53 protein-coding genes and 1 pseudogene (1 of these 54 cut by a window edge) are annotated in these 55,450 nt (G+C 73.9%); 26 read left to right on the forward strand and 28 right to left on the reverse strand.

Translation table 11 applies throughout. The features are described 5' to 3' along the window. Positions 1-484 precede the first annotated feature (484 nt). A complete protein-coding gene (locus ACFYYT_RS30130; protein ID WP_351827331.1) occupies positions 485-937 on the forward strand; it encodes a CAP domain-containing protein in 453 nt (150 codons plus the stop codon). 92 nt (positions 938-1,029) lie between these two features. On the opposite strand, the gene ACFYYT_RS30135 is transcribed toward ACFYYT_RS30130, so the two are convergent. The 4 genes from ACFYYT_RS30135 to ACFYYT_RS30150 all read right to left on the reverse strand — a co-directional run bounded on the left by ACFYYT_RS30135 (position 1,030) and on the right by ACFYYT_RS30150 (position 5,532). Next, positions 1,030-1,464 (reverse strand): peptidase inhibitor family I36 protein, encoded by a 435-nt coding sequence (locus ACFYYT_RS30135; RefSeq protein WP_351827334.1) that lies wholly within the window; start codon positions 1,462-1,464, stop codon positions 1,030-1,032. Positions 1,465-1,521: 57 nt separating this feature from the next. Further along, the gene (locus ACFYYT_RS30140) at positions 1,522-2,787 is read right to left on the reverse strand and encodes an RICIN domain-containing protein (protein ID WP_385315312.1); all 1,266 of its coding nucleotides are present in this window, start codon (positions 2,785-2,787) and stop codon (positions 1,522-1,524) included. Positions 2,788-3,298: 511 nt separating this feature from the next. Next, complete coding sequence (locus ACFYYT_RS30145) at positions 3,299-4,354, reverse strand: SDR family NAD(P)-dependent oxidoreductase (RefSeq protein WP_351827336.1); 1,056 nt, start codon at positions 4,352-4,354, stop codon at positions 3,299-3,301. Continuing rightward, positions 4,351-5,532 carry a UDP-N-acetylglucosamine--N-acetylmuramyl-(pentapeptide) pyrophosphoryl-undecaprenol N-acetylglucosamine transferase gene (locus ACFYYT_RS30150; RefSeq protein ID WP_351827339.1) on the reverse strand — a complete coding sequence of 394 codons (1,182 nt, stop codon included), beginning with the start codon at positions 5,530-5,532 and terminating at the stop codon, positions 4,351-4,353. Before ACFYYT_RS30150 ends, ACFYYT_RS30145 begins: the two co-directional genes overlap by 4 nt. Before the next feature lie 72 nt (positions 5,533-5,604). Here ACFYYT_RS30150 and ACFYYT_RS30155 point away from each other — a divergent pair, with 72 nt between their 5' ends. Together ACFYYT_RS30155 and ACFYYT_RS30160 are read left to right on the forward strand one after the other, a co-directional pair. Next, positions 5,605-6,306 (forward strand): response regulator transcription factor, encoded by a 702-nt coding sequence (locus tag ACFYYT_RS30155; protein ID WP_351827341.1) that lies wholly within the window; start codon positions 5,605-5,607, stop codon positions 6,304-6,306. Next, complete coding sequence (locus ACFYYT_RS30160) at positions 6,303-7,688, forward strand: HAMP domain-containing sensor histidine kinase (RefSeq protein WP_351827344.1); 1,386 nt, start codon at positions 6,303-6,305, stop codon at positions 7,686-7,688. Before ACFYYT_RS30155 ends, ACFYYT_RS30160 begins: the two co-directional genes overlap by 4 nt. Before the next feature lie 46 nt (positions 7,689-7,734). On the opposite strand, the gene ACFYYT_RS30165 is transcribed toward ACFYYT_RS30160, so the two are convergent. Next, on the reverse strand, positions 7,735-8,721 hold the full coding sequence (locus tag ACFYYT_RS30165; RefSeq protein ID WP_351827345.1) for an MBL fold metallo-hydrolase: 987 nt from the start codon (positions 8,719-8,721) through the stop codon (positions 7,735-7,737). Between the two features lie 81 nt (positions 8,722-8,802). Between ACFYYT_RS30165 and ACFYYT_RS30170 the strand changes: the two genes are divergently transcribed. Further along, positions 8,803-9,672, forward strand: coding sequence for a LysR substrate-binding domain-containing protein (locus ACFYYT_RS30170; RefSeq protein WP_351827348.1), 870 nt, complete (start codon positions 8,803-8,805; stop codon positions 9,670-9,672). Here ACFYYT_RS30170 and ACFYYT_RS30175 read toward each other — a convergent pair. Beyond that, positions 9,669-10,193: a MarR family winged helix-turn-helix transcriptional regulator gene (locus tag ACFYYT_RS30175; RefSeq protein ID WP_351827350.1), complete on the reverse strand. Its 525-nt coding sequence runs from the start codon at positions 10,191-10,193 to the stop codon at positions 9,669-9,671. The genes ACFYYT_RS30170 and ACFYYT_RS30175 overlap by 4 nt on opposite strands. A 184-nt stretch (positions 10,194-10,377) precedes the next feature. On the opposite strand from ACFYYT_RS30175, the gene ACFYYT_RS30180 reads away from it, so the two are divergent. Then, entirely contained in the window at positions 10,378-11,442 is a 1,065-nt protein-coding gene (locus ACFYYT_RS30180; protein ID WP_351827353.1) for an alkene reductase, read from the forward strand. A 194-nt stretch (positions 11,443-11,636) separates the two neighbouring features. On the opposite strand, the gene ACFYYT_RS30185 is transcribed toward ACFYYT_RS30180, so the two are convergent. Together ACFYYT_RS30185 and ACFYYT_RS30190 are read right to left on the reverse strand one after the other, a co-directional pair. Further along, entirely contained in the window at positions 11,637-11,993 is a 357-nt protein-coding gene (locus ACFYYT_RS30185; RefSeq protein ID WP_351827356.1) for a PRC-barrel domain-containing protein, read from the reverse strand. Between the two features lie 117 nt (positions 11,994-12,110). Further along, positions 12,111-12,890 carry an alpha/beta hydrolase gene (locus tag ACFYYT_RS30190; protein ID WP_351827359.1) on the reverse strand — a complete coding sequence of 260 codons (780 nt, stop codon included), beginning with the start codon at positions 12,888-12,890 and terminating at the stop codon, positions 12,111-12,113. Between the two features lie 214 nt (positions 12,891-13,104). Here ACFYYT_RS30190 and ACFYYT_RS30195 point away from each other — a divergent pair, with 214 nt between their 5' ends. Beyond that, complete coding sequence (locus ACFYYT_RS30195) at positions 13,105-14,400, forward strand: PP2C family protein-serine/threonine phosphatase (RefSeq protein WP_351827361.1); 1,296 nt, start codon at positions 13,105-13,107, stop codon at positions 14,398-14,400. On the opposite strand, the gene ACFYYT_RS30200 is transcribed toward ACFYYT_RS30195, so the two are convergent. Continuing rightward, positions 14,397-15,857, reverse strand: coding sequence for an MFS transporter (locus ACFYYT_RS30200; RefSeq protein WP_351827363.1), 1,461 nt, complete (start codon positions 15,855-15,857; stop codon positions 14,397-14,399). The two genes, ACFYYT_RS30195 and ACFYYT_RS30200, sit on opposite strands and share 4 nt — an antisense overlap. Before the next feature lie 222 nt (positions 15,858-16,079). Between ACFYYT_RS30200 and ACFYYT_RS30205 the strand changes: the two genes are divergently transcribed. Together ACFYYT_RS30205 and fabV are read left to right on the forward strand one after the other, a co-directional pair. Further along, on the forward strand, positions 16,080-16,697 hold the full coding sequence (locus tag ACFYYT_RS30205) for a helix-turn-helix domain-containing protein (RefSeq protein ID WP_351827366.1): 618 nt from the start codon (positions 16,080-16,082) through the stop codon (positions 16,695-16,697). Between the two features lie 182 nt (positions 16,698-16,879). Next, entirely contained in the window at positions 16,880-18,088 is a 1,209-nt protein-coding gene (gene fabV / locus ACFYYT_RS30210) for an enoyl-[acyl-carrier-protein] reductase FabV (protein ID WP_351827369.1), read from the forward strand. Positions 18,089-18,110: 22 nt separating this feature from the next. Here fabV and ACFYYT_RS30215 read toward each other — a convergent pair whose 3' ends face one another. The 4 genes from ACFYYT_RS30215 to ACFYYT_RS30230 all read right to left on the reverse strand — a co-directional run bounded on the left by ACFYYT_RS30215 (position 18,111) and on the right by ACFYYT_RS30230 (position 22,029). Beyond that, positions 18,111-18,527 carry an STAS domain-containing protein gene (locus ACFYYT_RS30215; RefSeq protein WP_351827371.1) on the reverse strand — a complete coding sequence of 139 codons (417 nt, stop codon included), beginning with the start codon at positions 18,525-18,527 and terminating at the stop codon, positions 18,111-18,113. Further along, positions 18,524-19,642: a cobalamin B12-binding domain-containing protein gene (locus tag ACFYYT_RS30220; RefSeq protein ID WP_351827373.1), complete on the reverse strand. Its 1,119-nt coding sequence runs from the start codon at positions 19,640-19,642 to the stop codon at positions 18,524-18,526. The genes ACFYYT_RS30215 and ACFYYT_RS30220 overlap by 4 nt, the downstream gene beginning before the upstream one ends. Further along, the gene (locus ACFYYT_RS30225; RefSeq protein ID WP_351827375.1) at positions 19,639-21,333 is read right to left on the reverse strand and encodes a PP2C family protein-serine/threonine phosphatase; all 1,695 of its coding nucleotides are present in this window, start codon (positions 21,331-21,333) and stop codon (positions 19,639-19,641) included. Before ACFYYT_RS30225 ends, ACFYYT_RS30220 begins: the two co-directional genes overlap by 4 nt. Before the next feature lie 195 nt (positions 21,334-21,528). Next, positions 21,529-22,029, reverse strand: a complete 501-nt coding sequence (locus ACFYYT_RS30230; RefSeq protein ID WP_351827376.1) for a MarR family transcriptional regulator — start codon at positions 22,027-22,029, stop codon at positions 21,529-21,531. Positions 22,030-22,130: 101 nt separating this feature from the next. Here ACFYYT_RS30230 and ACFYYT_RS30235 point away from each other — a divergent pair, with 101 nt between their 5' ends. The 8 genes from ACFYYT_RS30235 (at position 22,131) to ACFYYT_RS30270 (ending at position 30,091) form a co-directional block, all read left to right on the forward strand. Beyond that, entirely contained in the window at positions 22,131-23,318 is a 1,188-nt protein-coding gene (locus tag ACFYYT_RS30235; RefSeq protein ID WP_351827379.1) for a PP2C family protein-serine/threonine phosphatase, read from the forward strand. A gap of 89 nt (positions 23,319-23,407) precedes the next feature. Beyond that, complete coding sequence (locus ACFYYT_RS30240; protein WP_351827382.1) at positions 23,408-23,908, forward strand: MarR family transcriptional regulator; 501 nt, start codon at positions 23,408-23,410, stop codon at positions 23,906-23,908. Between the two features lie 160 nt (positions 23,909-24,068). After that, positions 24,069-25,352, forward strand: coding sequence for a SpoIIE family protein phosphatase (locus ACFYYT_RS30245; RefSeq protein WP_351827385.1), 1,284 nt, complete (start codon positions 24,069-24,071; stop codon positions 25,350-25,352). 119 nt (positions 25,353-25,471) lie between these two features. Further along, positions 25,472-27,097, forward strand: coding sequence for a CHASE3 domain-containing protein (locus ACFYYT_RS30250; RefSeq protein ID WP_388610001.1), 1,626 nt, complete (start codon positions 25,472-25,474; stop codon positions 27,095-27,097). Continuing rightward, entirely contained in the window at positions 27,094-27,552 is a 459-nt protein-coding gene (locus ACFYYT_RS30255; RefSeq protein WP_351827390.1) for a response regulator, read from the forward strand. The genes ACFYYT_RS30250 and ACFYYT_RS30255 overlap by 4 nt, the downstream gene beginning before the upstream one ends. 42 nt (positions 27,553-27,594) lie before the next feature. Beyond that, on the forward strand, positions 27,595-27,957 hold the full coding sequence (locus tag ACFYYT_RS30260; RefSeq protein ID WP_351827392.1) for an STAS domain-containing protein: 363 nt from the start codon (positions 27,595-27,597) through the stop codon (positions 27,955-27,957). A gap of 109 nt (positions 27,958-28,066) precedes the next feature. After that, a complete protein-coding gene (locus tag ACFYYT_RS30265; RefSeq protein ID WP_351827394.1) occupies positions 28,067-28,621 on the forward strand; it encodes an ATP-binding protein in 555 nt (184 codons plus the stop codon). A 228-nt stretch (positions 28,622-28,849) separates the two neighbouring features. Then, on the forward strand, positions 28,850-30,091 hold the full coding sequence (locus tag ACFYYT_RS30270) for a phospholipase D-like domain-containing protein (RefSeq protein ID WP_351827397.1): 1,242 nt from the start codon (positions 28,850-28,852) through the stop codon (positions 30,089-30,091). Positions 30,092-30,118: 27 nt separating this feature from the next. Here the strand turns inward: ACFYYT_RS30270 and ACFYYT_RS30275 are convergent, their stop codons facing one another. Together ACFYYT_RS30275 and ACFYYT_RS30280 are read right to left on the reverse strand one after the other, a co-directional pair. Next, a complete protein-coding gene (locus tag ACFYYT_RS30275; RefSeq protein ID WP_351827400.1) occupies positions 30,119-30,361 on the reverse strand; it encodes a hypothetical protein in 243 nt (80 codons plus the stop codon). Positions 30,362-31,047: 686 nt separating this feature from the next. Further along, a complete protein-coding gene (locus tag ACFYYT_RS30280; RefSeq protein WP_351827403.1) occupies positions 31,048-32,103 on the reverse strand; it encodes an EcsC family protein in 1,056 nt (351 codons plus the stop codon). A gap of 236 nt (positions 32,104-32,339) precedes the next feature. Here ACFYYT_RS30280 and hemC point away from each other — a divergent pair, with 236 nt between their 5' ends. Together hemC and ACFYYT_RS30290 are read left to right on the forward strand one after the other, a co-directional pair. Then, positions 32,340-33,296 (forward strand): hydroxymethylbilane synthase, encoded by a 957-nt coding sequence (gene hemC, locus ACFYYT_RS30285; RefSeq protein WP_385315253.1) that lies wholly within the window; start codon positions 32,340-32,342, stop codon positions 33,294-33,296. Continuing rightward, positions 33,293-33,631 (forward strand): annotated as a pseudogene (locus tag ACFYYT_RS30290) (PIG-L deacetylase family protein); the annotation flags it as partial. The gene hemC and the pseudogene ACFYYT_RS30290, both read left to right, overlap by 4 nt. Before the next feature lie 150 nt (positions 33,632-33,781). Here the strand turns inward: ACFYYT_RS30290 and ACFYYT_RS30295 are convergent. Both ACFYYT_RS30295 and ACFYYT_RS30300 read right to left on the reverse strand, forming a co-directional pair. Then, positions 33,782-34,336, reverse strand: coding sequence for a GNAT family protein (locus ACFYYT_RS30295; protein ID WP_351831771.1), 555 nt, complete (start codon positions 34,334-34,336; stop codon positions 33,782-33,784). 104 nt (positions 34,337-34,440) lie between these two features. Continuing rightward, a complete protein-coding gene (locus ACFYYT_RS30300) occupies positions 34,441-34,851 on the reverse strand; it encodes a hypothetical protein (protein WP_351831776.1) in 411 nt (136 codons plus the stop codon). 691 nt (positions 34,852-35,542) lie between these two features. On the opposite strand from ACFYYT_RS30300, the gene ACFYYT_RS30305 reads away from it, so the two are divergent. After that, the gene (locus tag ACFYYT_RS30305) at positions 35,543-35,986 is read left to right on the forward strand and encodes a hypothetical protein (RefSeq protein WP_351831772.1); all 444 of its coding nucleotides are present in this window, start codon (positions 35,543-35,545) and stop codon (positions 35,984-35,986) included. Here the strand turns inward: ACFYYT_RS30305 and ACFYYT_RS30310 are convergent. After that, a complete protein-coding gene (locus ACFYYT_RS30310) occupies positions 35,976-36,707 on the reverse strand; it encodes a hypothetical protein (RefSeq protein WP_388609934.1) in 732 nt (243 codons plus the stop codon). The genes ACFYYT_RS30305 and ACFYYT_RS30310 overlap by 11 nt on opposite strands. Then, on the reverse strand, positions 36,704-37,960 hold the full coding sequence (locus tag ACFYYT_RS30315; RefSeq protein ID WP_351831824.1) for a 2-isopropylmalate synthase: 1,257 nt from the start codon (positions 37,958-37,960) through the stop codon (positions 36,704-36,706). The genes ACFYYT_RS30310 and ACFYYT_RS30315 overlap by 4 nt, the downstream gene beginning before the upstream one ends. A 272-nt stretch (positions 37,961-38,232) precedes the next feature. Here ACFYYT_RS30315 and ACFYYT_RS30320 point away from each other — a divergent pair, with 272 nt between their 5' ends. Next, a complete protein-coding gene (locus ACFYYT_RS30320; protein ID WP_351831821.1) occupies positions 38,233-38,508 on the forward strand; it encodes a hypothetical protein in 276 nt (91 codons plus the stop codon). Between the two features lie 34 nt (positions 38,509-38,542). Here the strand turns inward: ACFYYT_RS30320 and ACFYYT_RS30325 are convergent, their stop codons facing one another. From ACFYYT_RS30325 to ACFYYT_RS30340, 4 genes are read right to left on the reverse strand one after another with little or no spacing between them, the layout of a single operon-like run. Beyond that, positions 38,543-39,589, reverse strand: coding sequence for a GNAT family N-acetyltransferase (locus ACFYYT_RS30325; RefSeq protein ID WP_388609938.1), 1,047 nt, complete (start codon positions 39,587-39,589; stop codon positions 38,543-38,545). A gap of 2 nt (positions 39,590-39,591) precedes the next feature. Beyond that, entirely contained in the window at positions 39,592-40,875 is a 1,284-nt protein-coding gene (locus ACFYYT_RS30330) for an MFS transporter (RefSeq protein WP_351823268.1), read from the reverse strand. Continuing rightward, positions 40,872-42,137: an ATP-grasp domain-containing protein gene (locus ACFYYT_RS30335; RefSeq protein ID WP_351823271.1), complete on the reverse strand. Its 1,266-nt coding sequence runs from the start codon at positions 42,135-42,137 to the stop codon at positions 40,872-40,874. The genes ACFYYT_RS30330 and ACFYYT_RS30335 overlap by 4 nt, the downstream gene beginning before the upstream one ends. 5 nt (positions 42,138-42,142) lie before the next feature. Next, positions 42,143-43,357 carry an ATP-grasp domain-containing protein gene (locus tag ACFYYT_RS30340; protein WP_388609941.1) on the reverse strand — a complete coding sequence of 405 codons (1,215 nt, stop codon included), beginning with the start codon at positions 43,355-43,357 and terminating at the stop codon, positions 42,143-42,145. A gap of 257 nt (positions 43,358-43,614) precedes the next feature. Between ACFYYT_RS30340 and ACFYYT_RS30345 the strand changes: the two genes are divergently transcribed. Together ACFYYT_RS30345 and ACFYYT_RS30350 are read left to right on the forward strand one after the other, a co-directional pair. Next, the gene (locus ACFYYT_RS30345; RefSeq protein ID WP_351823277.1) at positions 43,615-45,063 is read left to right on the forward strand and encodes a radical SAM protein; all 1,449 of its coding nucleotides are present in this window, start codon (positions 43,615-43,617) and stop codon (positions 45,061-45,063) included. Next, positions 45,060-46,163, forward strand: coding sequence for a DUF1152 domain-containing protein (locus ACFYYT_RS30350; protein WP_351823280.1), 1,104 nt, complete (start codon positions 45,060-45,062; stop codon positions 46,161-46,163). Before ACFYYT_RS30345 ends, ACFYYT_RS30350 begins: the two co-directional genes overlap by 4 nt. Here ACFYYT_RS30350 and ACFYYT_RS30355 read toward each other — a convergent pair. The 3 genes from ACFYYT_RS30355 to ACFYYT_RS30365 form a co-directional block, all read right to left on the reverse strand. After that, positions 46,156-47,049 (reverse strand): YihY/virulence factor BrkB family protein, encoded by an 894-nt coding sequence (locus ACFYYT_RS30355; RefSeq protein WP_351823283.1) that lies wholly within the window; start codon positions 47,047-47,049, stop codon positions 46,156-46,158. The genes ACFYYT_RS30350 and ACFYYT_RS30355 overlap by 8 nt on opposite strands. Before the next feature lie 28 nt (positions 47,050-47,077). Further along, on the reverse strand, positions 47,078-49,168 hold the full coding sequence (locus ACFYYT_RS30360; RefSeq protein ID WP_351823286.1) for an NAD-binding lipoprotein: 2,091 nt from the start codon (positions 49,166-49,168) through the stop codon (positions 47,078-47,080). Between the two features lie 186 nt (positions 49,169-49,354). Then, positions 49,355-50,038 (reverse strand): MerR family transcriptional regulator, encoded by a 684-nt coding sequence (locus tag ACFYYT_RS30365; protein WP_351823289.1) that lies wholly within the window; start codon positions 50,036-50,038, stop codon positions 49,355-49,357. A gap of 132 nt (positions 50,039-50,170) precedes the next feature. Here ACFYYT_RS30365 and ACFYYT_RS30370 point away from each other — a divergent pair, with 132 nt between their 5' ends. Then, positions 50,171-51,502 carry a YhgE/Pip family protein gene (locus ACFYYT_RS30370; protein WP_351823292.1) on the forward strand — a complete coding sequence of 444 codons (1,332 nt, stop codon included), beginning with the start codon at positions 50,171-50,173 and terminating at the stop codon, positions 51,500-51,502. Positions 51,503-51,778: 276 nt separating this feature from the next. Then, positions 51,779-53,131 carry an AMP-binding protein gene (locus ACFYYT_RS30375; RefSeq protein ID WP_351823295.1) on the forward strand — a complete coding sequence of 451 codons (1,353 nt, stop codon included), beginning with the start codon at positions 51,779-51,781 and terminating at the stop codon, positions 53,129-53,131. Positions 53,132-53,168: 37 nt separating this feature from the next. Here ACFYYT_RS30375 and ACFYYT_RS30380 read toward each other — a convergent pair whose 3' ends face one another. Beyond that, on the reverse strand, positions 53,169-53,309 hold the full coding sequence (locus tag ACFYYT_RS30380; RefSeq protein ID WP_351823298.1) for a hypothetical protein: 141 nt from the start codon (positions 53,307-53,309) through the stop codon (positions 53,169-53,171). Positions 53,310-53,608: 299 nt separating this feature from the next. Between ACFYYT_RS30380 and ACFYYT_RS30385 the strand changes: the two genes are divergently transcribed. Continuing rightward, positions 53,609-53,992 carry a hypothetical protein gene (locus ACFYYT_RS30385; RefSeq protein ID WP_351823300.1) on the forward strand — a complete coding sequence of 128 codons (384 nt, stop codon included), beginning with the start codon at positions 53,609-53,611 and terminating at the stop codon, positions 53,990-53,992. On the opposite strand, the gene ACFYYT_RS30390 is transcribed toward ACFYYT_RS30385, so the two are convergent. Beyond that, complete coding sequence (locus ACFYYT_RS30390; protein WP_351823303.1) at positions 53,965-55,218, reverse strand: glycosyltransferase; 1,254 nt, start codon at positions 55,216-55,218, stop codon at positions 53,965-53,967. The genes ACFYYT_RS30385 and ACFYYT_RS30390 overlap by 28 nt on opposite strands. A 197-nt stretch (positions 55,219-55,415) precedes the next feature. Between ACFYYT_RS30390 and ACFYYT_RS30395 the strand changes: the two genes are divergently transcribed. Further along, positions 55,416-55,450 carry the beginning of a DUF4232 domain-containing protein gene (locus ACFYYT_RS30395; protein WP_351823306.1) on the forward strand. Its footprint extends 496 nt past the window's final position, so 35 of the gene's 531 nt are visible here — the first part of the coding sequence; the start codon lies at positions 55,416-55,418; its stop codon lies beyond the right edge, outside the window.

Below are 55,450 nucleotides of genomic sequence, written 5' to 3' on the forward strand. Positions count from 1 at the left end.
GCCGGCGGGTGGAGCACCCGTGCCGTCCGGCGACTCATCCAGTTCTACAGACGGCCCGCCGCCCTGGCAAAGACCCCGGATACTAGCCACCCTCGCAGGACAGCACCCCTGGCCCCCCGGCCGGCCCGGTGCACGGCGGCCGCGCGGGGGGTGGGCGGTCTACGGTCCCGCTTCGTATGTGACGTGCGTCCTGTGGGCCGCCTCACCGGGAGGGACCCCGGATCTCACCCAGGGTGAGCAGGAGAACACTCCTCGGATACCCCCACACGATCCGGTCGCCGGGGGGCGCGGCCGGCTCTGCCGTCGGCCGTATCGCGGTCCCACCTGCGGGTTTGCCGTCGGGAGATGCGGGTGCGGGGGGTGCGGCGGAGAATCGGCGAGGGGTGGGGGCCCGGCGGCGGCTCACCGTCCGCCGCTCTTCCTCGAGAGGGAAGGTGATTCCATGGTTTCCCGATCCGCTCGTATACGGCGTGGGTGCACCGTCATGTGTGCTTCGTCCCTGCTGGTACTCACCGGCGCCATCGGTACGGCAACGGCCGGCGCGGCGTCCGCCACGGCCGGCACGCGCGCCGTGCTGCCGCTCGCGAACGACCCCAACAAGATCCTCGAACTCGTCAACCAGGCCCGCCAGGCGGCCGGTTGCCAGCCGCTGACCGTGGACCCCGCGCTGACGGCGGCGGCGCAGGAGTACGCCAACGACACGACCACCAGCCACACGGGCTCGGACGGTTCTTCCGTGCAGGACCGGCTGCGCAAGGCCGGGGCCACGTTCAACGCCTCCGCGGAGAACATCGCCTGGGGTTCGGGCAGCGAGAAGGTACACGTCGACGGCTGGCTCAAGAGCGGCTTCCACGCGCCCAACATCAAGAACTGCAGCTTCACCAAGACCGGGGTCGCCGTCTCGGGCGACCGCATCGTCCAGGTCTTCACCGACTGATCAGGCGACGCACCGGCGCCGGCTTCCGCTCCTCCGGGGTGGCGGCCCCGTGGTCCACGACCACGGGGCCGCCCTCCGGGTTCCCTCGCCGGTCAGGAGGGCCGGCAGCTGTGGAAGCGGCCCGAGTGGATGTGGCCGAAGGACGCCGGGAGGCGCGCGATACCCCGTCCGGGCGCCAGGGTCAGGCTCCGCCCCGTGTAGCCGGGCGCGTTGTAGAGGGTGACGCACCGACCGCGGGACGCCCCGCCGGGCCGCCCGGGGGCGGCGCCGTTCCATACCGACGCCCCGTCGTTGAACCCGACGTACGCCGTGGTCTCCGGAAATCGCGGCATGTCCTGCGCCACCGGGCTCACCACACCCGTGTACGCGGGACCGGTCCATCCGCAGACCCACCCCGGCGCACACCGCTCATCCGGGGCCACGGCGTCATCCGGCGCCGCCGCGGCCACGGGAGCGAGGACGATGCCGAGCGCGAGGCACGCCGCGCCGAGGGCCCCGGTCCAGCGTCCGGTGCGCAAACGCTCCATGTCTCCATCCCACTCCCCCACCGGAAAGATCGCACCCGGCGGGGCCCCGGACCGGCGTCAGCCCGTCGGTACCGTCCACTTCTGCTGGGCGGCCCCGGTGCAGGTCCACAGCTGTAGCCGCGTCCCGTTGGCGGAACCGCCGCCCGTGACGTCGAGGCACTTGTTCGCCTGCGGGTTCACGATGTCGCGGGCGCCGGAGACCGCCCAGCGCTGGGCACCGGTCCCGTTGCAGTCGTAGAGCTGGACCGGGGTGCCGTCGGCGGTGCCGCCGCTCGCGACGTCGAGGCACTTGCCGAGGGCCCGCACCGTCCCGTCGGAGCCGAGCGTCCACTGCTGGGCGGCGGTGCCGTTGCAGTCGTAGAGCTGGACGGGGGTGCCGTTCGCCGGGTTCGCCCCGGCCACGTCGACGCACTTGCCGGCGAGCCCGCTGATCTGGCCCGTCCGGCCGCCGGGGGCGCTGTCGTACGAGGTCACGCGGACGTGGTCGACCACCAGCTGCGCGGGGAAGGCCGTGCTGCCGTCGGGGTCGCCCGGCCAGTAGCCGCCGACCGCGAGGTTCAGGATCAGGAAGAACGGCTTGTTGAAGGCCCAGCTGCGGCCGCCGAGGTCGGCGGGCGTGCGCCGCTGGTAGACGACGCCGTCGACGGACCAGGACACGGAATCGGGGGCCCAGTCGACCGCGAAGGTGTGGAAGGCGTCGGCGAAGGCCTGGCCGCCGGGGAGGGAGTACGCCGCCCCGATGCCGCCGGACCCGGAGTAGCCGGGCCCGTGGAGGGTGCCGTGTACGGTCGACGGTTCGAAGCCGACGTTCTCCATCACGTCGATCTCGCCCGAGTTGGGCCAGCCGACCTGGCCGATGTCGTTGCCGAGCATCCAGAAGGCGGGCCACATGCCCTGGCCGCGCGGCACCTTGAGCCTCGCCTCGACGTGTCCGTACGTCTGCGTGAAGCGGCCCGCGGTGTTCAGCCGGGCCGAGGTGTACTCGCAACGGCCGTACCAGCAGGCGTAGTCGGCGGGGTTCTCCTTGCGGGCCGTGATGACGAGGTGACCCTGCCCGTCGAGGGCGGCGTTGCGGTTGCCCGCCGTGTAGTACTGGCGCTCGTGGTTGTTGACGTTGTCACCGGTCTCGATCTGCCACTTGCCGGAGTCGACGGCGGCTCCGGCGGGGCCGTCGAAGTCGTCGGAGAAGGTCACGGCCGCTGCGGCCCGCGCGACGGGGGCGGGCTCACCGGCCCCGGTGGCGGGGGCGGCCATCCCGCCCCAGCACATGAGGGCGAGGGCGCACAGGAGCGCGCGCCGGTACCGGGTTGAGCGCACAGTCATCACTCGTTTCTGCTGTGGGGGGAGGAGAGGTGACGGTGAATCAATCATGGGCATGACAAAGCATCGCCGGGAAATGAACGCGGAAGCGGTCAGTCCGCGCCCCTTCCTTCAGTACTTGATTGAAGGCGCGCCGTACGGCCGCGTCAAGACGTCGGCAGCCGCACGATCCGTCGAGACCTGACGGACGGCGTCACCATCCCGGTGCGTGGCCGGGCGCCGCCGGGGCAAAGGCGGTTCATGACTAGGAGCCAGAGGATCCGTTTACGGGAGCTCAGCGCGCGGGTCGGTCCCGCCCTGCCCGCCTTCCAACGATCGGTACTGCAAGCGGTGTTGCAGGGTCCGCAGCCGTGCCGGGCCGGGCAGGCGCACGTCCCGCGCCGCGGCCCGGCCGGCCGCCGCCGCGCGGGCGAGTAGGCCCCCGCCGTGCCCGGGCTCTTGAGCGGGCCCGGTACGGCGGATCCGGCGGGTGACGCTCCCGGCGGGGGCCGGCGGCCGGCGGCGCCCCGGAGGCTCAGACCTGGTAGCGGTCGGGGGCGAACCGGGTGAGGTTTTCGGCGACCCACCGCGAGGTGTGGCCCAGACCCTCGGCCAGGGAGACCTTCGGGCTCCAGCCCGCCCATTCCCGGGCCCGGGAGTTGTCCGAGAGGAGCCGGTGCACCTCACTGCCCGAGGGCCGCAGCCGGGACGGGTCCTCGACCACCTCCGCGTCCCGGCCGGAGGCCGCGATCAGTTCCCGGGCCAGGTCCCCGACCGAGATTTCGCGGCCCGTGCCCAGGTTGACGACCTCGCCGAGGGCCCGGTCGCACTCGGCCACCGCGAGGAAGCCCTCCGCCGTGTCCGTGACGTACGTGAAGTCCCGCGTCGGGGTCAAGGACCCCAGTCGTATCTCGCGGGAGCCGGAGTGCAGCTGCGCCAGGATCGCCGGGATGACGGCGCGGGCCGACTGGCGGGGTCCGTAGGTGTTGAACGGGCGCACCACCGTCACCGGCAGCGCGAACGCGTGGTGGAAGGAGAGCGCCAGCATGTCGGCGCCGATCTTCGACGCGGAGTACGGGGACTGCGGCTGGAGCGGGTGGCTCTCGGAGATGGGGGCGGTCAGGGCGGTCCCGTAGACCTCGCTGGTGGAGGTGTGCACGAGGCGGCGGATCCCGTGGCGGCGGCAGGCGTCGGCGACGTGCTGCGTGCCGGTGACGTTGGTCTGGACGTAGGCGCCGGGCGAGGTGTAGCTGTACGGGATGCCGATCAGCGCGGCCAGGTGGAAGACGGTGTCGCAGCCCGCGACGGCGTCGTCGATCCGGCCCGGGTCGCGGACGTCACCGGCCCACATCTCCACCGGACCGTCCGTCGTGGCGAGGTGCCCGGCCAGGTGGCCCTTCTCGGCGTACGGCTTGTAGTGCACGAGGGCACGGACCCGTGCGCCCCGGGCGGCGAGGAGGTCCACCAGCGTGGACCCGATGAAGCCCTCGGCGCCGGTGACGAGGACGGTGCGGCCGGCCCAGGGGTCCGTCGCCGGGACCGGGGCCCCGGCGGTGGCGGTGGTGGCGGTCGGGTTCGCGGCGGTGTTCACAGGCGCTCCAGGCTCGGGAGGGGGCGGGTGGTGGGCAGGCCGGCCACGTTCAGGACGTACGCGGCCAGGAGTTCGGCGGCCCGCGCGTGCGGGCCGGGGTCTGCGGCTCCGGCCATCGACGCGAGGCGGGCCGGATCGGCCAGCAGCGGACCGATCCGGGCGGCCAGGGTCGCGGCGCCGGTTTCCCCGTCGGGCAGCAGCAGACCGGCGCCCGCGTCGGACAGCACCCGGGCGTTGTGGGTCTGGTGGTCACCGGGGGCGTGCGGGTACGGCACGAGCACGGCCGGGACCCCGGTCGCGGCGAGCTCGGCCACGGTCGCGGAGCCGGCCCGGCACACCACCAGGTCGGCGGCCGCGTACACCAGGTCCATCCGGTCCAGGTAGGGCACGGCGCGGGCGACCAGCTGCCCGCCCTGCTCGGCGAGGTCCGCCACCGCGGCGGGGAGCGCGGCCGGACCCGTCTTGATCAGCAGGTGGACGTCCCGGCGGTCCTGCCACAGCGCGGCCAGGGCGACGGCGGCCCCGGTCAGGCGCAGGGCGCCGAGGCTGCCGCCGTTGAAGACGACCAGCCTGCGCCCGTCCGGCACCCCCAGGGCCCGGCGGGCCTCGGCGCGCAGCACGGTCCGCTCGGCGGGGGTCCGGGCCGCGAGGACCGACAGGGATGCCGATATCGGCATCCCGGTGGTCAGGGCCCGCGCGCCGCCCGCGAGGTGGGGGCGGCTGCGGTCGAAGGCGACGGCGACGTGCGGGGTGAGCCGGGCCGCGAACCGGTTGGCGCGGCCCGGGACCGCGTTGGACTCGTGGATGACCGCGGGCAGCCCCGCCAGCCGGGCGCCGAGCACGGCGGGCGCGCTCGGGTAGCCGCCCATGCCGACGACGACCTGTGCTCCCTGGGCCCGGATCACGGACTTGGCCTGCCCGGCCGAGCGCAGCAGCGCGGCGGGCAGCAGGTAGCGCCTGGCTCCGAGGGCCGGGTCGAAGGGGATCATGTCGACGGTGTGCAGGGGGTATCCGGCGGCCGGGATCAGTTCTGTCTCCAGGCCCCGTTCGGTGCCGACGAAGGAGATCTCGGCGCCGGGGACGGCCGTGCGCAGGGCTTCGGCGAGCGCCAGTCCGGGATAGATGTGGCCGCCGGTGCCGCCCGCGCCGATGACTACGGAGAGGTGTGGGGAGGTCATGGCGAGCACCTTGCCGGTGTGCCCTAAGAGGGTTCTAAGAGTTCCGGATCCGGGGTTTGGCAGGCTTTGTCCATGAGCTCCGCGAACAGGTACCGGATTTTGGTGGTCGACGACGAGCCCGAGGTGCGGGCCGCCGTGCAGGACGGGCTCTCCGTCGAGGGGTACGAGGTGCGGGGGGCGGCCGACGGCCTGGCGGCGCTGTCCGAGGTGGCGGCGTGGGAGCCGGACGCCGTCGTCCTGGACGTGATGATGCCGGTGCTGGACGGGCTGGGGGTCTGCCGTCAGCTGCGTGCGGCCGGCGACCGGACGCCCGTGCTCGTGCTGACCGCGCTGGACTCGGTCAGCGAACGGGTCGACGGGCTGGAGGCCGGCGCCGACGACTACCTGGTGAAGCCCTTCGCCCTCGACGAGCTGGTGGCCCGGGTGCGGGCCCTGCTGCGGCGGGCCGCCCCGGATCCGGCGGACGCCGGTCCGGTCGCCCTCGGCTACGCCGATCTCGTCCTGGACCCGCTCACGCGGACCGGGCGGCGCGGGGAGCGTGCGCTGGAGTTCAGCCGGACCGAGGCGGCGCTGCTGGAGCTGCTCCTGCGCCACCCCGGGCAGGTCCTGACGCGGGAGCTGATCCTGGAGCTGGTCTGGGGTCGCGACTTCGGGCCGGATTCCAATTCCCTGGCCGTCTACGTCGGCTATCTGCGGCGGAAGCTGGAGGCGGGCGGGGAGCCCCGGCTCGTGCACACCGTCCACGGGGTGGGCTACCGGCTGGACGTGCGGTGACCCGGGGGGCCGGCAGGCGCTCGGCGCCGTGGCGGCGGCGCCGGCCGCTGCGGACCCGGCTCGCGATCGCCGTCACCGCCGCGGTGGCCTTCGTCGCGGTCGGCGTCTGCGGCGCGGCCTTCCTCCAGGGCCGGTCCGCGCTGTACGGGCAGCTGGACCTGAGCCTGACGGAGGCGGCCCGGCGGGCCGCCGAGGAGTACGGGAACTCACCGCCGGGCACGGCCTCCTGGTCGTGCCAGTACCTGGCGGCGCCCGCCTGCGTCCAGATCGTGCCGGCCGATCCGGGCGCGGACCCCAAGGGCGGCGAGCACGCGTACACGATGCCGGTGGCGCCGCAGACCCGGCTGGTCGCGGGGCGGAAGCTGGCCCCGTTCTACACCGACATCGTCGTGGAGGGTCATCCCGCGCGGATGCTCACCACGGACTTCCTCAAGGGCCGGGCCCTCCAGGTGGCACTGCGCTCCGACACCGTGGAGCTCGGCATCGACCGGGCCGCCCGCTGGCTCGCGGTGACGGCCGCCGCCGGGGTGCTGCTGGCGGCCGTCCTCGGGTACTGGGTGTCGCGGACCGGCCTCGCGCCCGTCTCCCGGCTCACGGCCGCCGCCGAGCGGATCGCCGCCACCCGCGACGCGCGCCACCGCATCGACCTCCCGCCGCCCGGTCGGGAGGACGAGATCACCCGGCTGGCCCGGAGCTTCAACACCATGCTCGGGGAGCTGGAGGAGTCGGTCACCGCCCAGCGGCGCCTGGTGGCCGACGCCTCGCACGAACTGCGCACCCCGCTCACCGCCCTGCGCACCAACGCCGAACTGCTCGCCAGGGGCGAACGGCTGACGGCGCAGCAGCGCGAGCGGGCGTCGCTGGCGCTGGGGCGGCAGCTGCGGGAGGTGACGGGCCTGGTCAACGACCTGATCGAGCTGGCCAGGGACGAGGAGCCACAGGCGCTGGTGGAGCCGGTACGGCTCGGGGCGCTGGTGGACCACTGCGCGGAGGCCGCCCGAACGCACTGGCCCGCCACGGAATTCCGGGTCAGGACGGTCCCGGTGACGGTCGAGGGGGTGCCCGCCCGGCTCAGCCGGCTCGTCGGCAACCTGCTGGACAACGCCGCGAAGTTCAGTCCGCCGGGCCGGCCCGTGGAGGTGGAGCTGGCCGTCCGGCCGGGCGGGGCACCGGAGCTGACCGTCCGTGACCACGGCCCGGGGATCGCCGACGCGGACCTCCCGTACGTCTTCGACCGCTTCTACCGGGCCGGGAGCGCCCGCGCCCTGCCCGGCTCGGGGCTGGGCCTGGCGATGGCCCGGCAGATCGCCCGGGCGCACGGGGCCGAGCTGACGGCCCGGGCGGCGCCGGGCGGCGGGGCGCTGCTGCGGCTGACGTTCTGACGGTGCCGGGCGGCCCCGGGCCCCGGCGCGGTGGGGCCGGCGCAGATCATCCGGAGTGCCCGGAGTGCCCGGAGTGCCCGGCGTGCTCGGTGTGTGCGGCGTGCTCGGTGTGTGCGGCGTATTCCGCGTCCTCCGAGCGCTCGGCGTATTCGGCGCACAGGCAGCCGACGCCCTTCTCGATCCACTCCTGCCCGGTCCATTCCGGGTGCCGTTCGGTCAGCAGCGCCCGGACCTCGGCCACGATCTCGCTGTCGGCCGTGCCGCGGTCGCGCCGGCGCCAGGTCTCGTCGCGCAGCTCGCGCAGGTAGTCGCGGACGTCGGCGAGCAGCCGGGGGCCGCCGGCCTCGCCGTGGCCGGGAACCACCAGGCGGTGGCCGTCCGCCACCAGCCGGTCCAGGACCGCGAGCCAGCCGACGCCCGAGACGTCGGTGTCGTGCGGCGGGAACCAGGGGAAGATCGCGAACTGTCCCGCCTCGGCCAGGTCTCCGGTGAACAGCACCCCGGCGTCCGGTACTTCGATCACCTGGTCCCCCTGGGTGTGGCCCCGGCCGGTGGGCCGCAGGCGGACGGTGCGGCCGCCGAGGTCCAGCTCGTAGCCGCCGTCGTGGACCACGTCGGGGGTGGGTACGCGGACTCCGGCGTCGAGCCGGTCGGCGACCGTCCGGCCGAGGCCGCGGAACATCTCCAGGTACCCGGCTCCCTTCGCCCTCAGGTCGTCCGCTTGGGCGCGGTTGACGACGTACGTGGCCCGCCCGGCGAAGACGTGCGCGCCGAAGGCGTGCTCGGGGTGGAAGTGCGTCGAGGTCAGGTACAGCCTGCGGCCCCCGGCCACCTCGGACGCCAGGGCGAGGACCTGTTCGGCGTTGGCGGTGCCGAGGCCCGTGTCGACGACGAGCACGGCCGATGTGCCGCCGATGAGGCCGATGTTGGGGACCAGCGGGACCCCGCGGTCCGGGATCACGAGCAGGTCGGGGGCGATCTCCCGGGCCCCTGCGACGTGCACGGCGGGGTCGGGAAGCGGTATCTCGTTCATGCTCCGATTCCAGCGCCCGGGTACCCCGGCCGTCCAGGACCGATACGGAACACCCCGGTACCGGACGGGTATCGTCGCAGCATGGAGCTGCGAACGTTGCGTTATTTCGTCGCGGTCGCGGAGGAACTCCACTTCGGCCGGGCGGCAGCCCGGCTGCACATGAGCCAGCCCCCGCTGAGCCGGGCGGTCAAGCGCCTGGAGGCCGGCCTCGGCGCCACCCTGCTGCTCCGCTCCCCCACGGGCGTGACCCTCACCCCCGCCGGCGCGGTGCTGCTGGACGAGGCCCGCGGCCTGCTCGGCCGGGCCGACCGGGTGCGCGCACGGGTGGCCGCGGCGGCCGGGCCCGCGGTCCTCACCGTCGGCCTGCTCGGCGACGGCACCGACCTGGGCGCGGTCCGGCTGGCCGACGCGTACCGGGAACGGCACCCGGGTACCGAAGTCCGGGTCCGCGAGGCCGGCCTGACCGATCCGACCTGTGGGCTGCGCGCCGGAAGGGTCGACGTCGCCCTCACCCGTGCGCCGTTCGACGAGGCCGGTCTGCGCGTGCGCGGGCTGCGCGCCGACCCCGTCGGCGCGGTGCTCCGCGCCGACGACCCCCTGGCCCGCCGCGCGCGCCTGGAGCTGGCGGACCTGGCCGGCCGGCGCTGGTTCCGCTTCCCGGACGGCACCGACCCGCTGTGGTGTGCGTACTGGAGCGGCGGCGAGCCACGCGAGGGGCCGGTGGTCCGGGCCGTCCAGGAATGCCGGCAGGCCGTGCTCTGGAACGGCACGGTCGGCATGACCCCGCTCGGACACGAGGTGCCCGGGGGGCTGGTCGCCGTACCGGTGGCCGGCATGGCGCCGAGTCGTGTCGTGGTGGTGTGGAACGAAGGGGATCCGAACCCGCTGATCCCCACCTTCGTCCGCCTCGCGGCGGCCACCTACCGCCGGCCGGACGGCGACGGAGACTAGGGCGTCCCGGCCCCGCACTCCGCCCCGCCGCCGCGGGTGAGTTCCGTACACAGCGTGGTCTCGACCTTGCCCAGCAGACGGGCCAGTTCGGCGCGTTCGGAGGGGTCCAGGCCGTCGAGGGTCTGGCGTTCCAGTTCGCCCCAGGCCCTGCGGACCTCGACCAGCAGCCCGCAGCTGGTCTCCGTCGCCTCCACCAGCGAGGCCCGCCGGTCGGCCGGGTCGGGGCGGCGGCGTACGTGGCCCGCGTGCTCCAGGCGCTGGAGCATCTTCGTCACCGTGGACGGGTCGAGGCCGACCGCCTTGATCAGCTCCGACTGGCGTACGGCCCCGCTGTCCCACAGGTGCATCATCAGGAACTCCTGCCCCGGGTGGAGTCCCAGGTCGCGCAGGGCCCGGCCCGCCGCGATCCGGTGCAGGCGCGCGACCCGGCTGATCGCATGACTCACCGGGCCGTCCAGCACGGCGCTGGGCACCGCGCACCCCGGGGTGGTGCGCGGCTCCTGGACGGGTTCCGCAGTCATCGGGGCGCGCCTCCTGGGCAGGGGTGGTACGGATCGGGCCGGCGGGGGCGGCCGCGCGGGGCCGCCCGGCCGCTGTCGGGGGAATTCTACCCGCCGCGCCGACATTGGATTGGTCGGCCAAGTAATGCGGTACGCTGACACCGCAGCCATTCATTGGCCGACCAACTAACTTTGCGAGGCGAGCATGACCAGCGCTTTCGAACCGGTCCGCATCCCCGGCACCGGCCTGTCCAACCGGATCGCCCTGGCACCGATGACCCGCAGCCGGGCGGGCGAGGGCGGCGTCGCGACGGCGCTCATGGCGGAGTACTACACCCAGCGCGCTTCGGCGGGCCTGCTCATCAGCGAAGGCATCCAGCCCTCCCCCGTCGGCCAGGGCTACCCGTTCACCCCCGGCCTGCACAGCGCCGAGCAGATCGCCTCCTGGCGCGCGGTGACCGACTCCGTGCACGCGAGCGGCGGCCGGATCTTCGCCCAGCTGATGCACTCCGGCCGGATCGGCCACCCCTCGCTGCTGCCCGACGGCCTCGTCCCCGTGGCCCCGTCGGCGGTGGCCCCCCAGGGACAGCTGTTCGCCGGGGACGGCATGAAGGACTTCGAAACCCCGCACGAGCTGACCGGCGCCGAGGTCCGCCAGACCATCGCGGACTACGCCCAGGCCGCCCGCAACGCGGTGGAGGCCGGCTTCGACGGGGTGGAGCTGCACGGGGCCAACGGCTACCTGATCCACCAGTTCCTGGCCCCCGGCTCGAACCTGCGCACCGACGAGTGGGGCGGCCCGGTGGAGAACCGGATCCGCTTCGCGGTGGAGGTGGTCAAGGCGGTGGCCGCCGCGATCGGCGCCGAGCGGACCGCCCTGCGCGTCTCGCCCGGAAACCCGTACAACGACATCTCCGAGCCCGACCCGCAGCCCGCCTACGAGGCGCTCGTCAAGGAGATCGACGGGCTCGGCCTGGCCTACCTCCACGTCATGGAGCACGGCCCCGAAGCCCGGGACGCGACCCTCGCGCTGCGCAAGCAGTTCTCCGGCACGCTGATCCTGAACCCGGCGACCGAGGGCCCCACGGACCACCGCGCCCTGCCCCTGATCGAGGACGGCCTCGCCGACCTCCTCGCCTTCGGAGCCCTCTTCCTGGCCAACCCCGACCTGCCCGGGCGCCTGCGCACCGCGGGCCCGTACAACGCGCCGGATCCGGCCACCTTCTTCGGGGGCGACGCCCGCGGCTACACGGACTACCCGGCCCGCTGACCGGGAGCCCTTCCGCGCTCGCCGGGGCACGGACGGGAGCCCGGCTTACGGGCTCGCCGGGGCACGGACGGGAGCCCGGCTTACGCTGGAAGAGGCGGCCGGCCCGATGAGCGGCCGTCGGCCGCCACCCGTGGGCACCTGCCCCCTCCCCCTCCGAGCGGGTGCCCACCCCCCGTGCCCCGGGGCGCCGGGCGTCACCGTCCGGAGCCGGTGGCCCCGTAGTACTCGGACATCGCGAGCCGGTAGTCGGGGTCGCTCAGGTGACGGTCGCGATGGAATTCCGGCGACGCCTTGATCTGCTCCTTCGGCAGGTCGACGTGCACGGTGTGCTCGCTCTCGTCGATCCGGGCGACGGTGCCCGCCGGGATCAGCACCTCCCGGCCGAAGATCCACGGTCCGGTGTCGACGACGAGGTAGGCGTCCGACACGTCGGCCGAATGCTTGTCGACCTTGCCGATCGTGCCGTCCGCCGCCGCGACGGTGTAGCCGGTGATGTCCTGGCCCGTGGGGTGGACGATGCCGGACCGGTACGCCCACATGTCGTCGTGCATGATCCATCACTCCTCGTTCTGGTGTCCCGATGTGCGCCTGCCCCGCCGCACGTGCCCCTTGCGCACCGGCTCATGCGCACCGATCCCGAACCCGTTCCTCCGGTTCGGCGCGCGCGTTCAGCGCGCCCGCTCCACGCGGGCGAGCCACTCGGTGAGCAGGGCGCGCAGCAGCTCCGGCTGCTCGTGGGGCAGGGCGTGGCCCGCGTCGTCGGCGACGGCCAGCGAGGCGTGCGGGTGCCGGGCGGCGAGCTCGATGGCGGAGGCGTACCCGACCGTGGAGTCCAGTCGCCCCGCCACGACCACGGCCGGGCCGGGGTAGGGCGGTGCGCCGTCGGGCGTGAGCGTCCACCGTGCGCCGATCCGCTCGGCGGCGGCCCGGTCCACGAGGGCGGCGGCCGGCGCGACGTGGCGTTCGTAGCGGTCGAGCATCTCCGGGGTCTGGACCACGAAGTAGCTCCGGAAGACCTCGTCGCCCAGCTCCCCCGTCCCGGCGACGAGGCGGTGCTCGGGGACGTCGCGCGGGTGCGGCGTCAGCGGACAGACGAGCGCCAGGCCCGCGACGCGGTCCGGGCGCCGTGCGGCCATCGCCGCCGCGTAGTACGCGCCCGCCGAGTGGCCCGCGAGGAGGTACGCGGTCCCGCCCGTGACGGCGTCGGCGAAGCCGAGCAGCGTGGCGAGGACGTCATCGGCGCCGCGCAGCGAGCCGGGTGCGGCGGTGCGGCCCGATCCGGGGAGGTCGGGGTAGATCCGGCGCAGCCCCGCCACGCCGCCGAGGGCCGGCTCGAAGCAGGCCTCGGCCTCGCGGTGGTCGACGCCGGCGCCGTGGAGCACCAGCACGGGGCGGCCGCTGCCGTGCTCCACGTGGTGGACCACCACCGGGCCGGTTCGGGTCTCCATTTCCGCATGCTAACCGGGCACCGCGCCGCATGAGCCGCCGCGTCCGGCGCGGTGACGGTGGAGAGCCCGGTTCGTGCGCCCGACGGGATGTGGCGGGGCGGTCCGTCGTGTCGGACGCGGTCCCAGGCGGGCGGCGGCGAGGATGGGCGCGTCAGGTCGGCCGGGAACAGGCGAGGTGCGCGGTGACTCGTGAGCGCGTGGATACGGGCCCGAGGTGACGGCGCCGGAGACGGCCGCCGCCGTGCCGCACGAGCTGGGCGCCGTACTGGCGGGGGTGCTGGAGGGTTCCCACGGTGCGTCCGCGGTGGAGTTGGCCGGTCTGATCGCCGGGGCCGCCGGCCGGCTGGGCATCACCGGGACCCGTCTGTACCTGGCCGATGTCCAGCAGGTGAGGCTGGCGCCGCTGCCCCGGGGCGCCCGCACCACCGAGGAGCGGGGGGACCGTCTCAGCGCCGAGGAGCAGGACGGTCTCGACATCGACCGGTCGCTGGCCGGTCTGGCGTACCGGACCCAGCGCGTCCAGCGGGCGCGGGACGAGGACACCGTCTGGTTCCCGATGGTCGACGGCATCGAGCGGATCGGAGTCATGCGGGCCGTCGTCCCCGGCGCGAACGGCGGGCTGCTGGAAGCGGGCCGGGCGCTGGCGAGCCTCGCCGCGCTGCTGGTGGTGTCCGAGTCCTCGCACCACGACGACCTCGTGCGGCGCGAGCGGTCGCGGCCGATGACCCTTCAGGCCGAGCTGCTGTGGGCGTTCCTGCCGCCGCGGACCATCGGCACCGGCCGGGCGACCTCCTCGGCGGCCCTGGAACCGGCGTACGACATCGGCGGTGACGCCTTCGACCACAGCTTCGCCGACGACGTGCTGCACCTGGCGCTGCTCGACGCGATGGGCCACGACCTCGCCTCGGGGGGCGCGAGCGCCGCGGGGCTCGCCGCGTACCGCTCCACCCGTCGGTCCGGCGGGACCCTCCCCGACATCGTCGCGGCCATCGACCGCACGCTGGTGCGGTGGATCCCCGAGCGGCTCATGACCGCGGTGATCGCCGAACTGGACACGCTGCACGGGGACTTCACCTGGATCAACTGCGGCCACCCGGCGCCGCTCCTGATCCGCGACGGCCGCGTGCTCCAGGGCGCCCTCGAACGCCCCGCCCACCTCCCCCTCGGTTTCGGGTTCCACACGCCGGACCCGCCCGTACCGCAGCGCGTCCGCCTCCAGCCCGGCGACCGCGTCCTGATCTACAGCGACGGCGTGACCGAAGCCCGCTCCCGGGACGGGACCTTCTTCGGCGAACAGCGCCTGGCCGACACCGTCATCCGCTCCACCGCCTCGGGCGACAGCGCTCCGGAGGCGCTCCGGCGCCTCATCCAGCACCTCCTCACCCACCAGGAGCACCGCCTCAGGGACGACGCGACCCTCCTGGTGGCCGAATGGCACCCGCCGGGACAGCACCCGGCGGGACGGCCCGCGGAGGGGCGGGAGCGACGGGCGCCGGGCAGGCCGGCCTAGGTACCCGCGGCCGCGCGGGCGGACTCGGCCGCCGGGCCCGCCGGGTCCCGGGGGCTGAGCGGCTGCGGCCGCGGGGCGGGGATGAGGGCGGCGACGGTCGCGGAGACGAGGGCGAGCGAGCCGCCGAGCAGCAGGCCGGTGCGGAAGCCGCTTTCGGAGGTGAACGTGAACCCGCCGGCCGTGGTGGTCATGTGGGCCAGGACCACGCCGACCACGGCGGCGCCGACCGAGGTGCCCAGGGAGCGCATGAGCGTGTTGAAGCCGTTCGCGGCGCCGGTCTCGGCGAGCGGCACCGCGCCCATGATCAGGGCCGGCATGGCTCCGTAGGCGAGGGCGACACCGCTGTTCATGATCATGGCGGCGACCATCAGGCCCGGGGCCGTACCGGCCAGCAGCAGGGCCGCGCCGTATCCCGCCGCCAGCACGAGGGCGCCGCAGACCAGCGTGGTCTTGGGCCCCCGCGCATTGGTGAGACGGCCCCCGAGCGGGGACACGGCCATCATCATCAGGCCGCCGGGCAGCATCCACAGGCCCGCCGCCAGCATGGACTGGCCCAGGCCGAAGCCGGTGGCCTCGGGGTACTGGAGCAGCTGCGGGACGACCAGCATGCTCGCGTACATGCCGAAGCCGATGAAGACGGAGGCGAGGTTCGTCAGCAGGACGCGCGGCCGGACGGTGGTGCGCAGGTCCACCAGCGGGTGGGTGGTGCGCCACTCGAACCAGCCCCAGGCGCTCAGGACGACGACGGCGGCGGCGGACGGGGCGAGGGTGGTGGCGGAGCCCCAGCCCCAGTCGGCACCCTTGGACACGGCGAGCAGCAGGCACACCAGGCCCACGGCCAGGCCCAGCGCGCCGACGAAGTCGAAGCGCTGGCCCCGGGCGCCGGCCGGAACGTCGGGGACGAAGGCGACGATCATGGCGGCGACGGCCGTCGCGAGCGCGGCGGCCCCCCAGAAGAGGAAGCGCCAGTCGGCGTACTGCGCGACCGCCGCGGAGAGCGGGAGTCCGATGCCGCCACCGATGCCCATGGAGGCGCTCACCAGGGCGATGGAGGAGCTGAGCTTCTCGGCGGGCACGAGGTCGCGGAGCAGGGCTATCCCGAGGGGGATCATCCCCATGCCGATGCCTTGCAGACCACGGCCGACGATCATCGGGACGACGCTGCCCGCGAGCGCGCACACCACCGATCCGACGATCAGCGGGACGGCGCACGCCAGGAGCATGCGGCGCTTGCCGATCATGTCGCCCAGGCGCCCGCTGATGGGGACGCACACCCCCGCGACGAGGAGCGTGGCGGTCACGACCCAGGCGGAGTTGGAGGGGGAGGTGTGCAGGAGCTTCGGCAGGTCGGCGAGGAGCGGGGTGACCAGGGTCTGCATGACGGCGGCGGTGACGCCCGCGAGGGCGAGCGTGGCGATCACCTTGCCGGTCTGCGGAGCCGTGGGCGGCTGAGGCATGGGGAGGGTCCCTCTGGGCGTGGGTCGGCCGCCCCGCCGTCCGGGCGCGGTGGAGCGGTGGAGCGGTGGAGCGGTGGAGCGGTGGGGTGCGCGGTCGGGGTGGGGCGGCTGATATCGGTTCACTCGAACGAGCACACCCTATCCAGTAGTCAACTATCACTTGACGGCTCGCGGCGTGTCAACTCGAACTGTTGGCCGGTCACCGGTTGTTAGGCTGGGCGCGTGCCCACCGAAACCCCCAGGCCACTGCGCGCCGACGCCCTGCGCAACGTCGAGAAGATCGTGCGGGCGGCCCGCGACGTCTACGCCGAGCAGGGCCCCGAGGCGCCGCTCGACGAGATCGCCCGGCAGGCCGGGGTGGGCATCGCGACTCTCTTCCGCCGGTTCCCGGACAAGGCGGCCCTGCTGCGGGCGGTGCTGGAGCAGCAGTTCACCCAGCAGGTGCTCCCCGTCATCGACCGCGCCCTCGACGACGAGGACCCACGACGGGGGCTCACCTCCGTGATCGAGGCGGCCCTCACGTCGGCGGCGGACGAGCACCACGTCCTGACGGCGGCGCGCAATGCCGGGATCCTCACCTCGGAGGCCGGCGCCCGCTTCTTCGACGCGCTCGACCCGTTGGTGACGCGGGGCCAGCAGAGCGGGGTGATCCGGGAGGACCTCGTACCCGACGACCTGAAGCGGGTCATGGGCATGCTCGTGAGCGTGCTGTGGACGATGGATCCGGGCGACGGGGGCTGGCGGCGCTACGTGACCCTGGTCCTGGACGGCCTGACCCCCGCCGCCGCCAGCCCCCTGCCGAACCCCGCTCCCCCGCTGCTCCCCCGCCGCCGGGCCTGACCCGCGCACGGGCCGCCGCACGTCGGGGCCAGAGGCAAACCCTCCAAGGGAGGCCGGGCATCGTTGTGCCCGTCAAGATCACCCCGCTCGCCGGTGCGGCGACAGACTTGCGGTAACGCGGGACCGGGGGCCGGGACGGCCCCCGCCGTGCCCGTCCGTGACCACACCTGGGAGACCACACCGTGAGCGAACGCGTCATCGCGCCCAAAAGCCGGGGCTTCCTCTTCCTCGACTCGCACCCCGAGGGCTGCCGATGGCTGGTGGAAGAGATGTGGCGGGCGGTCCCCGGCCCGGTCACGGCCGAGGGCGACGGGCCCGTGGCCCTGGTGATCGGCTCGTCCGCCGGGTACGGTCTGGCCGCCACGATCGCGGGGCTGGCCCGGGTCGGCATCCGTGGCATCGGCGTGTGCTTCGAGAAGGCGCCCGGGCGGCGTACCGGCACGGCCGGCTGGTACCGCACCGCCGCCACCGCCCGCCTCGCCCGGCAGCACGGGCGGGACATGGTGTTCCTCAACGGTGACGCGTTCGGCGACGCGATGAAGGAGCAGGTCGCCGGTCTCCTCACCGAGCGGTTCGGGGGGCGGCTCGACTTCCTGGTCTACTCGGTGGCCGCGCCCCGCCGCACCGACCCGGACACCGGTGCGGTGTACGCCTCGGCCCTCAAGCCGATCGGCTCGCCGCACACCACCAAGACCCTCGTCTTCGACGAACTCGGCGCCCCGGAGGTCAAGGAGGTCACCACCGCGCCGGCCGAGGGCGATGACATCGAGCAGACCGTGGCGGTGATGGGCGGCCTCGACTGGGAGCGGTGGATCACGTTCCTGGCCGACCGGTCGCTGCTGGCCGAGGGCTTCACCACCGCCGCCCTGTCCTACATCGGCTCGCCGCTGACCGCGGCGATCTACCGGCAGGGCACCATCGGCGCGGCGAAGTCCCATCTCGAAGCCACCGCCCGCACGTTGGACGAGCGTCTGCGCAAGACCCTGGGGGGCAGGGCCGTCACCTCGGTCAATGCCGCGGCGGTCACCCAGTCCTCCACCGCCATCCCGGGCATCGCCCTGTACACCGGGCTGCTGCGCGGCGTCGTCGGCGAGGCCATGGTGAGCCCGGTCGGACAGCTGACACAGCTGTGGGACCGGCTGACCGGCGCCCGGCCCCTCGGCCTCGACGAGGAGGGCCGGGTCCGTCTCGACACCTGGGAGCTCGACCCCGCCGTACAGGACGCCGTCGCCGAACGCTGGAGCAGCGCCACCAGCGACAGCATCACCGCGCTCGGCGACCTCGGCTGGTTCGCCGACGAGGTCCGCCGCCTCTACGGCTTCTCCGTGCCCGGCGTCGACTACAACGCCCCGGTCGAAACCGAGGTTCCCTGGCCCGCTCCGGCGCCCTGATCCGCGCCCGGCCCCCCGCCCGTCAGGGGTGTTCGCGGCCCAGTTCGCGGCCCACTTCGCGGCCCAGGCGGTCGTCGCGGACGGTCCTGACGGGCGCTCCGGTCAGGTGCTCCAGCGTGCCGGTCAGGGCGAGCACCCGCTCCAGCGGGGGCTGCCTGCCGTCGAGGTGGAGGGCGACGCCCGCCGCGTGCGTCCGGCGTCTGACCATCAGCAGCGCCGACAGGCCCATCGAGTCGCAGACGAGCAGACCCGTGCAGTCCAGGCGCAGGATCCGCACGTCGGGACGCGTACCGAGTTCTCGGTCCACCGCCTCCAGCAGGAGGTGGTACGTCTCGTGGTCGAGGTCGCCCTCCAGGGCGAGGGTGACGCTCCGGTCGGCCGCCGCGTCCGGCGCGGCGGGCGTCAGGGTCAGCGATACGGGTGCGGGGTTGGTGGTCATCGGTGTACTTCCGGAGCCGGGGAGTTCGGGGCGGGGCGGTCGGTCAGCTCCCGGGCCCCGCGACGGATCAGCCGCGTCGCCCGGGGGAAGTCCCCGAGCTCGGCGCCGAGCAGGTCCAGGGTCGGGAGCAGCACGTTCGCCGGGACGTGACGGGCGGTGAGGATGTCGGCGGTCCAGCAAATGAAGCCCGTGAAGAGGTCGTCGTCGTCGACGTAGAGCGCGGCCCCGAGGAATTCGACGATGTGGGCGATGTCCTGCGCCGTCTGCTGGAGTTGCCACGCGGAGTACGCGCGCATGGCGGGCAGGAGCTCGGTGAGGCCGGTCACGACGGCCTTGACCAGTTGCGGGGCCGAGCGGGTGACCAGGGTGTACTCCTGGTCGCGCAGGTGGGGCAGGTGGTCGGCGGGTTCGTGGCCCGGACGCGGGCGGGGCAGCGGGCCCGCGGCCAGCCGGTCGGCGGCGCCGCGGGCGTCGGGCGCCCAGGCGTCGGCGCCGAGCATCCGCGCGTAGCGGCCGTCCTCGCCGAAGGCGGAACCCCCCGCGAAGACGGGGACCCCGGCCGCCCGGCAGGCGGCGATGGTCGCGTGGGCCGCCGGGAGCCGGGTGGCGAGGGAGCCGGAGAGGGCGACCGCGGCGGGCCCGGTGCGGTGGAGGTGTGCGACGAGCCGCGGGGGCGGCACCAGGGTGCCGAGGTGGTCGACCTGCCAGCCGCGCAGCCGCAGGACCTCGGACAGCAGCCTGGCGGGCAGGCCGTGCCACTCCCCGTCCACGCAGGCGACGGTGATGTGCCCGGCGCTCGGCCCCGGCGGGGCCTGTGCGCAGGGGTGGCGGACGAGGGCGGAGACGCACCGGTCGTTGATGGTCGTGGCCGCGTGTTCCTGGGCCACGCTGAGGCGGTCGGCGGCCCATTCCGCGCCGACCCGGCGCTGCACCACCCCGATGACGTCCAGCAGGGCGCTCTCCGCGCCGACGCTCTCGGCGGCGGCGAGGACGGCGTCGCGCGCGGCCGTCTCGTCCTGGGCGAGGACCGCGTCCCAGAGGCGTCGCGCCCCTTCCTGCCGCGCGTCCGCCAGGACGGGCCCGCCGCCCTCGGGGGACGGGAGGGGGAGGCTCATGCCGTGTACCTCCCCGGGCCGTGCCCGCCGACCGCGCTGAGGTGGTTGGTCCGCGGTGCGGTGATGGCGACGAGGGCCATGTCGTCGTGGCGCCCGCCGCCGATCCACTGGGCGGCCAGCATCTGCATGCGTTCCACGATCGCCTCGGCGGGCATGCCCGCGCAGTCGGAGAGGGCCCGCTTCATCCTGGTCTCGCCGAACAGTTCGTCGCCCAGCGGGCCGCCCTTGGCCTCGGTGAAGCCGTCGGTGAACAGCACGCAGGTCTCGCCCGGGGCGAGTTCGGCGCGCAAGGTGACGGCCTCCACCTCGGGCAGCGCCCCGACGAGCGTGCCGCGGGTCGGGACCTCCTCCACCGTGCCGTCGCCGCGGACGATCAGGGGCGGCGGGTGGCCGGCGCTGGTCAGCCGGAGGGTGACCTTGCCGTCGTGGCGGGCCACCGAGGCCAGGACGAGTGTGGCGAACCGGGCGTGGTGCGAGTTGAGCAGGGCGCCGTTGAGGAGGCGGAGGATCCGCCGGTGGTCGGACGCCATCGGCAGCAGGGCCTGGAGGGTGTTGCGGATCTTGCCCGTGAGCACGGCGGCGTCCAGCCCCTTGCCGCAGACGTCCCCCAGGACCACGAGAGTTTCGCCGCCGCCGGCTTCGTCGGCGTCCGCGCCCGCGCCCGGGGGCGGGGTCCGGTGGACGTCGTAGAAGTCGCCGCCGATCCGGTGGTCGTCGCCGGAGGGCCGGTAGCCCCCGGCGAATTCGATCCCGTCGATGTGGTGGAGGGCGGGGGGCAGCAGGTCCCGCATGAGCGTCTCGGTGATCGAGGTCTGTTCGGCGTACAGGCGCGCGGCGGACATCGCGGCGCCGGCGCGTGCGGCGAACAGCCGCGCGAACACCTCTTCGTTGTCGTCGAAGGCCGCCGTGTCACCGTGGCGCAGCAGGACGAGGGCTCCGGCGGCCACCCCGGGGCCGGGCAGCGGGGTGACGACCATCGAGCCGACGGTGCCGAATCCCTCGGGGACCACCCAGGACGGTGCCAGTGCCGGGTCGACCCAGCGGGAGGGCAGGGGCGGGAAGCCCTGGAGCGCCTCGGCCAGGCCGGGGAGCTCCGAGGGGTCGACGGTCAGGCGGGCGGCGCGGGGTTCTGCGCCCCGGGCGCAGGAGACGGTGTCGTGGGTCCGGCCGGAAGCCGGGCCGATCACCAGGGCGCCGTCGGCGAGGTGTTCCGCCGCGAGCTGTGCGGTGACGGCCATGCACCGGTCGACGTTGAGGGAGGACAGCAGCGCGTTGGAGGCCAGGCTCAGGAACCTCGTCCGGCCTCGTTCCACGGCGAGCGCCTCGGCGGCGGTGCGGCGTTCGGTGTCGTCGATGAACCACCAGGCGACGTCGCCGTGGTCCAGGGGGGTCGGGTGCGCCGCGAAACTGCGGTCGCCGACGGCCCCGTCGGCCGGGGCCGGGGGCGCGGCGGAGGCCGGGAGCGGCTCGCCGGTCTTGAACCGGCGGTGGGCGGTGGTGATCCAGCGGGGCACCGCGGCGCTAAGCTCGGCGCCGATCCGCGCCCCGGGGAAGAGGACGGCGGCCGCCTGGTTCACCAGCGACAGGGTCCCCTCGGAATCGACCACGAGGACGGGGCAGGGGGCGGTGGCGCACGCTGGTCCTGTGACGCTTCGGCTCGTCGGGGCGGATCGCCCTGGGGAACTGGCCATAGACAAGGACTCGCAGCGCGGGCCCCTCACCTCTTCACTTCGGACGGCAAAATAGTTTCCCCTCGGCAACTATCCATCATCGGGCAGGGCGGGCGCAATCCCGCCCCGGCCGACCGGGGCCGCCTCACCCGTCGTCGCGACAGCCCGTACAGACGTGCGTCCGGACATGTGACGGTCCCTCACGACGCCCGCCGGTCAGGCAGACCGGGAGGTCAGATCCTCCGGGGACGGCAGCCTCAGCGGCCGCGCGACGGCCGCGCAGAAGTCGGCCAGGCCCACGGCCAGGGCGGCCCGCGAGGCCGCCGGCATCGCGGACATCGCCTCCGTCAGCGCCGCTTCCCTGCGGGCCCGCAGCTGCCCGAGGTAGGTCCGGCCGGCGTGCGTCAGCCCCAGCCGGATCTCGCGGCGGTCGTCGGGTCCGGGCTGTCGTTCGAGGAACCCCACGGCCTGGAGCCGGTCACACAGCCGGGTGACCGACGGCGGAGCCGCTCCCAGCAGCCTGCCGAGCGTGCCCAGGTTCATCCCGGCGTTCCCGTCGATCAGGAACAGGACCCGGGCCTGGGCCGAGGAGACGGGAGGGGCGCAGGCCGTGTCACGGCTGCGCTCCCAGACGACCTCCAGCAGCTCGATCATGTCGCTCACCTCCGCCACCGCCGCCGTTGCGGGCCGGGCGGGGTCGACCGGCCTCTGACTCATGTGACACTCCCTACCGGATGTACGCGCTGCGTGCCCCCGACGGACCGGCGGCTTCGTGGTCCCCCATATTGGCAGTTCCCAGAGAGGCAGGACCCAGGCCGGTGGCACGACCCCAGGGAGTGGAGCGCATTCTGCGGAATGCGGCCCCGCACGAGTTGTTCGACAAGGTCCGCGACGTACTGCTCGACCGGTACCGCGCGCACTACGTCGAACTGCTGATGGCGGACTACGCCATGACCAGACTCCAGCCCGTCACCGCACTTCCCTTCACCGCCGATCCCGTGTCGGTGCACAACAGTCCGCAAGGCCGGGCCTTCGGCGCCCAGGAACCGTACGTGAGCGATCTGGGCGCCGAGGTGAGCGTCCACCTGCCCGTGAGCGTGCGCGGCGACCGCATCGGCGTGCTGAGCGCGCACTTCTCCGCCCAGGCGTACGAGGGCCTGGTCCTCGGGGAGCTCCAGGACGTGGCCGACGCGCTGGGCCACGAGATCCTCGTCGCCGAACGCGACACCGACCTCTTCCTCCAGGCGCGGCGGGCGACCCGGCTCACCCTGGCCGCGGAGATGCAGTGGCAGCTGCTGCCCGGACGCTCCTGCTCCCGGCCCGAGTACGACCTCGGCGGCCAGCTGGAGCCGGCCTACGCCATCTACGGCGACAGCTTCGACTGGTCGGCTTCCGCCGAGCACCTGACGCTGACCGTCAACAACGGCATGGGGCAGGGGATCGAGGCGGCCCTGCTGACCAATCTCGCCGTCAGCGCCCTGCGCAACGCCCGGCGGGCCGGTCTCGGCCTCGTCGACCAGGCGTCGCTGGCGGACCAGGCGGTGTACGGCCAGTACCAGGGGCGCCAGCACCTGGCCATGCTGCTGCTCCGCTTCTGCCTGGACACCGGCGAGGTCGACATCATCGACGCCGGATCGCCCCGGATCTGGCGGCTGCGGCAGGGCGTCGTGGAACCGATCGAGCTGGAGGCCCAGCTGCCGCTCGGCATGTTCGAGGACACCGTCTACACCTGTCAGCGCTTCCGGGTCCTGCCCGGGGACCGGCTGTTCTTCCTGAGCGACGGCGTCTACGACGTGGCCTCGCCCGGCGGGGAGCCGTACAGCCTGCACGCGCTGACCCGGGCCGTCATCAGCACCCGGCTGCTGCCGCCCTCCCAGGTCCCGCGGGCGATGCTGGAGGAGCTGTCCGGGCACCGGGGCCAGATCCAGGCGGCGGACGACGCCATGGTCGTCTGCCTCGACTGGCGCGGCCGGGCCGACGAGGAGCCGGACGCGGTGCAGGGGTGACCTCGTGCGGGGACGGCCGGGGCCGCTGGACGTCCCCGGCGGCTGCCGAAAGGCGACATCGCGCGGTAACCGGTGGCAAAGTGAGCACCATGCCCCGTTCCGGCGGTCCACCCGGCCCCTACGAGGACCCGTCCGCGGCGATGAGCGCCGCGGCGGAGCTCCTCGAGGTGCTGCGCGCCCGGGGTCAGGACGCCGCGGCGCCGGCCGTCTCCCCCTCGCAGATGCGGGCGCTGCTGGTCGTGGAGCACTCCGCGGGGATCAACCTGCGGACGCTCGGCGCCGTGCTCGGCTCCCGGCCCCCCTCGGTCACGCGGCTGTGCGACCGGCTGGAGGCCATGGGATTGCTCACACGGTCCACGAGCCCGACCAGCCGGCGGGAGATCGAGCTGCGCCTGACCGTGCGGGGCGCCGCGCTGCTGGAGGAGCAGCGGACCATCCGGCTGCGCGAGATGTCGGCGGTGCTCGGCCGGATGGAGCCGGCGGCGCTGGACGCGCTCGTCGCGGGCCTGACAGCCTTCCGGGAGGCTGCCGACGGCCACTTCGCGGTGCCCGCCCCGGGTACCGGGGGGCCGTTCTCCGACAGCGCCTGAAGCCCGCGCCGGGCGGTGCGGCGGCGCGGTGCGGGGGGGCAGGGTAATTGACTTGTTAAAACATTGCCTAACGGCAAATGATCACTCTAAGCTGACCCCCGACGCAACCTGGCGTCCGTCGGACGTCCGCACTCCGTGGCGAGAAAGGAAACACGACGCCATGGGGAGCACCCTCGACCTGGGGTCCCAGCATCCTGGTGGCGGCAGGCCACCACACATCGTGAATACGCCCCGGCGGGCCTCCTCCGCCGAGCAGGACCGCACCCTGGCGCTCTGGAGCGGTGTGCCGCCGTACGTCCTCCTCATCGAGGACGACGAGGGCGACGCCCTGCTGGTCGAAGAACTGGTGGAGGACAGCGGGATCGACGTCCGTCTCGGACGCGCCCGCTCGCTCGCCGACGCCATGCGCCTGCTCGCCGCCGAGGCGCCGCAGTGCGTCCTGCTCGATCTGCACCTGCCGGACGCCGAGGGGATAGACGGCCTCAACAAGGTGCTGGCCGTGTCCGCCGAAGCCGCCGTGGTGGTCCTCACCGGACTCTCGGAGGAACAGGCCGGGCTGACGGCCGTGGCCGCGGGGGCCCAGGACTACCTGGTCAAGGGCCGCCTGGAGGCCGACGTCTTCATGCGGGCCATCCGCTACGCGATCCAGCGCAAGCAGACCGAGCTCGCCGCCGTCGCCCTGCACGCCGGCAAACTGCACGCCGAGGAGAACGCCCGCCTGGAGCGCGGCCTGCTGCCGACGCCGCTCCTGCTGGACGATTCCGTCACGGTCTGCGCCCGCTACCAGCCCGGCCGCGCCCAGACCCTGCTCGGCGGGGACTTCTACGATGTCGTCCAGACCCCCGACGGGGCGACGCACGCCGTCGTGGGCGACGTCTCGGGACACGGTCCCGGCGAAGCCGCCCTCGGCGTGTGCCTGCGCGTGGCCTGGCGGGCCTTCGTCATGGCCGGCGCCCGCGGCGCGGAGCTGCTCCGGCTCCTGGAACAGATCCTGCTGGCGGAGCGGGCCGGCCCCGAGATCTTCGCCACGCTCATCGCCGTCACCCGCCCTCCCGGCGCCGACCACGTCCGCGTGCAGCGCGCCGGGCACCCGGGCCTCCTGCTGCGCTCCCAGACGGGCGTGGAGCTGCACGAGGTGCCCGGGGGCCCCGCCCTGGGCATCATGCCCGGCTGGGGTGTGGGCTGGCCCGTCACGGAGGTCCCGATGGGGCCCGCCGACGCCGTGATGCTCTTCACGGACGGCCTGATCGAAGGGCGCGTCGGGCCGGGCTCCGACCGCCTCGACGAGACGGGCCTGCTTGACATCGCCCGGCGGCACACGGGCCTGGCCGCCGACCCCTTCGTCGACACCCTGATCCGCGAGGCCCAGGGCCTGGCCGCCGACTGGGGCGGCCTGGCCGACGACGTCGCCGTACTCCACCTCGAATGGAACACCCCCGCGTGAGCTCCGCAGAACGAACACCGTCCGCTCCCGCCGCCGCCCCCGCCCGGCGTGCCGGGCCCCTGCGTCGCGGGCTGAGCCTGCAGACGTGGCTGACCGCCGTCCTCGTCCTGCTGGCCCTCATGGTCCTCGGTACGGGAGTGGTGGGGGCCTCCCTGCTGTCGCACACCACGGCGGCCGGCAACCGGCTCGTCGACGGGGTCATGCCCGCCCAGCGGGAGGCGCTCCGGCTGGAGACGGCCCTGCTGGACCAGGAGACCGGGGTCCGCGGCTACCTCCTCGCCCACGAGCCGGCCCTCCTCGAACCGTACGAGCGGGGCCGGGAGAACGAGCGCGCGGCGGTCCGGAAGCTGTCGACGGTCCTCGACGGCGACCGCGAGGTCCAGGCGGATCTGGCGGCCGTGGAGGACACCGCGCGGGTGTGGCGCGACGAGTTCGCGACCCCCGCCATCGCCGCGGCCCAGGGCGACGGCGCGCCGCCCTCGCTCCAGGCGGGCAAGGACCGCTTCGACGAGCTGCGCCGGCGTATCGCTTCCCAGCAGGAGCGGCTGGACCGCGTACAGACCGAGGCGCGCGCCACCTTCGGCGAGGCCCGCTCGGAGCGCGACCACATCCTCCTGGCGATCGGCGCGGCCTTCCTCCTCGCCGGGGCCTGCCTCGGGGTCCTGCTCCACGTGGCCGTCCTGCGGCCGCTCGCCGTGATGCGGAAGGCGTCCGAGCGGGTCGCGGGCGGGGCCTTCGACCAGGAGATCCCGCAGCGCGGCCCGGCCGACCTGCGCTCGCTCGCGGAGGCGGTGGAGGCCATGCGCCGCCGGACCGTCGAGGAACTGAACGCCTCGCAGCGCAACGCCGAGCAGCTGGAGCGCACGGCCGCGGAGCTCGACGCGCAGGCGGCGGAGCTGCGCCGCTCCAACGCCGAGCTGGAACAGTTCGCGTACGTGGCCTCGCACGACCTCCAGGAACCGCTGCGCAAGGTGGCCTCCTTCTGCCAGCTGCTGGAGAAGCGGTACGGGGACCAGCTCGACGAGCGCGGCACCCAGTACATCGCCTTCGCCGTCGACGGCGCCAAGCGCATGCAGGTGCTGATCAACGACCTGCTGACCTTCTCCCGGGTCGGCCGCGTCCAGGACGCCCGCGAGAGCGTCCCGCTGGACGGCACGCTGGACCGGGCGCTGCGCAACCTGGCCGCCGCCGTGGAGGAGAGCGACGCGGAGATCGTCCGGCCGGAGCGGCTTCCCGAGGTGGTGGGCGACCCCACGCTGCTCACGATGCTCTGGCAGAACCTGATCGCCAACGCGGTCAAGTTCCGCTCCCCCGATCGCACTCCACGGGTGGAGATCTCCCTCCTCGGCGGCGACGGCAGCGGTGAGGGTGACGCGAGCGGCGACGCCGTCGCCCCGGAACCCGGTTTCCACACGTTCGCCGTCACGGACAACGGCATCGGCATCCCGGCCGAGTTCGCCGAGAAGGTGTTCGTCATCTTCCAGCGGCTGCACGGCCGCGAGACCTACGGCGGCACCGGGATCGGCCTCTCGCTCTGCAAGAAGATCGTCGAGCACGCGGGCGGGAGCATCTGGATCGACACCGCGCACACCGTGGGGACGCGGATCATGTTCACCGTGCCCGTCGCGGTGCCCGTCGCGGTTGCCGACGCCGAAGCCCCGGCCGCCGAGGGCGGCACCACGAGCCAGGAACCAGTACCCTCCCCGTCCACCGCCCCCGCGGCCAGCGAAGGAACCAGCCGATGAACAACCCCACCACCCGGCCGTCGAGCGTTCCCGCCGAAGTCCTGCTCGTCGAGGACGACGCGGGCGACGAGCTGATGACCCGCGAGGCCTTCGAGGACAACAAGATCGGAAACGTGCTGCACGTGGTGCGGGACGGACTGGAGGCACTGGACTTCCTCTACCGGCGCGGTGAGCACACCGGCGCGCCGCGTCCCGATCTGATCCTCCTCGATCTGAACCTGCCCAAGTACGACGGCAGGCAGGTGCTCGAACAGATCAAGACGGACCCGGAGCTGAGCCACATCCCCGTGGTCGTGCTCACCACCTCGGCCGCCGAGGAGGACATCCTGCGCAGCTACAAGCTGCACGCCAACGCGTACGTGACGAAGCCGGTCGATCTGGACCAGTTCATCCGGGCGATCCAGCAGATCGACGACTTCTTCGTCACCGTGGTGAAACTGCCGCGGTCCGTCTGAGCGGTCCGAGACCTCCGAGATCAAGGAAACGAAGTGGGGAACATGGACACGCACGGAACCGACGCACCCAACTACGTCGAGACGCGGTCCGAGGGGGCCGTGCGCATCGTGGTGATGGCGGGCGAGTTCGACATGGACACCTCGGGTGAGCTGCGGACGGCGCTGGATCCCGAAGTGGACGGAATAGCCCGGTTCGTCCTCGACGTCGCCGGCGTCACGTTCGTGGATTCGACGGCCCTCAGCCTCATGCTCCAGCCCGCGCTGAACCGGCCGGTGGTCCTGGCGGGGAACGTGCCGCACCGGCTGGCCCGGCTGCTCGAAATCACCGGCGCCGACCAGGTGTTCGCCTTCGCACCCACCGTGGCCGAGGCAACGGTCGTGCCGATGCCGCCGCGACGGGGCTGAGCCGCGCCCGTCGGGGAGGGTGAGCGGAGCAACGTTCACCTCTGCGATTGACGACGCCGAGGCAGGGCAGACGAAGACGGTCCGGCCGTAACCGACGAGGAGGTGAACCGTGCGCTACGACGAGAACAGGACGGTGCACCCGGTCCCGCGCAACGCCGCGCAGGCGCGGGAGCGGGTGCGGGCTCTCGTGGAGTCCTGCGCCGTGCCCCGCCCCGGGACGGACACCGCCGACGCGGACGACGTACTCGCCGACGTACTGCTCGTGACCTCGGAGCTGGTGACCAACGCCGTCCGGCACGGCGGCGGACTCCTCGACTTCAGCGCCTCCGTCTGCGCCGACGGGCTCCGGCTGGAGGTCACCGACGCCAGCAGTACCCTCCCCGTCCTGCTCCCCCGGTCCGCCGGTACGGTCCGCGTCGGCGGGTTCGGATGGCCGCTGGTCTGCCGGCTCGCGCGGAACGTGGCGATCCGGCAGACGCCCCAGGGCGGCAAGCGCATCGAGGTCCTCGTGCCGCTGGACGGGACGGCGGACTCCGCGGATCCGGCGGCGGCGAAGGCGACGGAGCACACGGACCGGGCGGAGCACGCGGACCACGACGGCCGTGCGGACCGCGCCGGCCGTGCGGACCACGCCGGCCGCGGCGATCTCGCCGAACAGTACTGATCACCCCCTGCCGGTTTGGAGGTCCGCACTCCCGGCCATACGAGGGACACCCGACCGCCGAGGGCCGCGCCGCGCAGGCGAAGGGCGACGCCCGGCAGGCCAGGGAAACGGCGAACGACGAAGGACATGTGCAAGCGCGGACCTGCGCCCCGGCCCAGGTCCGCCGCGGTCCCGGACTCCAGCGGAGTCCGGGACCGCGGCACGCGCGAACGAGAGGGGGGACCCCGTATGACCCACACCGAAGAGCAGCTCGCGGGCGTGACGGAAGCCGGCGCGGGAGAGAGAGCCGGAGCCCCGGCCGCAGCCGTGGTCCCGGACGAGCGGATCCACCGCATCCGGCGCCGCCTGGAGCGGTTGATCGGCATCGCGGCGACCGAGGGGAACTCCGTAAGGCCGCTGCGCAACGGCGACGAGATCTTCGCCGCGATGCTGGAGGCGGTCGACTCCGCCCGGCACACCATCGACATGATGACCTTCGTCTACTGGAGGGGCGACATCGCCCGCCGGTTCGCCGAGGCCCTGGCGGCGCGTGCCCGGGACGGCGTACGGGTGAGGCTGCTCCTCGACGGGTTCGGCAGCCGGCTCATAGAACGGGACCTGCTGGACCGCATGAGCGAGGCGGGGGTCGACGTCGCCTGGTTCCGCAAGCCCGTCACCCTCTCACCGCTGAAGCAGAACCACCGCTGCCACCGCAAGGTCCTGGTGGTCGACGAACGGACCGCCTTCACCGGGGGCGTCGGCATCGCCGAGGAATGGTGCGGCGACGCGCGCAACCCGCAGGAGTGGCGGGACACCCACGCCGAGGTGCGCGGGCCCGCCGTCGACGGCATCGCCGCGGCCTTCGCCCAGAACTGGGCCGAGTGCCACGCCGAGCTCTTCGACGAGCGCGACCGGTTCGTGAGCCACGAGCCGGCGGGCTCCGCCATCGTCCAGGTGGTGCGCGGTTCCGCCGCCTTCGGCTGGCAGGACATGCAGACGCTGATGCGCGTGGTCCTCGAATCGGCCGAGGAGCGCGTACGCCTGGCGACCGCCTACTTCGCCCCGGACGACTACTTCGTCGGCCTGCTCTGCGCCACGGCCCGCCGGGGCGTCACGGTGGAGATCCTGCTGCCCGGGCCGCACACGGACAAGCGCGTGTGCCTGCTGGCGGGTCAGCACCACTACGAGGCGCTGATCGCCAGCGGGGTGCGCATCCACCAGTACCAGCCGACGATGATGCACGCCAAGATCCTGACCATGGACGGCGTGGTCTCCCTCATCGGCTCCTCGAACTTCAACCGCCGCTCCCTCGACCACGACGAGGAGGTCATGCTGGCCGTGATGGACATCGCGTTCACCGAGACCCTGGACGGCCACTACGACGAGGACCTCAAGGCCAGCACCAAGATCGCCGAGGCCCGCTGGAAGCGCCGCTCGCTCCTCCAGCGTGCCCGGGAACTGTCGGTCCTCCCCCTGCGCCACTACCTCTGACGCCACGGACGGGGCGGCGGCGCGGGGCTAGTACCAGAGGTACAGGGCCCAGGACCAGTTGAAGTCGACGAACTCGCAGGTGTAGGGGACCCCCTTGGCCTGGCCGGCGGCGCGGCAGGCCTCCGGGCTCGCGTAGAACCCCGAGAAGTGCGACGAGGACGGCGCCGTCGCCGACGGGGCGGTCTCGGCCGCTTCAGCGGTCACGGCCGTACCGCCCAGGGCGAGCGCACTCCCCAGGGTCAGGCCTACCAGTGCATGACGCGTGCGCATGGTGTTCCCCTCTCTTGCTCGTCACGCCGCCGGGCGTGCGCGTCGGACCGCCTCGCGGGCGGCCGTCTCCGCAACCAGTCAACGAACCCCGAGCCCCCACCGTCCAGAGAAGACGGCCCGCGCCGGCCAAATCCGGCGCCCGGCCCGCGCAGGGGGTGACAGGCGCCGCTCCCGTCCGGTATAGGCCCCCGCCCCCACGCATGTCCTGGCGACGAGACACGGCCCCCCGGCCGCAGGGAGCAGCCCCGTTCGAGTGAGTTTCGACGACGTCGGACTGTGCGCCGCAAGCACAGCGGCAAGCGCTGGAACATTCGTGCCCCGATTGCCCCCGGGACGGCCGTGACGGGCGGGACTCCGAGGCGCTCCTGGAACACCAGCAACAGCCCCGCGCCGGGCCCGGCCGAACATCGTCGGCGTCCGTCTCTACCTCGAACGGGACGGCCGGATCCTGCTCGGGCTTCGCTCCCCGGACGCCGCCACCCGGGCGGTCCGCCCCGCGTGCAACTCGTCTTCCGCGCCCGGCGGTGGGAGGGGACACCGCAGGTGCGTGAGCCCGACCGGTGCGTGTCCTGGGGCTGGTGGCCCGCCGACGCCCTGCCCACCCCCGTCGTCCCCTACGCCCGCGCCACCGTCGAGGGCGTCCCGAGCCGGCCGTCTCCACACCGAACCAGGCTGGACCTGAAGCCCTACGCCGGGCCGTCTTCGGGGCCGGGGGGTGGGGTGGTTGGGGGGAGGACGTCTTCGTCCCGGAGGAGTTCGATCAGGCCTAGGGCGTCGTCGTCTTGGGCGGGGGCGGTGTCTGCGAGGGTGGGGGCGGCGGGCAGGTTGCCGTCCGCCTTGGTGATCAGGAAGCGTTCCCGGTAGGCGTCGTGCGCCGACACCGCGATGCGGTCGATGAGCAGGTAGCTCAGCCCCGCGCCGACGGCCATGCCGGCGATGGGCACGAACTGCCCGAGCTTCCTTTTCGGCAGTTGCTGGGCGAACTTCGCCGCAAAGCGCTGGGCGATCCTGGTGAGTACCTTCTCGTTCAGCTTGGCCCACGGAGCGTTCCGCGCCAGCAGCTGGGTGAGTTGGGAGAGTTCGGCGTAGGCGGCCGTCTTCGCCGAGGTGCCCGTGGACATGCCGAGGGCTATCACGGACATCACGAAGAGTTCCTCTTCGGGATCGCTCGGGTCGTAGCCGTAGGAGAGGGCCGTGGCGGCGACCGTCCGCGTGGCCAGGGCGAGCATCATCGCCGTGTCGGCGAGCATCGCCCCGGCCACGGTTCCGAATCCGGGGGCGGCGCCCGCCCCCGCGCCCGCGATGGTTCCGGCGCCGGCCAGCACTTCGCCGCCCGTCACGGCCGCGGCGGACCCGAGGCCGGTCGCCGCTGCCGAGAGCGCGTGGCCGTACCGCAGGACGTTGTGCCTCGCGACGTCGTCGACGGCCCGCAGATCGAGCTCACGGATCCCGTCCAGGCCGCCGATGTCGTGCCCGGCGCGCCGGTACTGCTCCACGACGCGCTTCTTGCTCACCGTCCGGCTCGCGGTGTCGCCCACGGCCTTGCCCAGACCCCTGGCGGCGCCGCTGTACGCCGCGGCCACCTTGTCGGCGCCGGGGGCTTTCATCGCCTTCTGGCCGAGCGAAGCGAGCCGTTCCCGGGCCTGCTGCGGAAGGATCTTCCTCGTCTGTTTGCCGAGGGACGCCGCCTTCCGCTTCTGGAGCAGGTCCCACTCCCGCTGTTCGTACGCGGAGAGAGTCATGTCGTCGCCTCGCTGTCGAAGTGGCCGCACATCCCGTACAGCGGGGGCTGGTTGACGACCGGCACGTCGCCCGGGCAGAACATCACCGAGCAGAATACGGGTTCGAGGGGTTCCATGGAGGCCATGGCCGGCCTGCGCGTGACGGCCCCGCGACGACCGGCGTTGGGCAGCCGCAACGCCTCTCCCCTGCGGGCCGCCGGCCGGCGCCGCACCGACGAACGGAGCCCACAGCCCTCATGAGCGCCACCGCCCTCCCCCCGGTCCGGCTGGGCACCCGTCCCAGCCCCATGGCCATGGAACAGACCACCCGCTTCGCCGCCGCCTTCCGCGCCCGGTACCCGGAGATCCCTCTCGACATCCTCAAGATCGCCTCCGCGGGCGACCGCCACGAGGGCCCCCTCGCCGAGATCGGCGGCAAGGGGGCCTTCACCCGGACCGCGGACGAGCACCTCCTCGACGGCCGGGTACGGGCCACCATCGCCTGCGCCAAGGACCTGCCCGGCCCGCACGACCGCTCCCCCGGCATCGCCATCAGCGCGGTCCTGCCCCGGGAGGACCCCCGTGACGTCCTCGTCCTGCCCGCCGGGAGCCGCCCGGCCACCCTCGCGGAACTGCCGCCCGGCACCCGGGTCGGCACCAGCGCACCCCGCAGGGCCGCCCTCCTGCGGGCCCTGCACCCCGAGCTGGTGGCGGTACCGGTCCGCGGCAACGCCGACAGCCGGCTCGCCGCCCTCGACCGGGGGACCCTCGGGGCGGACGTGATGATCGCCGCGCTGGCGGGACTGCGCCGGCTGGGCCTGGGACACCGGGTCTGCGAGGTCCTCGACCCCGCCGTGTGGCTGCCCGCGGCCGGCGCCGGGATCGTCGTCATCGAGCGCCGCGCCGACGACCTCGCCACCGAGGACCTCCTCTCCCCGCTCGGCCATGCCCCCAGCCGCAGCCTCCTCGACGCCGAACGGGCCGTGCTCGCCGCCCTGCACGGCAACTGCCTCACCGCCGCCTCCGCCCACGCCGCCCTCGACGAGGCGGCCGGGGTGGTCACCGTCCATGCCGTCGTCCTCGATCCGGCGGGCGGTGCGCCGGTGCGGGCGAGCGCGTCCGGTGCCGCGGAGGGGGCCGGTGGCGTCGGGCGTGAGGCCGGGCTGCGGCTGCTCGCCGCCGGGGCCGGCCGGCTGCTCGGCGGCCCCGCGTGAGCGGGCGCGCGGCGCCCCCGCCGAGCGTCCTCGCCGTCTACGCACACCCCGACGACGAGTCCCTCGTGGCCGGGGGGATCCTGGCCCGGCACGCGGCGGCCGGGGCCCGGACCGCCGTGGTGACGGCCACCTGGGCCGCCGACAGCCACCGCGCCCGCGAACTCACCGACGCCCTGCGCATCCTGGGCGCCGGGACGCCCCGCATGCTCGGCTACGCCGATCTCCACGTCCCCGCGTCCGCCCCCGGGCGGCCCCGGTTCCGCGACGCCCCCCTGGCGGAGACCGTGGAACGCGTCGTCGCCCACGTGCGCGACTTCCGGCCGGACGTCATCGTCTTCCCTGTCAAGTTCTTGTGTTCAGTCTCCTGCGCTGCTGATGTGTCGGCGGGAACGCCTCAGGGCCTGCTCCGGACTCAACCGGAACAGGCCCTGTATGCAGTAGTCGTTGCTGGACCGCTAGCAGGCGGTATCAGCGTGGGTGAGCGCTCACTCGCTCGGTGAATGAAGTTGCGCGAACTCGTCAGCGAGCAAGCCCATCATGACGACATCGAGATGCTTGCCGGCAGAGAATACTTGGTCGCGGAGGCGACCTTCTTCAACGAAACCGAGTCGTCGTTGGAATGCCAACGACGCCTCGTTGTCTGCGAAGACCCGCGCTCCGCACTTGTGAAAGCGCCGCTCGTCGAACATGAAGCGCAGCAGCATCACCACGGCTTCTGACGCGTAGCCTTTGCGCCGATGCTCGGCCTCCATGGTGACGCCGTACTCGAACCAGCCCGCGCGTGGATCAGCGTGGTGCGAGCCAATAGCACCGACTATCTTCCCCGTATCGACGGCTTCGATCGCCAAACCGAAGCAGTCGCCCTCGTACTTGGCAGCGGCCTGCTCTTTCGTCCAGGCACGGAAGCCCTCCGCCGAACGGGGTGGATTGAGCAGGTCTCCCAACCGCTCCTCGTCCTCGGCGAAGCGCATGAACGCGCTCCAGTCATCGGGCTCAATACCGCGCAGGCGTACTCGTTGACCGGTCCAGAACGATGTCATCCTCTATTTGATCACGTTCCAGCGCCCGAGGTCCAGGCTTTCGGGCGACCGCAGATGTCCTTTGACCTGGCATTTTGAGGATTTCGAGTGCCTACTGCGCCTCCTCAGGAATCTGCCCGGGGGAACGCGATCACGCTGCCGGAGACGGGTGCGCTTGGTGACGAATTGCCCCTTTCATGAATGAGGGTGGCGCTGGCCAAGGCAAGTCTGGTCACCTGCTGGCGGAGGTCTTCGATTTCGGCCTTCTGGTTGGCGTTGGTCTTCTTCATCCTTGTGACGGTTTCCCGGAGTCGTTTCTCGGGTTCGGGGACCTGGCGGGTCTCGGTGCGGACTCGCTCGTAGAACTCGTTCTTCAGATCCGCGTGCCTCTTCATGAGAGCCATGCGGTGAACGCCGGCTTCGGCGGCGAGGGCGACGGCTGTGAGGCTGCCGTCTGAGGATTTGGCTGCTCCCGTCAGGAGGCGATCCCTGGCCTCTCGAATGCGGGCGCGTTCGTCCTGATGCTGGTCGTTCAGAGCCTCAGCAGGGTGGGCATTGACGTCGTGGGTGTCGGCTGTGTCTCGGAGCCGTTGTGCGTTGGCCCGCAGTCGCTTGCCGACCGGGGCAGGAGTGTGGACCGCCAGCTGGTCGAGTTCCTCGGCCCGTTCACGTAGAAGTCGGGCATGGCTGTCGGTCCGGACGGTGTTCCCGCAGCCGGGCCGGCAGTCGTACTGCCGTGGGGCGGTCGCACCGGGTTCTGGTTCGCAGAGGGCGTTGTCGTGCTTGAAGGCGCAGATCAGGACCGCGCTGGGGTTGTCGTAGAGCACGATGCCGTCGCGGGCGAGGAAGGCGCCGGCTTTCCTGGCGAAGGTGCGGGGGACGATTCGGCCCTCGAAGCGGGGGGTGTGGGCGGCGGCGGTCAGGGCCCGGCGGGCGGCCGGCCCTGAGACCTTCTCCCCAGCCGCAGCCTGGTCTCATAGCCGGGCGGCGGTGTTGGCGGCAGCAAGTGCGGTCTCGACCCCGCATCAACCATTCCGTCGGGCCTCACGAACGCCGGGTCTCCCGGCTTGAGCCCCATTCGGGCCACCGCCCCCGGCAGATCCCGTACCCTCAGAACCCCGTCAGCAGGGAGCGTCCCCCACCGGCCTGGATCCGGTACCCGCACTACTTGCCACGTGCTCAACTGCTGTCTCTCCTGACGCTTGAACTCACTCAAGCATCAGGGAAGTGGTCATCCACGACGCCCTCGGCTCCTCCGGCCACCCGGACCACGTCCACACCCACCACGTCGCCCTGCTCGCCTCCCATGCGGCCGGCTTCGGCGAGCTCTACCCCTGGGCCGGGCCGCCGTGGCAGCCCAGCGCCCTGTACCTCGCCACGCATCCGGAGTCGGCCGCCGCCGTCCTGGCCGGGCTCGTCGCGGGCGTCGGCAAGCGCCTGCACACGGTGCCGGACGCGAGGGTCAGCGCGGCGGTGGACGTCCGCCCCTGGGTGGACCGCAAGTGGGCCGCGATCCGGGCACACCGCTCGGAAGCCGCGCGCAGCCGCTCGCTCCCGGCCCTGCTGGGCACCTTGTCGGCGCGGGACCGGGAGGCCGTCCTCGGCACCGAGTACTTCATCCGCCGTGACCTCGTCCCGGCTCGGCGGGGCCTGCGGGAACTCACCGCCTGAAGGTGCGGGCGTACAGGTCGCGCAGGTAGGCGTCGGTCGGGCCGTACGCCCGGTCCTGGGCGCCGGGCCGGTGCAGCCGCAGCCCTCCCCCGGGCAGGACCCGTACGGTGGTGGTCGCCTGACGGGCCGTCGGCGCCGGCCCGTCGCCGCCCGGGCCCGGCGGGCGGCCGGGGTCCGGCGGCCGCAGCACGGGCACCGTGGCCGGGAACATCGCCAGTGCCCCGGCGGTGTCGGCGGCGGGCGGGCGGCCGGTGAGGTTGGCGCTGCTCACGTACAGGAGCGCGTGGTCGTCCAGGAGCGGACGCAACGGCCGCCAGCGTGCCCCGAACAGCAGCATCCACCCGTCCTTGACCGCCGGGTCCGACCAGGACGGCCGTACGGCGTCGGGGCGCAGCGGCAGCAGGACGGTGAGGTGCTCCTCGGCCAGCAGGCGCCGGACCGGCCCGTGGTCTGCGGGGGCGAGGTCCCACAGGCCGGCGAGGGCGTCCAGGGTGTCGGCATGGTGGGCCCACAGGGCGACGGGCTGGTCCGCGGGGCGGCCCTTCGCGGCGTTGACGGCGGGGGCGGTGGTGGCGGCGACGACGTGGGTCAGGGGGGCGGGGTTGGGGAGCACCACGGGCCGGCCGGCCCTGAGCTCCCGGCGGGCCCGGCCGAGCCCGACCGCCGTACGGGGCGCCGGGCCCGGCGCGGGGTCCACGGGCGGGTCCACCGGCGGGTTCACGGACAACCCCCGGGGACGCTACGGGTGAGGCCCGCGAGGTAGTGGCCGAAGGCGGCGTCGTCGACGACGGCCCGGCCCGTCCGGTAGGCGAGGGATTTGACCCAGGTCATGGCCGTACGGGTCTGCTCGGCGTCGAGGACGTGTCCGAGGCGGGCGGCGACGGCGGTGACGACGCGCGCGCTGGCCAGGTGCGTGAGGACCACGCTCGGTTCGATCCCCAGCGTCTCGTGCGGGTCGTACGGCTGGAACAGTCCGGGGTGGACGAAGGGCGTGCCGGTGGAAATGGTGCCGACCCCGGTGCCGACGATCGGGGTGGTCACGCCCAGCGGTGCGCCCGTCTCGTGGGCCACCATCCGCGCGATGCCCGGGAGCCGCGTGAGGTCGGGGACGGTCCACCACGGCCGCGCGTCCGGTCCGAGCAGCTCCGGGCCGTGGCGGGTGAGGAGGAAGAGCAGTTGTTCGGTGGCCACCATGCCGGAGCGTTCGGCGATGCCGAGCCACGAGCTCGACGTCACCCGGACCCCGGCCGCCAGCGCCGCCAGGCTGTTGGCCAGGCCCAGTCCGAGGTCGTTGTGGAGGTGGGACGCGAGTACGACCTGCGGCCCGCAGGCCGCCCGCACCCGGGTGAACATCTCGCTTGCTTCGTAAGGGAGTTGGGCTCCGACGGTGTCGGCCAGGACGACGAGACCGGCGCCGGCGGCGGTCACGGCCCCGGCACAGTGGGCCATGAGGGCGTGGTCGGCGCGGGAGGCATCGGCGAGGCACACGTCGACGGCCACGTCCGCGTCCCGGTCGCGGGCCCGTTTGACGAGGTCCACCGCCGCTTCGAGCGCCCGGGCCGCGTCGGTGTGCACCATCACCCGGGCCATGGCGTCCGACGCGGGCACCACCACCATCACCCGTGCGTGCCGGCTCCCGCGCACCGAGGCGAGGGCCTGGGCCAGGTCGCGGTCGGCGCCCCGGCACACGGCGGCGACGCTCACCGCGCCCTCCGCCTCGGCGGCCACCTGCCGTACCGCCTCGAACTCCTCGGCGCACACCGCGGGGAAGCCGGCGGCGAAGACCACGTGCTCGGGGCCGTGGGGGCCGAAGATCCGGCCCGTCTCGCGGGCCAGCCGCACCCGGAAGCCGGCGCTCATGAGCGTCTTGGCCTGGGCTCCGTCCCGAGCGGACTCCTCCCACACCACGCATCTGCCCGACCGGGCGGTCCCGCGCACCACGTCCGCCTCGTCCACCTCGTCCGCCTCAGCCACTGCTTCCCCTCCCCGGCGGCCCCGTTCGGCTTCCCGCTGGGGGAACGATCTCTCCGGGACGGGCGGCGCGACGGCCCGCATCCCTCAGGATCACCCGATCGGATGAGCGGACCCGGGTGGCGGCCCGTCGGCCGTGGGGGGGGCGGCAGCGGTCGTGGAGCGGCGGGGCCGGTCGTACGGTGAGGGGAGGAGACGGGAGCGGCCGCGCCTCGTACCGCGGGCGACCGTGTCCCGCCCGGGCCGTGTGACGAAACCGAGAGCGGGTGGGTCCCATGCGCACGTCAACCCGGATCGCCGGTGTCCTGACCGGAGTGGCCCTGTCGCTGGGCGGCGCGTCGCTCGCCGCCCCCCTCGCGCGGGCCGACATCCCGGCCTGTACGCAGCTGGCGACGCAGGGGGGCGCCACCCCCGGCGACTCCGTCACCGCGGCCTGCCGGCTCGGGGTCTCCGGCGATCTGCAGGGCTGTGTGAGCGGCCTGACCGGGGCCGGGACGCCGGGCGGCGCAGCGAACGGCGCCTGCCGGCTCGCGGCCCACGAGCCCCGGTAGGCCGGGGCGGCCGGAGCGCCCCGCCGCGCGAGCGCTACGCGGCGGCTTCGCGCGCGGGCAGCGGGCCGGGCGGCAGCGGCGCGCCGGGCCGGTCGACCAGGGCGTACAGGCCGGAAATCCGCGCGCCGCGGCGGCGTTTGGCCTCGATCGCGGCCATGCCCGCGTGCAGGGCGGTCGTGCCGTGGGCGTACGCGGCCTCGATGGGCAGGTAGTACATGAGGTTGAAGTACAGGTGGGGCGTGGGGTGCCGGCGGTCGAAGGCGACCGCGCGGATCCACGTCCTCGTCCCGTAGTGGTAGGAGAGACAGAAGCCGGTCATCCGGTCTCCGTCGTAGGTGGCGACGACGCGCGCCTCGCTGCCCATCGCCGTGGCCTGCCGTTTCAGCAGACCGGTCATCGCGTCGATGCCGTCCCGGCCATGCCCGTGGTCCTGCTGGTGTCCGGCGAGGAGGACCGCCGCGTCCTCGAAGCAGTCCGCGAGCACCTGCCGGCGGATCTCGACGCCGGACGCGGCGAACTCGCGGCGTTCGCGCCGGACGCCGGCGCGGCGCTGTGCGGGCAGGGAGGAGACGTAGTCGTCGACGCCGGTGCCGGGGAGGGGGATGAGGGCGTCGTCCTCCAGGCGGTGGGCGGGCTCCGGGTAGAGGGGGGCGAGCCGGGTGGCGGCTTCGGCGGTCAGGTAGGGCCACCAGTGCGTCGTGCCGTGGTGGCCGGCGAAGCGGCGTGCGGCGTCCCGCAGCCGGGTGAGGCAGGCGTCCCGGCGGCCGGGGGCGAGGCCGGGGGCGGTGAGCGGGGCGTTGTGGTAGCCGCGCCGGGCTCCGGCGATGACGCGGGGCATCAGGTGCGGGGGCAGTACGGTCTCGGGCTGGTAGCTGTCGTTCGGTTCGTCGTGCACGAGGTGGAGGGGGGCGGCGGCGAGCAGGGTCCCGTCGGATTCCCGTACGAGGGCGTACGCACGGGTGGCGGTGGGGTCGTCCTCCTCACCGGCCAGCCACCGGTGGGAGAGGTAGAGGCCGGCCGGGCGGGCGAGGTGTTCCCACTCGGCGGCGGGGACCTCGTGGACGGACTCGACGGTGCTCACGATCAACGGAGGTTCCTTCGGCGGTGGCGGTTGGGGGCCTTGAGGGCGGGAGCGGCGAGTACGCCGATCAGGCAGGCGGCGGCTTCGACACCCCACGGGAGGGCGGGACCGGCCTCCAGCAGCAGGGTGAACAGGGCGGGGGCGGCGACCATGCCGACGGCCCACGAGAACTGGTAGAGGCCCTGGGTGAAGCCCCCGGCCGCCTGCGGGGTGAGGCTCACCGACAGTTCGCTCAGGGCCGGGCCGAGCAGGATCTCCGCCACGCTGAACAGGGTGATCGCCAGGATGAGGGCCGCCCACACGGCCGGGGCGGCCCCGGGCAGCGCGGGCAGTGCGGGCAGGCCGGGCAGGCCGGGCAGCGCGAACGCCGCCATCCCCGCCGTCATGATCAGGTATCCGGCGGCCACGGCGCGGCGGGGCGCCTTGGGGGCCAGGTGCGCGGTGACGGCCGTCGAACACGCCGAGACGATCACGGTGTTGACGACGAACAGCATGCTGGCCGCCGAGGCGGGGAGTCCGAGGACGCGGGTGGTGTAGACGGCGATGAGGACGGAGAGGACGGCCTGCGCGAGGACGTAGGGGAGGTTGACGGCGACGAGGAGGAAGTAGCGTCGGGTGTGGTCGGTCCGGTTCACGAGGGCGCTCGGCGGCGCGGCGTCCGGTTCCGGTGGGGTGGTGGGCAGGGCGGCGAAGCAGGCGGCGGCCAGCAGGTAGGTGACGGCGTCGAGGGCGATCATCCAGCGCAGCGAGCCGTTCCCGAACACGGTCAGGGCGCCCGCCGCGGCGGCGGCCCCGGCGGCGAGCCCGACGTTGCGCAGCGAGCCGGTGAACGCGAACCAGGAACGGCGTTCGCCGGCTCGGGTGACGTGCGTGATCAGGGTGCGCTGCGCGGTGAAGTACATGTTGATGCCGGCCTGGACGAGCACGTACACGGCGGCGATGTGCCACGGGTCGCGGGCGAACAGGAACAGGGCGAACCCGGCGGCGGAGAGGAGGTTCGCCCACACCACGACGCGCTGGGGTCCGACGCGGTCCATGAGGCGGCCGGCGAGGAAGGTGACGGGCAGGGCGAGGGCCTGCCCCACCGTCATCGCCGCGCCCACCCGCCCCGGCGACAGGCCTTGGACGTCGGTGAAGTAGAGGAGTCCCAGCGGCAGGAGCATGCCGTTGCCGACGGAGTCGATGAGGTTGCCGGTGATGAAGAGGCCGTGCCCGCGCAGGGCGGGCAGGCCGAGGCGGTCCGCCGCGCTGCGCGGGCGGCGGGCCGGCGCGGTGGCCGCGCTCACCGGTTCAGCAGGGCGGTGATCTTGCCCAGGACACCGGCCGCGGGGAAGCCGGTGCTCTGGTGGAGCTCCGTCAGGGCCTTGACGGTCCGGTCCTCCTCGCCCTCGGGAAGGGTGATCACGACGATGTCCCCGTGGGAGGCCCCGTCGATCACCAGCTCGTGCGCGGTGACCACCCGGACGAGGCGGCGGAGTGCGGCCAGCGCCTCCGGCGGGATGCCCTCCCCGGCGAGGAACTCGATCGCCCAGCCGGTCCGTCGCACCATGCCCGCGGTGAGGGGGAGGCCGCGGGCCATGCGGGCGAGGGAGGTGAAGGTGTTGGTGGCGGACGCGGCGCACGAGAGGGTGGTGGCGCCGCCGATGCGCGGGTTGACCTCCAGGACCACGAAGCGCCCGCCGGTGTAGATCATGTCGATGTTGACCGAACCGTGGACCCCCAGCTCCGCGCAGAAGTCCACCAGGGCGCGGGCCACTTCGGCGAAGGCGGGGTCCGCTTCCTCGCGGGGGCCGCACCAGCGCAGGCCGGCGAAGGTGAAGACCGGCTCCGGGCCGGCGCGGCCGGTCCAGCACGGGGGGAGGACCTGGTAGGCGCCGGGGCTCCCGACGATGTCCACGCTGCACAGATCGCCTTCGACGACCTGTTCCACCACCGCCGACACCGCCGCGGAGCCGGGTTGGGGGTGGGCGTCGAGGTGGGCGTCCAGGTCGGCGGGCGAGCGCAGGGTGCGGATGCCCATGCTGGTCGAGCCCCATAGGGGCTTCGACATCAGGGGGTAGCCGGTCCGTTCGGCCAGGACGCGCAGCGCGTCCCGGTAGCCGGGCACCGCCAGACCCCGCCCCGCCAGCAGATCGGAGTCGACTCGGAACCCGTCCGGCACCGGCAGCCCGGCCCGCCCGCACAGTTGCTTGGTCTCCCATTTGTCCACGAGGCGCAGCGTCGCGGGGAGCGGAGTCATGACGGTCGGGATGCCCGCCGCGTCGAGGAGGGCCTTGGCCGCGGCGTCGCGCACCGCGTTCTCGCACGGCAGCGAGATCGAGACCGCGGCGTCCGCTCCCCAGGCGGCGACCGCGTCCGCGAGTTCGCGCGGCGTCACCGCCCGGTCGAGCCGTTGCCGGTGCCCGGGGAAGTCCTCGTATGCGGCGGCGCCGCTGGTGTGGAAGAGTCCGGCCTCGATCCCGTCGTCGGCGAGTGCGCGTACGGCCTGCTGGATGTAGGGGTCGGCGCGCTGGATGCGTACCGACCGGAGGAAAGCGATCTTCCGCACCTGCTTCAGCCCACTTCCACGCGGGAGCGGGCGGCCGCCCGGCCGGCCAGCCCGCGCGCCTGCTCGGCCGTTTCCGCGCGGGCCACCACGTGCCCGATCCGGCAGGCCGAATCGGCGGGCTCCGGCACCACCTCCCCGGGCCGCAGGTGCACTTCGCCGTGCGTACCGGGCAGGTCCGCGATGACCGCCCGACGCAGTACTCCGCCGCGCTCCGGCAGCAGGAAGCGGATCGACGCCGCCCGCGTACGGGTGGGGACGGTGTCGGGCAGCAAGCCGAGCACGGCCTGGAGGTGGGCCGCGGCCTCGCTCACGCCCGTCGCGGCCTCGACGACCTCGCACAGGTTGTCCCCCGGCAGGCGGGCGCCGGTCTCGATCACGTACGGCGTGTCCGAGCCCGGCGGGATCTTCACCTCGGTGTGCGCGATCCCGTGGCGGACGCCGACGGCGAGCGCGGCCCGCGCCGCGGTGTGCTGCACCTTCCTGACCAGTGGCGCGGGCAGGCCGGAGGGGCAGGTGTGCCCGGTCTCGATGCGGTACCGGCCCTCGGTGGTGTCCTTCGCGACGACGGGCAGCGGATAGGCCACCCCGTCGGCGACCACCGTGTCGCAGGAGTACTCCTCGCCCGGGACGTACTCCTGGAGCAGGACCCGCGCGTCGAGCTCCAGGCCGTGCGGGTGGGCGCGGGTGTACCGCCGGGCCGCGCCGACGGCGTCGGCGAGCCCGTCCGGGCCTTCTACCACGGACACGCCCCACGAGCCGCCCTGCTCGGCGGGTTTGACCACCAGCGGCCAGCCGAGCCCGTGCTCCCGCGCCGCCCGGTGGGCCTCGGCGGCGCCGTGCGCGACCGCCCAGCGGGGGGCGGGGATCCCGGCGGCCGCGAACGCCTCGCCCATCAGGACCTTGTTGCGGGCCGCCCGGGCGAGCCGGGGATCGTTGCCGGGCAGGCCCAGCCGTTCGGCGAGCAGCGCGGCGAGCGGGGTGAACAGTTCGAAGCAGGGGGCGACACCGGCGATGGCGTGCTGCCGGCAGAAGGCGTCCATGTCCGCCAGCGCCTTCGCGGTGTCGGTCAGGTCCGTCGCGCAGACCCCGGCGAGGGCGGCCCGCAGCCAGTCCGGGTAGCCGTCGTGGACGTCGGCGTGGGTGGCCGCGTACAGGCGCACTCCCAGCCGGTCGGCCGCCTCGACGAGGAACCGTCCCGCGTTCCCCATCGGCTCGATCACCAGCACTCCCGGCCCGTGCGGGCCCGTCCCGATTTTCATTCCTCCAGCAAAGCCGCGGGGCGGCTGCGGCGGCTATGGGCCTGACAGACGAAAACAACTCGTCGCACAGCATGGCCTTTTGGAGCATTCACCAACGAACTGGTCAGTAGGGGAAGGGTATTTGGTGCGCCCGCCCGATGGGCCGGGGCGGACGTCCCGTGATCGGATCGCCAGGCTGGGTAAACCCGCGCCCGAAACCCGTACGGGAAGGCAACACCGTGACCAGCAGGCTGCACCAGGAGCTCGCCGCCCACATCGACCAGGGCGTCATTCCGCCCTACCAGTACTCGTACCCGCCCCGCTCGACCTACCGCCCGCTGCCGGAGGGCAAGTGGACCGTTCCCGAGGTGTGGGCGGCGGACCTCGCCAACCACCAGGTTCCCGAGCTCAACCTCTACCTGCACGTCCCCTTCTGCGACCGCAAATGCGGGTTCTGCAACCTCTACACCATCATCAGCACCGACGAGGACGTCTACGACGCCTACACCGACGCCCTCTGTACGCAGATCCGCGATCACGCGGAGATCATCCAGGCCCGGCGCCTGCGCACCCTCTACATAGGCGGCGGCACCCCCGCCCTGCTCAAGCCCCGTCACTTCGAGCAGATCTTCGCCACCCTCGGCGAGATCTACCCCAACTGGCGTTCCACGGCCGAGGAGGTCGCCGTGGAAGCCACGCCGTCGTCGATCGCCGACGCGCCCGGGGAGTTCAAGGCCCTCATCGACATGGGCCTGACCCGCGCCAACGTCGGCATCCAGTCCCTCGTGCCGCGCGAGATCCGCGAGGCCGGGCGCGGCGGTGAGGACGAGGACGTCATCCGACGCGCCGTCCGCACCGCGCAGGAACTCGGCCTGCCGGACCTGTCGACCGACCTGATCATGGGCTTCGCGGGACAGACCCCCGAGACCTGGCGCCAGAGCGTGGACGAGCTGGCCGCGCTCCAGCCCACCACCATCAGCACGTACTTCCTCACGGTGCGCCCGGACGCCTGGTTCTCCCGGACCGGCGCCTACCAGTACATGTGGCAGCCCGAACTGTACGAGCGCTACGACTACGCCCGCCAGGTCTTCCTCGACCACGGCTACGTCCAGGAGGGCTCCGTCCGCTACAAGAAGCCCGGTCGCGGCGGCTACGTCCAGAAGGTGCTCACCTTCCACGGCGTGCCCCTGCTCGGGCTCGGCGTCGGCGCCCGCTCGTACACCACCGTGCTCGACTACATGTGCGGCAGCGTGAAGCCGTCGGCGGCCGAGGTCGCCGACTACATCACGCGGGCCAAGAACCACGAACTCGCGCCCGTCACCGGCTTCGAACTGACCGCCGAGGAGCTCGTCCGCAAGCGTCTCGTCCTCGACACGTTCGACCTCGACCTCGGCGAGCTCGACCGCTTCGGCTACCAGAAGCACGCCGCCGAGTTCGAACCCGTCCTCGAAGCGGCCGAATCCAACGGGCTGATCCACCGCCTCGGCCGGCGCGTCCAGCTGACCCCCAAGGGCTTCAAGTACCGCGACGTGCTGTCCTGGATGTTCTACTCCGGCTCCGTCAAGGACCTCGACCGCGCGTACTACGAGCAGCTCCACGCGGCGAACAAGCGCGCCCGCAAGAACATGGGCGCGACACCGGTACGGATCACCGGCATCGACCTGCGCGAGCGCGAGGGCGCCGCGTGAGCGACCTGTACGTCGCCGCGGGCGGCGGAGGGGATCCCGTCGGGACCCTCGTCGCCGCCCGCGCCCTCACGGGGGACCCGGCCGCCCCCGGCCGGCAGCCGCTGATCGCCACCTACGCGTGGGAGCGCCCCGAGGTCGACCCGACCTCCAGCCCGCTCGGCGCGAGGGACTTCGACGGGCTCGTGTACGAAGGCCGGGGCGCCGGGGGCGGCGGGGGCGGCCGGGCCGGCGGTTTCGCGGCCTTCACGCCGGCCACCCGGGCCCGCCCGCCCGCCGGATCCACCATGCCCGCCCTGGCCGGGGACCTGCCCGCCCGGCTGCTGCTCCTCGACCCCGCCCGAGGACTCTCCGGCCTGGCCCGGCAGATCGCCGCCATGGCCGAAGCCGCGGGCGGCGGGATCCGGATCGTCGACATCGGCGGCGACATCCTGACCCACGGGGACGAGCCCGGCCTGTGCAGCCCGTTCGGTGACGCCCTCACCCTCGCGGCCTGCCACCTCACCGGCATCCCCACCACCGTCCACATCGCGGGGCCCGGCCTCGACGGTGAGATCGGTGAGGGGCCCCTCCTCGTACGCCTCGCCACCAGCCGCCCCCTGGTCCCGGACCGGCGGGCGACGGCGGCGGCCGCCCGCGCTCTGGCCTGGCACCCCTCGGAGGCATCCGCGCTGTGGGCCGCCGCCCTGCACGGCGTGCGCGGCACCGTCCGGACCGTCAACCACGTCATCCCGCTCACGGAGGTCTCCCCCCGGCTGTACCCGCTGCCGCTCCACGAGGCCATCGCTCACAATCCCGTGGCCCGGGCCCTCCTCGACGAGCACCCGGCGACCCTGGAGGCCGCCGCCGGCCTCTCCCACCGGCTCACCGGCATTCCCGGGCTGGAGAGCGAACGCGCCCGCACGCCCCGGCGGGAGCCTCCCGCCGGGGGGACCGCCCTCCTCGACCGGGACCTGACGGTGAAGACCCTGCGCGAAGCGGCCGGCGGGGCCGGCCACGTCACCCTGCGCCACGCCGCCCGCACCCTGGGCCTCAACTGGACGGACATCCCCGCCCTGCGGACGCTCCTCGCCACGGACACGCCCCTGCTGCGGGTCAGCTGACCGGCCCGGGCGGCGTCCCGGCCCGACCGGAGCCCGACAGGACCGCGTTGAGCTGGGCGCCCGTGAGCAGGGCGAGGTTGGTGAACCAGAGCCACACGAGGAACACCACCACCCCGGCCAGCGATCCGTACAGCCTGTTGTACGTGCCGAACTGGGTGTAGACGGTGAACAGCACCGAGGCGCCGAGCCACAGCAGCGCCGCGAGGACGCCGCCCGCCAGCCCCCGCCGGAGCCCCCGCGCCACCGGCGGGCCCGTCCGGAAGAGGATCAGGATCAGGGAGGCGACGACGACCAGCAGCACCGGCCACCGCAGGACGGCCATCGTGCTGCCGCCCCCCAGCCCGAGGGCGGCCCCGGCGCGGCGCGCGAAGGGGCCGCCCACCACCAGCGTCGTCGCGCCGGCCACGAGCAGCGCCAGCAGACCGGCGGCGGTCAGCACCAGGGTGTGGGCGGCGTGCAGGGAGGTGCGGGTGTCGGGGATCCGGTGCATCGCGTGCAGGGCGCGGCGGAAGACCGCCAGGTAACTGGAGGCCGACCACAGCGCGCTCAGCACACAGCTGACGAGCAGCACCCACATCGAGGAGTGCTGCGCCGTCAGTCCCCCCAGCGCGTCCCGCAGCACCTGGGCCGACTGGGGCGGCGCGTAGGAGGTGAGGTCGGCGATCAGCCGCTCGCGGGTGTCCGCGCCCGCGAGGCCGACGAGGGAGACCGGGACGAGCAGGGCGGGGACCAGCGCGAGGACCGCGTAATAGGTCAGTGCCGCCGCCGAGTCGGCGACGTTGTCGTCCCAGACCCGCGTCGCGGTGCGCCGCAGGGCCCGGACCGTGCGCGTCGTGCGGGCGGGTCTCTTGGTGCGTCCGGAGGTCCGGAGGATGTTGGTGGCCACGGGGCCCTCATGCCCCTCACCGCGGCTCTCACGCGGGCTCGCGGGCGCCGGCGCCGGATTGCGGGGCGAGCGGGAGCCGGGGGGACGGGGCGGCAGCGGCGGCCGGGGCGGGGGCGGCGGGGGACGCCGGTCCGGGAGCGAGGACGAGTACGGCGTCCTGCGGCCCGAAGCGGACCGTCTCCCGCTTGTCCGGGTTGATGCGCAGCCCGTGCGCGGCACCCCGCGGCCCGCCGGCGCCCTCCCCGCCCTCCCCGCCCTCGACGCCGTCCCGGCCGTCCGGGTCCGGGCCGTCCGGCTGGAGCCGGTATCCGATGACGCAGTGGCCGCGGCGGCGCCCGGCCTCCACCACCGTGGCGTAGCCGACGGGGCGTCCGGTCACGACGTAGTCGGCGGCCGGCCTCAGGTGGAGGGTGTCGCCGGTGGAGGCGAGCAGGCAGTCGAAGACCGCTCCGAGGTCCCCGTCCTCCGCGATCTGTGTCATCAGCAGGCTGATCAGGCGGCTTCCGACGATGAAGTCGGCGCCCTCCCGGGCGGGTGCGAGCAGCCGGTTGCGGTCGTCGGCCATCTCGGTCACCACGGCCAGCTCCCGGCCCGCGGCCTGCTCCAGCGCCCGCAGGTGCAGCAGCGTCACCAGGGTCCGGTCGTCGCCGGCGAGCGGGAGGCCGCCGGCCTGCGGGCCGTCGTAGCCGAGGACCACGGCGCGGTCGAAGCCCAGCGGGTCGAGCCCGGCCAGTACGTCCGGGTCGGTGACGTCGCCTTCGAGGACGGTGACCGGCATCCGCCGCCCGGGGAGGCGGGCGCAGCGCTCGGCGTCCCTCAGATGGTCCTCGCCCTCCGCCATCACCAGCAGGACGGAGCCGTCGGGCACTCCGGCGTCGAGCTGCTCGATGATGCGGGGCGCCCGGGGGTTCCAGCCGAGCAGCAGAAACCGTTCGGGGGCGGGCCGCGAGGGCGGCGCCGTGACGACCGCCGCGTGGTCGACGGGCAGCGGTACGCCGACCGGGACGGCCGTGTCGTCGTCCTCGGTGATCACCACGATCCGGTCCTGCGCACCGAGGACGCTGGTCCAGGGCGGGTTCAGTTCCACCCGCCCGTCGGCCCGCAGCAGACCGATCACGCTGGAGTCGGCGTACGCGAACAGGAGGTCGCCGAAGGTGCTTCCGGCGAGGGCGCCGGCGGGCACGGTGTAGATCTCGTCCCCGTCGAAGTCCAGCAGGGCGCGGTAGACGAGGGAGAGCCCGGGCTCGCAGGAGGTCCTGGCGATCAGCCGGGCGGTGATGTCCTCGATGTTCAGGACGTGCCCGTGCGGTCCGGCGGCCAGGTCGGCGGCGCGCTTGTGCCGCCCGTCGCGGACGGCCGCGACCACGCCGGGCCGGGCGTGGCCGGCGAGTCCGCGGACGACGGCCTCCAGGGCGAGCAGGGTCTTCACCACGTGGGCGTCGCCCTCCTCTCCGTCGTGGGTCAGCACCAGGACGGCGCGGGCCGTCCCGGGGGCGACCAGGGAGACGACGGCGGGGTCGGTGGTCGTCCCGCTGCGACAGATCAGCCGGGTGCGGCCCAGCCGCCCGACGGCGGCGGCGATCTCGTCCTCCATCTCGGCCTTGTCCTTGGGGCCGAGGACGGCGAGGGCGGCCCGGCGGCGGTTGGCATTGGCCGTGACCAGCTCGGAGACGATCGGGAAGACCTGGTCGGACCAGCCGAGCAGGACCGTGTGCCCGGACTCCAGGACGGTGGAGCGGCCCCGGCGCAGCGCGAGGACCTTGTCGTTGAGGCCGGTGGTGATGAGGCTGACGAGGGTGGAGACGAACAGCAGCGCGACGAGGGCGAGCACCACCGAGAGGAAGACGTAGAGGGGGCTGCCGACGGCGCCGCCGAGCTTGAGGGTCTGGCCGACGCTCACCCACACGGCCAGGGCGCGGCTGGAGAGGGTGGTCGGGCCGTGGTCGTCGGCCCACACCAGGGCCGCGCTGGCCGGGACGACGATGGCCAGGCACATCAGTACGAGCCAGCCGATCAGCACCGCCGTCCCGCGGGCCACCATCGTGTCGAACCAGTAGCGCGTGCGCGCCCAGGTGGGTGCGCGTCGTCCTGCCCGGGCTGCGGGCTTGGGTCCTGGCAACCGGCGTTCCTCGCTCGGACGGCACGGCGGCCGGCCGCCGTGCCGCGGACCGCCCGGCACCGACGAGTGGGTGCACGTCACACCTTAACGGCGGGTCACGGTACGGATACGGCATAGCGGTTAAACCCATCCGCAGCATGATGAAGGGGACTCGTTTTCGGATTCGGACGCCGCTGCCCGTACGTACTACCGGGGCGCGGCGGCCCCGGCCCCGGGCGCGTCACCGCCGCCCGCGGCGCGGCGGCGCACCTGGTCCTCCTGGGCGAGGCGGCGCAGCAGCTCGAAGACCGGGGCGCAGATCGCGAAGACGATGACCGCCCGCTCGGCCAGGGCCACCGGATCCTCCAGGCCGGCCGCGCGTTCCAGGTCCAGCCGGGCCACCGACTCGGCCAGCCGCGCGTAGGCGGCGAGCTCGCCCGGGGCGTACTGCGCGTCCAGCCGCCGCAGCTCCCGCAGGGCCGTCGTCAGCCCCTGTACGTGGGGCGAGGTGCCGGGCGCCTGCCAGTCGAGGGCCGCGAGCAGCTCCGCCACCTCCGCGGCGGCGGCCGGGCCCGCACCGTCGTCCTCCTCGCGCTCCGGAGCGCCCTGGGCGGCCACTGGCACCGGGAGGGCGTAGCTGACGGCTCCGAGGGCGCCCTCGGAGGTGTCGGCCTGGTCGACGGCCCCGAGCACCTCCCGGGTGGCGGCGATGGACAGGCCGCCGAGCGTGGTGAGCGCCTTGATCAGGCGCAGCCGCTGCGCGTGCTCGTCCCCGTACTCGGCGATGGTCGCGGCGGTGGCCCGGCCAGCGGGCAACAGGCCTTGGCGCAGGAAGTACTTGATGCTGGCGACCGGCACGCCGGTGCGGCGGCTGAGCTCCGAGATCTTCATGCGGCTTCCCTGCTCGTCACGCGGTCCGGTGGCGTCGTCGGCGATTGGACACCACAACAAGATACTGCCACTATCCAGTATCTGGATACCTTAAGTATCCAGCCTTAGGAACGCAGCCGCACCGGAGAATCGATGCCTCAGCCCAATCCCCCCTCCGTGCTCCGCCGACCCCAGTTGTGGATCGGTACGGGACTCATCGCCGCAGTGGTCTCCATGATGTTCGCCCTGCTCTACGTGGGCGGCAACGTCAACCCCAGGGGCAACCTGCGCGACCTGCCCGTGGCCCTGGTCAACGCCGACAGCGGCGCCGACGCGGGCGGCCGCCACCTCAATCTGGGCGATCAGGTCGTCTCGGGGATCGAGAAGGCCGCCGAGGGCGACCGGAGCATCGACTGGCAGGTCGTCAGCCGCGAGGAGGCCGACGCGCGGTTGGGCAGCGGCAAGGTGTTCGGCGCCCTCGTCATACCCCGGGACTTCTCCGCGACGGTGACCGCGCTCACCGCCCCGCAGCCCCCGGCCCAGGGCAAGCCCGCCCCGCCGACGCTGACCGTGCTGACCAACCAGGCCGCCGGCAGCATCGGCTCCTCCATGTCCTCCCAGGCGGCCCAGAAGGCCGCCCACTCCGCTTCGGCGTCGATCGGCCAGGAGCTCCTCAAGCAAGCCGCCGCGCAGAAGACCCCGCTCCCCACGGCCGCCCAGCTCAAGCTGGCCGACCCGGTGACCGTGGCCGTCGCCGACGGCCACCCCCTCGGGTCGCGCAGCGCCATGGGCCTGAGCGCCTTCTACTACGCGCTGGTCCTGGTCGTCTGCGGCATGCTCGGGGCCAACGTGGTCAACTCCCAGGTCGACACCGCGCTCGGCTACCTGCACACCGATTTCGGCCCCATCCGCAAGCGCGAACCCGTGCAGCACACCAGTCGCGTCCGCACCCTGGCCATCGGCATGGCGCTGATGCTCGGCCTGTCGGTGGTCATGGGCACCCTGGTCGAGGTCGCCACGGTCGGCATCCTCGACATGGACGCCTCCCACCTCGGCCTGCTGTGGCTGTACTCGGTCGCCACCATCGCGGTCGTGGGTCTCGGCAGCCTGGCCCTGTTCGCGGCCTTCGGCACCCCCGGCATGCTGCTGGCCACCATCGTCTTCGTCGCGATGGCCGTCCCCTCCTCCGGTGCCACCGTGCCGCTCCAGGCGCTGCCCGGGTTCTTCCGCGCCCTCGCCGAGTTCGAGCCGCTGCGCCAGATCACCGAGGGCCTGCGCTCGCTGCTCTACTACGGAGCCCAGGCCGACGCGGGCCTGACCCGGGCGTGGGCCTCGATGGGTGTCGCCCTCGTCGCCGCCCTGCTCTTCGGCTTCGCGGTCACCCGCCTCTACGACCGCCGGGGGCTGCACCGCATCCCGCACCCCGACGGTGAGACCGGGACCCCCGACGCCGCCCCGGCCGGGGCGGCGCCCGCCGAAGCCTGAGCAATCTCCGTCGACGCCGATGCGCGGGGTGGCCACGGCCGCCCCGCGCATCGGCGCGTCCGCGCCCGCGTCCGCGTCCGCGTCCGGCCGGACTGCCGCGGGCCGGTGCGAATCCGCTGGTCAGCGGCGGCCGTTGGGCTTTCCGATGATCGGCTGCCGCATCTGTGGTGGGGACGGCGCCTTGCGCGCGGGGGGTCCGGCGGATGGGATGACCGGGGTCAAGAGGGCGGGCCCGCTCCCCGGGGTCGGGAGACGGGCCCGGACAAGAGGAAGCGGATGACATCCATGCTCGACGGCTGCACGCCCTGGCCCGAGGAATTCGCCGACCGCTACTGGGCGGCCGGGCACTGGCGCGGCGACACGCTGGACGGTCTGCTGCGCGGCTGGGCCCTGCGGTTCGGGCCGCGGACCGCGCTCGTGCACGGCTCCACGCGGATCACGTACGCGCAGCTGAACCGGCGCGTGGACCGCATGGCCGCCGGTTTCCGGCTGCGCGGACTGCGGCCCGGGCAACGGGTCGTCGTACAGCTGCCGAACGTGCCCGAGTTCGTCGTCACCGTGTTCGCGCTGATGCGCGCCGGGATGTTCCCCGTGCTCTGCCCGGTCTCGCACCGCGCGGCGCGGCTGTCGCCGCTCGTACGCGTCACCCAGGCCGTCGGCTACGTCGGCCCCTCCGCCTACCGGGGCTTCGACCACACGGCGATGGCCGCGGACATCGCCGCCGAAGGGCCCTTCCTGCGGCGGGTGTTCCCCCTGGACGCGCCGGGCACCGCGTCCCCGTACGGCGGCTTCACGACCGACCCGGCCGGCTGCCACTACTTCCCGCTCGGCTCGCTCGACTCCCCGCCCGACCGGCCGCTCCCGCAGGACTCCGGCCAGGTGGCGTTCTTCCTGCTCGGCGATGGCGGCGCCGGGACGCCCGTGATCGTCCCGCGTACCCACGACGACTACCTCTGCCAGGCGCGGGCCGCCGCCGAGTCGGTGTCGCTCACCGAGGACGACGTCTACCTCGCCGCGCTGCCCGCCGCCTCGAACCTCGTCTTCGGCTGCCCCGGCATCATCGGCGCCCTCTCCGTCGGCGCCGCCGTCGTCCTGGCCGAGGACGCGGACGCGGGCGAGTGCCTGGCGGCCGCCGAGCGGGAGCGGGTCACCGTCACGTCGGTGCTGCCCGCCGTCGCCCGCCTCTGGCTCGACGCGTCCGCCACGCTCCGGGCCGACCTGAGCAGCCTGCGTCTCGTGCAGATCGGCGGCGGGCCCGCGGACCGGGACACCGCCGAACGGATCGGCTCCGCCTGGGGGTGCCGTCCGCAGCGGCTCTTCGCCGCGGACGCGGGCCTGATCACCCTCACCCGGGCCGCCGGTCCGGACGAAGCCGCGTTCAGCACCCACGGCCGCCCGCTCTCCCCCGGCGACGAGATCCGCGTCGTCGACCCCGACGGCGAGGACGTGCCCGACGGGGAACAGGGCGAGCTGCTCGCCCGGGGCCCGTACACCGTCCGGGGCTACTACCGGTCCCCCGGCCTCGACGCGCACGCCTTCACCCCCGACGGCTACGCCCGCACGGGCCACCTCGTACGGCGCGCCCCGGACGGGAACCTGGTGGTGACCGGCCGCCTCGCGGCCGCGTAGCGGTGGCGGCGGGTGTACCCCGCCCACCCGGGCCGGTTCACGGGGCGAGCCGGTAGGCGTCGGTGATCGTCTCCCGGACGGTGTTGCCCTGCTCGTCCCTCAGGCCGACCTGGAAGGACAGGGCCCGGCGGACACCATCGCAGGCGCGGTGAGGGCCGGAGTCGACACCATCGAGCACTGCACCTGGATGACCGAGGACGGCCTCGACCTCGGCGCATCGCACCGGGTCACGCGGCCGACCTGCTCCTCGTCGACGGCGATCCGACGCGGGACCTGGCGGCACTGGGCAACGTGCGTGCCGTCTTCGCCCGGGGCCGCCGCCACCGGCCCTCGGACGCAGCCGCGGCCGGGGACCACGGTGGCTCCCAGGCGGCGCCAGGGGGAAACGGGCGGGCGGCGGCTCCTTCACGCAGCTCCTCGACCTGCTCCGAGCGCCCGCCCTACGCTGGGCAGGAGACGGAGCACCGGGAGGCTGCCGTGGCGGGCCGACATCGCTACCACCTCGATCAGGACGGACATTCCCTCACCGTCCTGTACGACGTACGGGGCCACCGGGTCGAGGTGCTCGTCGACGGGAGGGCCGTGTCCGCCGTCCGGACCTCCCCCGACGTCCTCGTCCTGCGCGGGCAGATCCCCGCCGATCCGCCGCTCCCCTTCCTGATCCGCGTCGGACGTCCCTACGACCGCGACGACGTCCCGCCCTGCGTGCTGGAGCGCGACGGCATGCGGTACCTCATGCCGAACGCCCCGCTCACCCCCGAGGAGGAGTGGCCCGCCGAGCACGACCCGTCCCCCCGCACCCCGGGCGAGCTCCTCGCCCGGTGGCGGGCCCGCTACCGCGGCCGCCGCACGCCCCGCTGACCGGGGGCGGCCGCCCCGGCGGCCGCGTCGAGGAGCAGCCGTGCGGCCACCGCCGCCCCGTCGGTGCGGATCGTGGCGGCGACCGCTGCCGCCCGTGCCACGGTGCCCGGGGCCAGGGCCTCGGTGAGGGCGGCCGACAGGGACCCCGCGGTCGGCGCCGTGGCGCCGTGCGCCGCGCCGATGCCCAGCTCCGCCACCCGGCCCGCCCAGTACGGCTGGTCCGCGATCCTCGGCACCACCACCTGGGGCGCCCCGGCCCGGGCGGCGGCCGTGGTGGTGCCCGCGCCGCCGTGGTGCACGACGGCGGCCACCCGGCGGAACAGGGCCTGCTGGTTGACCTCGCCGACGACGAAGCAGTCGTCGGCGTCGTCCACGGGGGCCAGGCCGGCCCAGCCGCGGGCGAGCAGGACGCGCCGGCCGTGCGCGCGGCACGCCTCGGTGGCCACCCGGGCGATGTCCTGCGGGGCGTGCGCGGCCATGCTGCCGAAGCCCACGTACACGGGCGGCGGGCCCGCCTCCAGGAAGGCCTCCAGGCCGGGCGGGAGCGGGCGGTCGTCGGGCAGGAGCCACGCCCCGGTCTGCACCAGGTCCAGGTCGGTCATGCCGCGCGCCGGACACAGCGTCGCGTCCGCCGCCAGCCACGGCCGGCCGGTGAAGACGTGGTCGCGCACGCCCGCCACCGGCGGCAGGCCGATCGCCGCGCGGTGCCGGGCGAGCGCCTCCCCGTACAGCGCGTCGACCCGGTCGGCGTCCTGCCGCCACAGCACCCGGTGGTCGGTCTCCCCGGGCGCGGACGCCGGGCCCGGCCGCGCGCCGGGCCGCAAGTGCCGTGACGGCAGTCCGGCGAGGTGGAAGCAGGCGTACACGTAGGGGACGCCCAGCTTTTCGGCCACGTCCCGTGCCCCGGCCGGCATCAGGCCGGTGGCCAGCAGCGCGTCACACCCTTCGGCCGCGGCGGCGGTGAGGGTCTCGAACCGGGCGGCGACCAGTTCGGGAGCGAGCCGGAAGGCGTCCGCCGCCGTCGGCTTGGCCGCGGCGACCACCGAGTGCACGGTCGGGCCGAGCGGCACCAGCGGCACGCCGACGCGCGCCAGCAGCGCCGCGAACTCCTCGTCCGGCGGCGCGCACACCCGTACCCGCGCGCCCAGTTCCCGCAGTTCCACCGCCAGGGCGGCCAGCGGTTCGACGTCACCGCGCGATCCCCACGTCGTCAACAACACACGCACTTCGCGACTCCCGTTTCCGCAGGTCCTGCCGTTCGGACGCCGATTGTGCGGTACGGCCCGGGTCTTGCCGCAAGCCCCCCGGTGCGCTATAGGTTGATAGTGGCAAGGAGCGCTGGTCTCCTTGCCTTTGTTTTTTGTGGCGCACCGGTGACGGACCAACCACCTTGCCGGAGGCCGGAAGCGGGCAGACTGGCCGCATGACCGCACTGATGCGCGCCGCCACCCTCGTCCT

The sequence above is a fragment of the Streptomyces sp. NPDC002032 genome (assembly GCF_042890765.1).
GTDB lineage: Bacteria > Actinomycetota > Actinomycetes > Streptomycetales > Streptomycetaceae > Streptomyces.

Excerpts from the sequence above, each read along its gene's own strand:
- ACFYYT_RS30190 (WP_351827359.1), bottom strand. The coding sequence starts at position 12,890 with ATGGAGACCCGAACCGGCCCGGTGGTGGTCCACCACGTGGAGCACGGC.
- ACFYYT_RS30155 (WP_351827341.1), top strand. The coding sequence starts at position 5,605 with ATGAGCTCCGCGAACAGGTACCGGATTTTGGTGGTCGACGACGAGCCC.
- ACFYYT_RS30245 (WP_351827385.1), top strand. The coding sequence starts at position 24,069 with ATGGGGAGCACCCTCGACCTGGGGTCCCAGCATCCTGGTGGCGGCAGG.
- ACFYYT_RS30130 (WP_351827331.1), top strand. The coding sequence starts at position 485 with ATGTGTGCTTCGTCCCTGCTGGTACTCACCGGCGCCATCGGTACGGCA.
- ACFYYT_RS30140 (WP_385315312.1), bottom strand. The coding sequence starts at position 2,787 with ATGACTGTGCGCTCAACCCGGTACCGGCGCGCGCTCCTGTGCGCCCTC.
- ACFYYT_RS30295 (WP_351831771.1), bottom strand. The coding sequence starts at position 34,336 with ATGACATCGTTCTGGACCGGTCAACGAGTACGCCTGCGCGGTATTGAG.
- ACFYYT_RS30260 (WP_351827392.1), top strand. The coding sequence starts at position 27,595 with ATGGACACGCACGGAACCGACGCACCCAACTACGTCGAGACGCGGTCC.
- ACFYYT_RS30365 (WP_351823289.1), bottom strand. The coding sequence starts at position 50,038 with ATGAAGATCTCGGAGCTCAGCCGCCGCACCGGCGTGCCGGTCGCCAGC.
- ACFYYT_RS30230 (WP_351827376.1), bottom strand. The coding sequence starts at position 22,029 with ATGAGTCAGAGGCCGGTCGACCCCGCCCGGCCCGCAACGGCGGCGGTG.
- ACFYYT_RS30250 (WP_388610001.1), top strand. The coding sequence starts at position 25,472 with ATGGTCCTCGGTACGGGAGTGGTGGGGGCCTCCCTGCTGTCGCACACC.
- ACFYYT_RS30180 (WP_351827353.1), top strand. The coding sequence starts at position 10,378 with ATGACCAGCGCTTTCGAACCGGTCCGCATCCCCGGCACCGGCCTGTCC.
- ACFYYT_RS30240 (WP_351827382.1), top strand. The coding sequence starts at position 23,408 with ATGCCCCGTTCCGGCGGTCCACCCGGCCCCTACGAGGACCCGTCCGCG.
- ACFYYT_RS30375 (WP_351823295.1), top strand. The coding sequence starts at position 51,779 with ATGACATCCATGCTCGACGGCTGCACGCCCTGGCCCGAGGAATTCGCC.
- ACFYYT_RS30320 (WP_351831821.1), top strand. The coding sequence starts at position 38,233 with ATGCGCACGTCAACCCGGATCGCCGGTGTCCTGACCGGAGTGGCCCTG.
- ACFYYT_RS30170 (WP_351827348.1), top strand. The coding sequence starts at position 8,803 with ATGGAGCTGCGAACGTTGCGTTATTTCGTCGCGGTCGCGGAGGAACTC.
- hemC (WP_385315253.1), top strand. The coding sequence starts at position 32,340 with ATGAGCGCCACCGCCCTCCCCCCGGTCCGGCTGGGCACCCGTCCCAGC.
- ACFYYT_RS30280 (WP_351827403.1), bottom strand. The coding sequence starts at position 32,103 with ATGACTCTCTCCGCGTACGAACAGCGGGAGTGGGACCTGCTCCAGAAG.
- ACFYYT_RS30185 (WP_351827356.1), bottom strand. The coding sequence starts at position 11,993 with ATGCACGACGACATGTGGGCGTACCGGTCCGGCATCGTCCACCCCACG.
- ACFYYT_RS30220 (WP_351827373.1), bottom strand. The coding sequence starts at position 19,642 with ATGAGCCTCCCCCTCCCGTCCCCCGAGGGCGGCGGGCCCGTCCTGGCG.
- ACFYYT_RS30215 (WP_351827371.1), bottom strand. The coding sequence starts at position 18,527 with ATGACCACCAACCCCGCACCCGTATCGCTGACCCTGACGCCCGCCGCG.
- ACFYYT_RS30135 (WP_351827334.1), bottom strand. The coding sequence starts at position 1,464 with ATGGAGCGTTTGCGCACCGGACGCTGGACCGGGGCCCTCGGCGCGGCG.
- ACFYYT_RS30370 (WP_351823292.1), top strand. The coding sequence starts at position 50,171 with ATGCCTCAGCCCAATCCCCCCTCCGTGCTCCGCCGACCCCAGTTGTGG.
- ACFYYT_RS30225 (WP_351827375.1), bottom strand. The coding sequence starts at position 21,333 with ATGGCCAGTTCCCCAGGGCGATCCGCCCCGACGAGCCGAAGCGTCACA.
- ACFYYT_RS30165 (WP_351827345.1), bottom strand. The coding sequence starts at position 8,721 with ATGAACGAGATACCGCTTCCCGACCCCGCCGTGCACGTCGCAGGGGCC.
- ACFYYT_RS30200 (WP_351827363.1), bottom strand. The coding sequence starts at position 15,857 with ATGCCTCAGCCGCCCACGGCTCCGCAGACCGGCAAGGTGATCGCCACG.
- ACFYYT_RS30275 (WP_351827400.1), bottom strand. The coding sequence starts at position 30,361 with ATGCGCACGCGTCATGCACTGGTAGGCCTGACCCTGGGGAGTGCGCTC.
- ACFYYT_RS30270 (WP_351827397.1), top strand. The coding sequence starts at position 28,850 with ATGACCCACACCGAAGAGCAGCTCGCGGGCGTGACGGAAGCCGGCGCG.
- ACFYYT_RS30150 (WP_351827339.1), bottom strand. The coding sequence starts at position 5,532 with ATGACCTCCCCACACCTCTCCGTAGTCATCGGCGCGGGCGGCACCGGC.
- ACFYYT_RS30175 (WP_351827350.1), bottom strand. The coding sequence starts at position 10,193 with ATGACTGCGGAACCCGTCCAGGAGCCGCGCACCACCCCGGGGTGCGCG.
- ACFYYT_RS30255 (WP_351827390.1), top strand. The coding sequence starts at position 27,094 with ATGAACAACCCCACCACCCGGCCGTCGAGCGTTCCCGCCGAAGTCCTG.